This is a genomic window from Xenorhabdus budapestensis, from assembly GCF_002632465.1.
GTDB lineage: Bacteria > Pseudomonadota > Gammaproteobacteria > Enterobacterales > Enterobacteriaceae > Xenorhabdus > Xenorhabdus budapestensis.
Window position 1 is genome coordinate 442,252 of the sequence record NZ_NIBS01000001.1, and the last position, 51,317, is coordinate 493,568.

A 51,317-nucleotide genomic window follows, 5' to 3' on the forward strand; every position below is an offset into this window, starting at 1 on the left:
ATCGAATTTTCGTCAGTCGAAAAATTTGGCGATTACATGACTCGCTTCTTCGGTAAAACTGGTCTGAATATGGAAAACAGCTACAAAATGCCGAAAAATGACGCGGGTGAAGCTGTTTTTTACCGTGTGGTGGTGATAGATGGCGGTGTACTGGCGACCTATAAACCAACCCACAATGTAAGCATGAGGGATATCCTTGATCTGAATGTGTTTGATGAAACACCAATGAAGGCACGTACAGAAACTGAAATTACCGATGTGGTGAAATCACCACTCAAGGACAATGAAAGCGCAAAAACCAGTTTACTGGAAAAAGCGCTTTACAGCCTCTTTGATGCAAAATCAGGCGGAAAAGAGTTGGATGAATATTCTCTCCATTTCAATCAGGGAGAATCATTGATCAATAACCTTAAGAAACTGATACCAGAGATTGGCGATGTACGTCTGACTAATGGAAATCACGTTGAGTCAAAAGAATTTCTGGAAGGTCTTTGCTTTGCTTTGTCTGCCCGCTACATGATGGAAGAACGAGTACATGGTTCGGGTGGTGGCAAAAAGTATATGGTGTGGTTGATGGATGCTGTTAAAGCCTACAACGACAACACAGCAAATAAAAAGAGTGACATCAATTCAGTTGAGGCTTCTTTACTTAACCAGTATCGTCGCCAATATATCGGTTCAGCCATTGAAGATTTGTTATTGATTCAATATACCCAAACTCAATATTTATCCGATTCGCAAGAGCTTGAGCAGAAAGCCAATGAAATTTATGGTGGAAAACTGAAAGACAATGGACTGACAGGAAAAAGAATTGACTGGGCGTTGAAGCCTGATATTTCTGGCTATGAGTTTGAGATGGATAAGTTGCGTAATGTAAATAAGACAACTTATATGTCCTTTATGTCTGAAAATCATGCAATGGCAATCACTGTACATAAAGAGACAACTCAAACCATCTGGTCATTCTATGATCCTAACTTTGGTATCAAATCATTCAATAATTATGAGAATTTTAGATCCTTTATGGATTCCTTCTATAAGGGAATAATAACGGGTTATAAATTTGGTTTTCCTTATCGTTATGAAGCTAGCAAAATACCAGGCCAAAGTTTCTATGTTAACTACACTGCGTTTGAAGATGGCATCATTACCGATTATGACGGAATCTGGCAACAGGCACGTGAAGGTGAACAACCATATGTATTACGTGCGCTGAAAGAACAGGGGAAGACCTTTCAACTGGGTTCAGATGTGATTGGACGTGTGGTTGATTATCGTGATGATACGGTAACGCTGGAAGTCGTAGTGAAACGGGGCCAAGAAGTACAGAAAGTACAGATTGACGTTGAAAGCAACAACTTTAAGCAGGCAGCTAATCTTGTACAATCAAATATCAATAAACTCGTTGCGAACTCAGAAACCAGCAAATTAACGCTCAACGCTGCGGGAGATATCAGCATCACCGACGAGGTGAAATCACCACTCAAGGACAATCTGCCTGAAGGTGTTGACCGTGTGGTTGACAATAAAAATGTCGCATCATGGGAACGTGTTACCGTCACACCACAGGCGGAAGGGAGCGAAAGCCGCTTTGATGGTCAGGTTATCATTCAGACAGAAAATGATCCTACGGTCGCCAAAGCGGCTGCGAGTTTGGCAGGTAAACATCCTGATACCAGCGTTGTTATCCAGCTTGATGCGAATGGTGAGTATCGTGTGGTTTACGGTGAACCTGCTAAATTGTCTGGCAAATTACGCTGGCAGATTGTCGGACACGGGAGTGATGAATCAACTCAGCATCTGACTCGCATGGCGGGATACAGCGCTGATGAATTAGCACTGAAACTGAAACAATTCAGTATAAACTTCAAACAGGCAGGTACACCCGAACATATCAGCCTTGTGGGCTGTTCATTGATCCGCGATGATAAACGTGACGGTTTCGCCCGACGCTTTATTTCAGCACTTGATGGGCAAGGGATCCGCACTACAGTGTCGGCACGCAGTAGTGAAGTTGCGATAGACAGCATTGGTCGCAAACATACCCGTGATGCTCAGGAGCAATGGACTCATAAGCTGGTGGACAACAAAATTGTGCTGGGCTGGAATGACAAGGGGGAGATGGAAACTCGTTCTGAACGGATCCGCCGCGGCATCTCTGAAAATGACATTACTCTGTCCCGTGTGGGGCACAGCAATGTGGAGGTCAAACCGCAGGGAGCAATTGCAGAAAACACCGAAACATTCCACGCACCGAAGCAGTATGACAAGGTACTGCAAAATAATAATGCACCGAATGCAGCATCTTCTAACCAGCATCTGAGCTATTCCGGCAATATTCAGGTACAAGTAGGAGATGGAGAATTTACTGTTATCAACTGGGGAACCACTAATGTTGGGATCAAAGTGGGAACAGGCGGCTTTAAATCTCTGGCTTTCGGTGATAACAATGTGATGGTTCACATTGGTCATGGTGACAGCAAGCATAGTGTAGATATTGCTGGTTATCAGGCATTTGAAGGTGCACAACTGTTTGTGGGTAACCGTAACGTCAGTTTCAACTTGGGGCGCAGCAATGACCTGATTGTGATGTTGGAAAAATCCATTCCGACACCGCCATTGGTTAACCCATTTGATGGTGCGGCACGCATTTCCGGCGTATTGCAAGATATTGCCAGCTCGCAAGGTTCATCGGATTGGCTGACAGTTCAGGATCAACAATGGTCCCTGGAAGGAGCGAAGAAGTATGTCAGCGATCTGTCAGGCCTCGATCTGACCAGCAGTGTCAAATATGAAACCCTGACTGAACTCAATACAGAGAACGAGCGTAGCAGTCGCGGCCTGAAAAATGATATCGAAAGTACCCTGAACAAGAAATACAACCAATGGTTGGGAGGGGCTGGTAATAAGCCTGAACCGGGAAGCCTCAGCCGGGCAGATAAGTTCCGGCAGGCAAATGAGAAACTGGCTTTCAACTTTGCCGTTGGTGGACAAGGTGCTGATATTCAGGTGACAACTGGCAACTGGAACTTCATGTTTGGTGATAATATTCAATCGATACTGGATACCAATCTGGGTTCACTGTTTGGTTTGATGACTCAGCAATACACCTCAACAGGTATGGCAAAAACCACCTTTACATTCAGTCCGACGGATCTGCCACGTCAGATCAAGAACAAGCTACTGGGAAATCTTGCTGGCGTCAGAGCTGATACTACATTGGCGGATATCTTTGGTGTCGATTATACACCCGATGGACGCATTATTTCCCGTTCCGGTCAACCCGTGGATGGCGTTGCTATTCTGCGGGAAATGCTGGAGATCATTGGGGAATTCAGTGGTGATCAACTGAAAGCATTCACTGATCCCGACAAATTACTTGATAGCTTAAAAGCCGGGTTAAATACTGGTGCCGATGGCATTAAATCCTTCGCAGAAAGCCACGGATTGAAAGCAAAAGCTCCTGCTGACGCAGAGGAAGGCAAAATATCTCTGAGTGAAGGTAATAAACCGACCGAGCAAACCGAAGCTGAACAACCAGAACGTGCATTTGGGTTTAACGCTCTGAACCTGCCAAACCTGTTTGCGACTTTGTTCAATCAGAATAAACAGGCTGAGATGAAATCTCTGGTCACTAACCTGAAAGAGAACCTGACAGCCGATTTGTTGAACATGAAGGACAAAACTTTTGACTTCCTGCGCAACAGCGGTCATCTGCAAGGTGACGGTGATATTCACATCTCTTTCGGTAACTACAACTTTAACTGGAGTGGTGACGGTAAAGATCTTGGTGCATATCTGGGAGATAACAACAACGTCTGGGGCGGTCGTGGTGATGACGTCTTCTACTCTGTAGGAACCTCCAATATTTTCACGGGCGGTGAAGGTAATGACGTGGGAGTTCTGATGGGGCGTGAAAATATGATGTTTGGTGATATAGGCAATGACGTTGCTGTGTTGGCCGGACGCATTAACTACGCTTACATGGGGGATGGTAATGATCAGGTCTTTGCTTTCGGTGAAAACGGTGTGATTCAAGGTGGCAAAGGACGCGACTATATTGTGGCGTCTGGTAACTTCAACCATATTGATGCTGGTGAAGATCAGGATTATGTCGTCACTATTGGTAATAACAATCAGGTGGATTTGGGAGAGGGTGACGACTTTGCGACCGTATTTGGTAACTATAACCGAATTGATGGCAACAGTGGCAGTAACTCTATCAAACTGATGGGATATCACGCGGTAATCAATGGTGGTACGGGTAATGATCATCTGATTGCCGATGTGGTTTCCAAGTTCAGCCAGTTTAATGGTGGTGATGGCGATGATCTGCTGGTATTGGGTGGATATCAGAACCGCTTTAAGGGAGGAACAGGTGTCAATAGTTTTGTGGTCAGCGGGAATGTCATTGATAACGTGGTTGAAGATATCAAACAAGGCGACAAAATCGTTTTCAACGATATCAACTGGCAAAGCTTGTGGTTCCAACGTAGTGGTTACGATTTGGTTCTGTTGACCAACCGCAATGTCCGGGATAGTTCGGTACAGGGACAGTTTGAAACGATAGGCTCTGTGACCTTCAATAATTACTTTAATGGTAATCGTGCGGATATCATTACCCTGATGGGCGATAAAGATGCACAAGGCGAACGCGAATATAAAGCCCTTTCTGACAATGCTGTGGATACGTTGGTGCAGGCTATGAGCGGATTCTCCCCGAATATCGGTGCCAGTGGTTTTATTGACTCTTTTGATAGCCAGACGAAGTCAACCATCATCACTGCTTGGACTGATACGACAAACGGGAAGTCTAAACTGGCCTGATGGCGGACAGCATTCTGACGTTTAAAATTTCTAATAACAATTTTAATTAATAGCAGCGGCCCACAACAGAGTGGGCCGCTTTAGTTGTCACTCTTAAACCACCTCCTATGGAGGTGGTGATCGTTCCTGTGGGGCTTTGCCCGCAGGACGCTCATGCTAAATACTTCCTCAGTTTGTTACCAGCAAATCAAAGGAGTAAATAGCATGAGCAGATATGAATCGGCTTCACATGTATTTTATCGTTGTCAGTATCACCTTGTCTGGACACCGAAGTACAGATACAAAATCCTCAAAGGAAATTTAGGTAAAGAGCTTTATCGAAGCATCTATGTCTATTGCAGCATGAAGAAATGTACGGTTATAGAGCTAAACGTGCAAATAGATCATGTGCACTTAGTCGTTAGAACGCCCCCGAGCTTGAGTGTTTCAGAACTAATGGGATTTGTGAAAGGGCGGACAGCCATAAGGCTGTTCGCAAAATTTCCGTATCTGAGAAAGAAAAAATTATGGGGTAACCACTTCTGGCAAAGAGGATATTTTGTGGATTCGGTAGGAGCCAATGAAGAAATTATTCGCAGATATGTGCGGTACCAGGACAAAGTAGCCAAAGAAGAGGCAGAAAGACAAATACAGCTGGGGCTGGAAGAATAGTGTTTAAGCCCCCTTTTAGGGGGCCGCGTCAAAGCCGCCTTCTATGAAGGCGGATTTTTACCTGCTGGCAAACATCCTTTCTCAATCACCATTCACCTGTTTTTGCATTAATTGATTTATCAAATTCAAGACACTCAGTAAGCAATAACGCTGTTCTGACGTTAAACGCAGGTAACGACGAGCCGCCGGGAGACGGCTGACGATTTCAGAAGCAGCAAAATGCCCAATTTCGCAACGCCATTTTCCTTCTCTGATTTGCAGGCTACATGATCGAAAGTCGAGCTCTTCTAAGGTCTGCCGGATAACAGGGTATTGCTCTAGTTGCTCAATCAATTTGCAGCCATCTTTCTGTTTTGAGAAGAAACGTATCTGTTTTTTGCGCAGGCTACCTCCCGTTTTCACTTGTATCTCTGCATTCAAAAGCTGATTTATCGTTCCTGAAACAGAAAATTGTGTGTAAACAATAAATGCCATAAACAGAGTTTTTACCCTTTCGTTTACACATATTGTCAATTGTTCTTCTGGTTTGATGAGCAGCTCATCCGGCCTTGTTCTCGCATAGTGATAGGGTTGAAGATCTCTCTCCAGCCTGTTGAGTGTCAGTCCCGCCTGATAAGTGGCAGGCAGACGCTGCTTATTGATTTTTTGCCAGAAGGAGACCTTAGGAGAGGTTGCGTAATGGCTCAAGTTTAATCTCCTTCAATTCAGTTTCAGAGAAAGTTTTAGACAGAATTAATTCCACATCGACAGGCTTGAACGGGTTGACTTTTTGCACAAATATTGTCCATATCAACGCATAGCTCGCTGTTAAACCGAGCATAATTAGGAACGGAATATAAATATCGGCTTTGTTCATGCCTGGTGGCGTGATGTGAATAAGGGCTAAGATAATTCCGACACTGGAAATAATCTGTGGTAGTGGAAAAAGGGGGGATTTATAGGCGCGATGCAGGTCTGGTCGGCGAATACGCAGCAGGATAACAGAGATAGTTACCAACAAGTAAGCTGTTCCCCAGGAACATACCGCAGCCAAGACCAGCGGAATAATACGGCTCAGATCTCCCTGAATAGCGAAAGCATGTATGCAGGGGATTAGAGCAGCAACTAAAATACCAAACACTGGCGTTTTAAACCTTGGATGCAGGTAAGTAAAAATGCGAGGTAAAACGCCATCAAGAGCCATACCGTATAAAATACGAGGAACAGCCGCCATCAGTGTATTAATGGTTGCTGCGCCCGCCAGCAATAGGCCGAAACCAATCCAGTATTTACCGAAATCCCCCATTATCTGCCCTGCAAAAGCCGGAATTGCCATCGGGGTTTCCAATAATCTGACAATATTTGCAGGATCAACAATGATATTTTCTACCTGATGAGTCATTGCGGCACCGTACATAAACATACAGAGCGCAACAGCGCACAGGCCAGTTGCCATTGCACGTGGGATCACTTTGGCAGAATTTTTGATTTCCGGTGCCATCGGTGTAACCAGTTCACAGCCCATGAACATAAACATCGCCATACCGATCAGGCTTAATACCATTGTCGGATCAGAAACATTAAGCGCCTGACCAAACCAGCCATCTACTGACGCATGAAATGGCATTAGCAGGCCGCACAGGCTAAAGATCACCAACGTACTCCACATAGCAAACGTCAATACAATCTCCACCTTACTGAATGCTTCAATACCAAACGCATTAAGCAGTCCGAAGGTGAGCACTAGTCCTACTCCGACCATCCAGGAAGTATTATTACTCTCCATCACTGTATTGAGGCTTTCAAAGTTAACCAATGCCATAATGCCGGAAAGAATGGTTTCCGCAGTACCAGCAAAAACGTGAACGATCAGGTAAGCAGAGAGCGCTCCGGTTATTGCCCAGAACCGTCCCATACCACAAGAAATATAGTCATATACCGATCCAGAAGTAGGCAAAATTGCAGCGGCTTCGGAGAAAGTCGTTAATTGAGCCTGCATCACGATAAAGCTGAGCAATACAGCTAAAGCAAAAGTGTCACCACCGATACCAAACCCGCTGGTTACTGTTAGAATGACTGGACTTGCCATAATCACACCGACAGAACTGGCAAGTGTCGTTGGGAACCCTATTTTGCCTTTCTCAATGTGTGATATTAATTTTGAGGACATATTCATTTTGCTTCCCTTTTTCCCCCTGAAATACAGTCGATTGTGAATTTTTTGTAAACAAAAAATGACTGTGATTCAACTATAAAGATAAGGGGAAAAGCGCCGCTATCATTCTAAAGAACGATACCCAAAGGGGGTATAACGTACCTGTTTCTGCCGAAAAGTACCAAAGAAAAGGGTGAAAAACACCATAATATAAGCTATATCAAACAATAAGATAAATTGATTTATTAATATATTAATAACTGTGGTGTCAGAGGTGAAAATTTAGTCTAAAAGCCACTAAAATCTAAGAAAAGAAGTTTTAATTAATGTAATCAAGTTCACATTATTAACATATGTATTTTCTATTAAAAGTCAGAGCAACCATGATGAGTACAAAGTTGAGTCAGATAGGAGACACTAATGAATACACTTCCATTCAGTCATCATCAACAAACACTGATTAATTGCTGTCTGAATACGATCGCTCATATTATTCCTGTATCTGCTGCGGTTTATTATCTTGTTGATGATCAATGGCGGCCTGAACACCATATTCTGTACGGCATTACACCTCGAATGCATCAGGTATATTTAGAGCATTTTTGTCAGTTAGATCCTCTACGTCCAGAGAATTTCACAAACGATGAACGGCGTCTTATCAGCATGAACGACAACATACAAGCGAGTAGTCAACGGTTTTATCAAGATTTTATGCTACCTAACAACTTAACGGATATGGTCGAAATTTTTATCTGTCGTAGGAACAAAATCATCGCTGGTATTTCTGTTCTCAGAGACAGTCCGTTTCAGGATCAGGAAGTGATGAGGCTCAATGCTATTATTCCTATTGCTGAATTAATGACTTTTGATATTTTTCCTGACTCACAGATTGCATTTACAGCCAAAGAACAGGAGATTATTCATTTGGTCAGAGAAGGTGCCAGTAATAAACGTATTGCATTACTGCTTGATGTCTCGCTTTCTACTGTGAAAACTCACCTGCGAAATATTTTTGCCAAAGCCAATGTTACCAATCGTACAGAATTAGTCTCTTCCGGCTTTATTAGCCGCAAAGAAAAAGGGTTATGTATTCAACATATTGATTGACTCTAAATATAATATTCTCTTTCGATAAAAGTCCCGATGACTTTGTCATGCATTTCCGGCGATTTTGAATAACCGAGTGTTTTACGGTTCAACCTCTTAATTCGATTTCGTAGGGTAAGATTTTCGTGTTCGATACGCTGCGTAAATGTTTTTCCTTTCCAACGAGGTGATTATTCGTCGGTAACAATTGTCAGCTTTGAAATTGTCTGTGCACCAGAAGATACATACCCACAATTGGGAATACCAAACTGGTCTGACGGTTTTATTAACTAAATCTGATTAACAAAAATGGCTCACATCAGTGGGCCATTATTTTTTACCATTTATTTAAAAATAACATCGTCATTATTATCTGATGGTTGATTAGATATGAGCTATATATTTTTTATTATAAGTAGTCTAATTAAAAATATTGTCAAATGTTTTTATGTCATTTGAGTGGGATTATTGGGACTAAGTATGGTGGTTAAACAGACTTTATAATTTAATTATATTGATTTTAAAAGTAAAAACGGGGTACTTTCCAATTGATAATTTTTGTCTGCTTGCTAGCTTATTTTTCTATGTATCAATCTAATAAATTGACCAGATTAAATATCATCGATTTCAATTTATTCTTGAGATATTCATTTTTTAAACCTATTTAAATACTGATGCTCAGTTACGTTTTGTAACTGGGTTTTTTTATCTTCAATTTTTGTATTTATTCCGGGATTTATTTATGGGAAAACCATTTTGGAGAAGTGTTGAGTACTTTTTTACAGGAAATTATTCCGCAGATGATGGCGATAATAATATCGTTGCCATCGGATTTGGTGGTCAAATACAGGCTTATGGCGGTAATGATCACATTACATTAGGCTCTATTGGTGCAGTGGTTTATACCGGTTCCGGTCACGATACGGTCGTTGGTGGGGCCGCCTATCTGAAAGTTAACGATACCACTGGCAATCTGAACGTCAAAGGTGCGGCGGGATATGCGGAAATTAATAAAGAAAAGGAGGGAACAATTACTTTTTCCGGTGCGACTGGAGGGGCAGCTATTCAACATAATGGACATTCTGGTAATGTGCACTATTCAGGGATAGCAGCCTATAACGATTTATATCGTCGGGGAAACAGCGGTGATATTACCTTCAAAGGATTGGGCGGTTATAACCATCTCTACTCAGATGTCACCCACGGCAATATTCATTTTATCGGCGGGGGCGGTTATAACCAAATTACCCGTAAGGGGCTAGCTGATTGTTTCAGTGGTGAAGGCATTGTTTACGCTAAAGCAGAAGAAATTGTACTGACCACTGCAATGATGGGAGGAAGCTGGATTGAAGAATCACAGAAAGTCATTGGTGTTAAATCTACGCGGGATATAAATACCTATCTGTTTGCATTTGCGGATGAGCAATATACAAAAGTTAATAAAATTCATCTTTATAATGATCCTAGAACCGGCAGGCTGAAATATTACACCACTTCCTGGTATAAAAAGGGAAATCATCTCAAGAATCTGGCATCTCAAGATATTTCTGACTATGGCGGTTATCAAGTGGTTGATGTTGATGGTGCCTATACCTTGTCAAATCTGACGGTTGAACAACACCAGTCATTTACGGTGCATGCGCTGGAAAGTGAGCTACCGGAAAACGAATGGGTAACGTATGGCGGTGGTGTCCAGATCGCCGCAGAAAATATTACTTTGTCAGATGCCCAAATGGGCGGTTATGCGGTTTCAACCGATGGTTCAACTGTTGCTGTCAAGCCCGTGAAATCCAACCGGATGGAAAATACCTATTTGTATGCCCAGGTCTTGGGCGGATATACCAAAGTCGTGGTAGTGCAACTGGCTAACGACCCTAAAACTGGTGAGCTGAAATACATTGCCACGTCATGGTATAAGGCCGGCGATCAAACAGCAGCTTTGGCAGATCAATTTATTGGTATTCATTCTGGCTATAAAGTTATTGGTAAAGGCAGTTATACACTGAGTAATGTCCATTACAGTGTGAATACTGTCCGCGTGACTTCTGAGCGAATTGCCAATATGCATGAGTTCTGTGAACAGGAATTGTTACCCAAGAAACAGGATGACAGTCACGGTGATGTCCGGTTCGAAGGTGCAGGGGGCGGCAATGTGATCAAATCCAATGTAGCCCGTGGCAATGTTTACTTTAAGGGTGCAGGGTTTGCCAATGTTATTCTGCATAATTCAGAAATCGGTGACACTGAATTTGATGGCGGTGGCGCTGCCAATGTTATTTTCAAGAAAGGCAGAAAAGGTCAGCTGCATTTCAACGGTGGTGGTCTTGCCAACGTTATTACTCATATCAGTATGTCTCCTGCCACTGCATTACAGGAACCTCACAGCAGCCAGACTAAAGTTGTCGCTCTGGGTGGTGCCAATATCCTAACCCGAAAAGGGGATGGCAAGGTTTTTGCCGTCATGGGCGGCGGTGCCAACGTATTGAACCATATCGGGCAGGGTGTAACCACAAGTGTGATGATGGGGGGTGCCAATATCCTGACGAAAGTGGGGGATGGAGAGACCACCGGCATTATGTTTGGCCTCGGTAATGTGCTGACCCATGTCGGTAACGGCAGAACACTGGGAGCTATGGGCGCAGCAGGCAACGTCTTTACCAAAGTAGGGAATGGGGAAACTATCGCTGCCATGCTGGCCGTCGGCAATATCTTTACCCATGTTGGTCAGGGTGATGCGTACGCCATAATGGCGGGTGGTGGCAATATCTTTACCAAAGTGGGTAACGGTCATGCCCTGGCTCTGATGGTGGCACTGGGCAACGTTTTTACCCATGTCGGGGATGGCCTGAGTGTTGCACTGATGGTGGCCAAAGGCAATATGGCGACTAAAGTGGGGAACGGTGAAACCCTCGTCGCCATGATAGGGGTCGGTAATATCATGACCCATATTGGTGATGGTAATACCTTTGCCGCGATGCTGGGTGAGGCGAATGTCCTGACCAAAGCTGGTCATGAGCTGACGGCCGCGCTGATGATAGGCAAGGCCAATATTTATACCCATGTGGGTAACGGCACCAGTATTGGTCTGTTTGTCGGCGAGGCTAATATCATGACAAAAGTTGGTGATGGTACGACGCTGGCGGCGATGTTTGGTCAGGCCAATATCATGACTCATGTCGGCCAGGGAATGACGGGCGTGTTGGCACTGGGCGAAGCCAATGTGGTGACGAAAGTCGGGCATAATTTTCTCGGCGTTGTGGCGGCAGCCAAGGCAAATGTGATAACCCATGTCGGGCAGGGCACGACAGCCGGTTTGTTGTTAGGCAAAGGCAATATTCTGACTAAAGTGGGAACGGGGACGACAGCCGGTCTGCTGGTTTCTCAATTTGGTAACATCATGACCCATGTGGGTGACGGCAATACGGTGGGATTTGCTAAAGGGAATCTGAACCTGATGACCAAAGTGGGGGATGGCTTGGTTGTCAATGCCGCGTGGGGGGATGCAAATATCATGACCCATGTGGGGAGAGGCGATCACTATAACTTTGCCAAAGGGAAAGCCAATATCGTCACCAAAATCGGTGATGGGCAGACGGTCAATATTGTGCAGGGTACAGCCAATATCATCACTCATGTCGGTAAAGGTAATGATTATACTGGTGCCTGGGGTAAAGCGAATGTTATTACGAAAGTCGGTCAGGGGCGTCAGGTTACGCTGGCGAAAGGTGATGCCAACATTGTGACACAGGTGGGGCAGGGTGACAGCTTCAACGCCTTGTGGAGTCAAAGTAATATCGTCACCAAAGTTGGTGATGGTATGCTGGTTACCGCTGCGAAAGGTAAGAGTAATATCACTACCAACGTGGGTAATGGTTTAAGTGTCGTGGTGACCCACGGTGATTTGAATGTGAATACCAAAGTCGGTGACGGTGTTTCTGTCAGTGTGGCGTGGGGTAAATTCAATATCAACACCAAAGTGGGTGACGGCCTGAATCTCTCGGTGATGAAAGGGACAGGCAATGCCAATATCCATGTGGGCGACGGGATGAATATCCACGCTTCCTATGCCCGCAATAATGTTGCCATTCAGGTAGGAAACGGTGATTTTTATCATCTCGCTCTGGCCTCCGGTAACACCGAGAGGCATAAATTGGAAATACTGTTCAGTGAATTAAAACAAACGTTATTGGGGGTGATGGGCAGTCAGGGCATTAATTTTCTGGTACATGGCGATGAAGCAAACACATCCGGCAGTTACCGGGGCCGTGGTGCCATTAATCTGCCGGAAGTCAATGCGCTGAAAGGCTTTGAACTGACTGAAATGGCGGAAGTCAGGTCAGACTTAGCCACTGATTTGCGCGCTTCGGTGAATCAGCTCAATACGCCGGACATCAGCAAACTGAAAAGCATCATGAATGCTGATGAACAGTCTCCAAAAACCCGGAAGCCGAATCTGATTGCCAATGGTGATTTTGAAGCGAGAGAGTTGGGTTGGGGATTTACCGAGGGCATTGAAGCTCTGCATCCAGCCGAAGCTTATGGTTTGGGTAACTATGAGCACGGCAAATATGTCACTGAGCTGGATACATATGTCAACACCACTATTTATCAGGATCTCCGGCAACTTCAAGCAGGTGAAGTCATTACCCTTGACTTTGATTTTGCCAAGCGGTCGGACAGTACTAATGATAATGGTATGGAAGTGCTCTGGAATGATCAGGTTGTCTTTTCGTCGTCAGGTGATGAAAGCACCTGGCAGCACAAACAACTGGTGCTGGTTGCACAGGCAGGCAGTAACCGGCTGGCGTTTAAAGGCACGGGTAACAGTGACAGCAAAGGCTATATTCTGGATAACGTGGTGGCGACTTCAGATCGTTCAGACAGCAGGGGTAATGCAGAATCCCCGTCCAGGAATTTGGTTTCTGGAAGAGTGTTAAGTGATAAAGCCAATGCGGAAGCAGACCGTGAACGCTTAAAGCAGGAAAAAGAGAAACAACTGGCGGCGATTGCAGATACACAATCTCAGTTGGCGGCGACTGATCTTTATGCCCTGAACACTAACGGACTATCACAGCTTAGTGCTATCAAGGAAGAAGAGCAGACTGTGACGGATGAACTGCTGGCAAAAGTCATAGCACTTGAAAGTCTGAATAACCAAACATACACAAGCCATCAGGGAGAATCAGGCGCACAGTGGCGTCAGGATTTTGCCGGTGGATTGCTGGGTAACCTCCAGATACAACTGGATAGTGTAAAAGAAACGGCAGGCCGACAATTGGATAATGCACTTTCCACTATTCTAAAACAACAGGATCAGATAGAAGCCGCACTGGATAAATCGGAAGTCAATGTCGCTAAATCTAAACAAGATCAACTGAATGCGCAGAAAGATGTTGTGGATGCTCAGGCTAAGGCCGCATACCGGAAAGAAGAGGCGTTGACACAGCAGAAACAGGCTGAACAAGCCACACGGAATAGTTATCAGGCTCTTCAGGAAATTGAGGCTGAGGTAGGAACCGCAGCGAAGGACAATGCGCATAAACCGAACTTTACTAATGCTGGCAGCGGTCGGTCAGGTAAAGCCTATGAAGCAGAAGGCGCCGGTAATACAGCCAGCCATATTGGCTCTGGTTCCTTAATACAGGGAGTTGGTGCTTTCAGCCAGAAGTTGCAAGAGTCAGATAATGATTTGTCTGCACTTGCAGATGCTAAACAAGCTGTCGAACGTCTACAGATCAATGCAGGTCTTCGTGCCGGACATACGAACACCATTTATGTACCACGGTCATTACACACACCACAGTCATCACATCAATCAAATAATGGTAACGCTTCCTCTGTTGGCGTACTTGAATCGATAACAAATGTATCAGGATCGGAAAACCGAAAAGAACAACCTATTTCCGGTCTGGATCTGAGTGGGCTGAAAGCGTTGGGAAGGACAGACCCCCACTCAAGCAGCACCTCTCAAGTTCTACATAGCAGTCAAAGTTCCTTGAGAAGTGGAGCGACATATCCTTTTATTGCTGCAAGGGCTGCGAAAGTAGCGGATATCTACCGTTGGCTGAGCAAAAATAATGACCGGAGCGGAGAGCTTTCACAAGATAACTACATTCCTGTACCGGGTGGTGAACGTGTTGATATTGAGATAAATGACAACATCAGATATGAACTGACTAACGTTATTGAGAATTTTTTTAGTGTCATTCGACACACCATTCCTAACGACCAAATTGCACCGCTGGCGAAATTGTTTGTCGATTCCACCATTGATTTTGACTGGGATAAGCGCGTTCAATTTATGACTAAATTGGAACGTTTCGGTTATAGCTTTGAACCTCCTCATGGTGAGAAAAGTATTGTTTCATTCTGGTCAGGCCCAGAGTTCAGTGCCTACCGCCATGTACTGGATGCTGCGCAGAAAGACGGTAAAAAAGTGGTTTACGATATTGATGTAAAAGGGAACGTACTTGCTCTTGAACTCAATCAGAAATTGAAGGATTGGAGCAATATTTCTCTTGATCCTGATGACTTCAAACAACAAAATCTGCACTCTGCTATTAATGAAGCTGTGCGAAGTAATATAGGATTCTGGAGTTCTATTTATGCAACCGGAGCACGTGACGATATTTATGTTATTGTGCCGGGAGGTTTGCGTTTAAAGAATTTCTTCTGGAATGTTGAGTTGCCGGTATTGCGTCAATTACAACGTGAAGGTCTGGTCAATGAAATTCGCTTGCTGGATAAACCAGTATATCACTACCGGGACAAACCATTGGAATCCATTGGTCGCAGACTGACTGATGCCGGTGTCAGAGTAAAAATACGTTTTGATTCACTGAGTGCGGCTGAGAAGAAAAGCTATCTTGAGCAGGATCCTGATGGTTACCACGCCAATTCACTGATAGATCTGGATATCAAGTTGAGTGCTATCGATCGCATGTTAAATCAAGCGATTCCATTCTATCGTTTACGAACTGAACGTAATATTTTGATCCGCGAAGGCTTACATGACAGCTTTGAAGTTCTTCCTTGGGCGGAAACCCGATCTGCTCTGTTTAAAACCATAAAAGTTGATAATCCGAAAGATCCGGCACAGATGAAAACAATCGAACATTTCATCTTTGCTAATTATCAAAACTATGAACAACTCCCCGCTGAGTTGCGGCTGGTGGAAAATCATATTATTTCCCTTGAGGAGGGTCATACCCGTATTCTCGCGGAAAGAGCGGATGGTGTCTGGTATTATTTGCCGGATATCAAATTGATGTCAGGCGATGAGTTACAGAAAAAGGCTTATGTTAAAGGTAAGCCACTGGGGGAAAGTTACCGCAAGGTGATTGAGGCACTGCGTGCTTATGAACAAGTTTTACTGGAAAAGCCGGATTACTCACTGGATGCCATTGAAAAATTAACTGATTTACACCAACAGGTGGAAGGTTATCTGCTTGGGCACTCAGAATCTGGGCGGGCACCAGCGATGAAACTGCTGCTTTCCCAAATCAACACACGCCTGACTGCATCATTGGTACTGGCAGAGCCGACATTGAGAAGCTCAGGCCAAGGTAATTTCAGCGAATTATACATCAAGCTGGATAACGCCAATCTCAAGGATAGCAAACATCTCTACCTGGATGCACAAGGCGATTTTGTGACACGTGGTCAGTTCAGTTTGCACATCTCCAGAAATACCGCTGGTGCCGGGCTGCAACAGGTTATGGCAGCCGTGACCAAAGAATATGGACAGGATGTCACAAATGCAGTCTTTTCCAAACTGTCAGCCCGTGATCTGGCGAAAGATGGCCGGGGCATTGATATAGCTGGTCTGAAAAAAATCCATCTGGCGATTGAACAGCACTTATCCCCTGTCAGTGCAACACTGTATGTCTGGCGACCAAGTGAGTACAGCACCCTTGGTCATGTAGCGTTGCAAATTGGTCAGGGGCGTGTTCTGGTCAATGCAGACGATGCCAAACATTTGAATGAAATAAATTATGTCAGTTGGTGGCCGGCAGGGAATAAATTTGTCGATATACGCGGGATGTTTGATATCTCGACACAAGATCAACCGGATCTGCGGCTTCGTTGGTATGACCTTAGTCAACCTGCTTTTCAGGCTCCAACGTTAACATTCGATGTTGAGGCCGAAGAGGATGATGATTTCGGGTTGGTTGATGGCTCTGCTGAGCTGAGAGAGTTTATTGAAAAACTGAGAATAGCCAAAGGGGTGGATGCAAAATTCAAGGATGTCAGTGAAATTTTTGCGATGGCTGCCCTTGCTAATCCTGAACTGCTCAAGTCCGCTGAAATACCGGAATATATTTATCGGCCATTTCTTGCGCAGTGGGATGATCCCAGTATAGATATGCATGAAGTTGGCCGGAATTTTGCCGAAACCTTACGTATGGCGGCACAAATGCAGACACCTAAACGTATGGAGAGTGCAATTGCCGATGTCATGCATCAATTTGCTGAAAGAGAGCTGGCAGAAATTACCGATTTCAAAAACAGCAAAACTGAACCTGATCGGGTATACCGCATCAATCTGGAAGGGCTTGATGTGGCAGCAATGCAGGCTGAATGGGGTAAAATCAGCAGTGATCCGGATGCCCGTTATCAGTTACTGACCAAAAATTGTTCCAGTGTCGTTGCGCGTATTCTCAGAGCGGGAGGCGCAGAGAAAATGCTCGGCAAAGCCTGGCGGCCTGCTTTTGGTGTCTGGACACCGAGTGATCTGTTTAACTTCGGCCGTTCATTGCAGCAAGCAGTTCATATTGAACGGGTTAAACAAAAACATCTCCGTCTCAATGGAGAGCCATTTGAAGCAATTCTGAATAATGAAACCAATGAGTATGAACTGGAGAGAGTTGCTATCTTAAACGATGGATCATTGCCGCGTGAGAGAGAACCGCTTAATCCATTGACTCGTTTCATGAATAATGAACTGTATGGTGTAAAAGAAGAACGTCGCCGGATCAGCCAGGAGGTACAAAATAAGCTCAATTTGGCAGTAAACCAGGGTGTTGCACAAAAAGTTACCCTGCGGGGTGAAATCGGGCGCTTAGACGGTTATTACTATCGTGTACAAAGCAATCGTGTACAAAGCAATCGTGCACAAAGCTCGTCACATACAAGCATGACAAATAAAGTCGTGCTGTTTATCCATGGCTCCGGTGCGTCTGCTGAAGAGCAAACGAGTAAAATTCAACCCCATTATCAACAACAGGGTATTGATATGCTCTCGGTCAATATGCGGGGTTACGGCACCAGCGATGGCTATCCGGGGGAATCAGGGATGTATCAGGATGTACGTACCATGTTCCGTTATCTGGTTAATGATCGTGGTATTAAGCCGGAAAACATCATTATCCACGGTTATTCAATGGGAGCGCCAATTGCGGCAGACCTTGCTCGTTACGCTGACAGACAAGGCATGGCTGTTTCCGGCTTACTGTTAGACAGGCCAATGCCAAGCATGAGCAAGGCAATTACTGCTCATGAAATACCGAATCCATCCGGTCTTACGGGTATATTGGCAAAAGCGGTCAATGGTAAATTCTCGGTAGAACAGAATTTACGGGGGATCTCGAAGCAGACGCCAATTATGTTACTGACCGACAATGAAGGTTTAGGTAATGAAGGTGAAAAACTCCGTACCAGATTAATGACAGCCGATTATAACATTTCCGGGGAACGAACGTATCATGGTCATGAATCCAGTTATCAACTGATGAGTCAGTATGCCGATAAAATTGTTTCTCACCTGTCTGGTACTGATCAGCAAGCACAGGAGAATACCTATCTTAAAGGCATCAAGAGTGATTTTAGACGCTATATGCAGGCGTTGAAACCTCAGGTTGATGAAGTGGGCATAGAGCACGATATACGTGCGACAAAGGTTTTTCTGTCTGGTTACAAACATAACCATGCTGAGCGTATAGTGGATGGCTTCCATTCGGATATGGACATCAAACAACTGGTGGATCTGTTGGTCAAAGGAAACTGGACGGCAGAGCAGAAAGGGGCGTTGGCATGGGAAATTGAAAACCGGGCACTGAAAATTACTCTTCGACCAAAAACGGAGAAATATAGCCAACTGTTCCGTGATATCACTGCCACTGGCGCAGTCGATCCTAAGGCAAGTGAACATTTAGCGCCACAATTGCTATTACTGAATTTGTCCAATGATGGTTTTGGCGGACGCTGTGTACCGCTATCTAAATTGGTTCTGCTGGCAAAACAGCTTGAGAATGACGGTCAGGAAAATGTTGGCCATGACTTGTTGAATAAACTTTACTCCGCAGCTTCGGTACTCAGCCATCCAGAGTTGTATTCCGAAGTTGAACAAGCCAACGCCAGTAAATTATTGGGTACATTGTCTGCACTCTATGCCAGAGATCCGATGTTAGACAGTACTTTCAAGATATGGAAAGAGAAACTGAGCGGTGAGAAGGCACTAACGGTAAAAGGTATGATTGAAAAAATCACTGCCACCAGCGTAGACGGTCAACCGATTCTGCTGGAGCTGGATACATTGGGTCATGCAATGGCTGCATGGTCAAAAGGCAGTGGAGAGAACCGGATGTATGGGTTCTATGATCCTAATGTCGGGATTGTGGAGTTTTCGTCTGTGGATAAATTCAGTAAATACGTTACACGTTTCTTCGGTCGTTCAGACCTGGACATGGCAGAAAGCTATAAAATGTCCAAAAATGGTCGGCGGGAAAGAGTTTTCGAGCGTGTGATTGTACTGGATGGTCAGGCACTGGCACCTTATCGTCCGGTAATTGGCGACATAAAAACCATGAAAGATATTCTGGCAATGGAAATCTTTGATGGCTCACCAATGAAAAATGCGCTGGAGAGACTTCGTCCGTTGAATAACCACGATGTCAATGCGTGGGAAGTTGTTGATGTTTTTCCGAGACTGGAACGCAAAAAAATGCGTTTTGATGGTCAGGTCATTATTCAGCTTGAAGATGATCCTATTGTGGCCGATTCTGTCTCTTATCTGACCGGTAAGCACCCGAAAGAGAGTGTGCTTGTCCAGCTTGATACCAACGGCCAGTATAAGGTGATATACGGTGATCCAAGCTTGTTGAACGGCAAAATACGCTGGCAGGTTGTTGGGCACGGTGGTGATGATATTGATGGATTTAATCACACGACTCTGAGTGATTACACTGCATCTGAGCTGGCGATGCGGTTAAAACAGTTCAAAAATAGCTTCCAGTATGGAGGGGAGCTTGACCATATCAGTCTGGTAGGGTGTTCTCTACTCAGTGATGATAAGCGGGATGGCTTTGCTTATCGCTTGATTTCAGCTCTTGATGAAAATGGGATCCGTACCACGGTATCTGCCCGTCGCACTGAAGTTGTGATCGGTAAATCAGGGCGTAAATATACGAAATCAGAACATAATACGCTGGAAAATAAGATCTTCGACAATAAAATCGTTTTGAACTGGAACGAGCAAGGAGAGTTGGAAGGTCATTCAGAACGTATACGCAATAATGTCTCTGAAAACGATGTTTCGCTTGTGCGTGTAGGCAGTTTGCGTACAGATAGCAGAAAAAACCGGGCACGCGGGGCTATTACAGACAATACCGAAGTATTCCATGCACCGGAAAAATATCAGTATGAGGATTACCCTGTCGGAATGACGTCCGATAACCGACTGAGCTATTCCGGTAATGTGCAAATACAGGCAGGAGACGGCGAATTTACGTCCATTAACTGGGGAACCACCAACGTTGGTATTAAAGTCGGCACAGGCGGTTTCAAATCACTGGCCTTTGGTGACAACAATGTCATGGTTCATCTGGGGAATGGTGACAGCAAGCACAGCGTCAATATTGCAGGTTATCAGGCATTGGAAGGCGCACAACTGTTTATCGGAAACCGGAACATCAGTTTCAATCAGGGTCGCAGTAATGACCTGCTGGTTATGATGGATAAATCCATCCCGACACCACCGATGCTTAATCCATTTGATAGCGTTTCCCGCGTATCAGGGAGCCTGCAAAATATTGCCGGAACATTCTCTGCCCCTGACTGGTTGTCTGAGCAGGAAGCACAGTGGACGGTAGGAAGTGTGAAGAAATATCTACAGGATATGTCAGGGCTTGATATGACCAGCAGCGTGGATTATACGTCGCTGACTGAGATTGACTCCCAATATAAACGCAGTGGCCGTGGTCTGAAGAATGATATCGAAAACACACTGAATAAAAAATACAACCAATGGTTGAGTGGCGCGGGTAATAAACCAAAACCGGGTAATCTCAGTCGGGCAGATAAACTCCGACAGGTAAATGAGAAATTATCCTTTAATTTCGCTGTTGGCGGACAAGGTGCTGATATTCAAGTAACAACTGGTAACTGGAACTTTATGTTCGGTGACAATATCCAGTCAATTCTGGATATCAACCTTGGTTCACTGTTTGGTTTGATGACTCAGCAATACACCTCAACAGGGATGGCAAAAACCACCTTTACTTTTAGTCCGACGGATCTGCCTCGTCAGCTTAAAAACAAGTTGTTGAGAAACCTTGCCAGCGTGAATGCAGATACCACATTAGCTGATATTTTTAACGTGGATTACACATCGGATGGCGCTATTGTTTCCCGCTCAAATCAACCGGTGGATGGTGTCGCTATTCTGCGGGAAATGTTGGAAGTCATTAGTGAATTCAGTGGCAGTCAATTGGAGGCATTTATTGATCCGGAAACACTACGCAGTGGTTTGAAGACAAACCTGTCGGCAGGTGCGGACGGATTGAACTCTTTCCTTGAGAGTCATGGAATAAAAGAAAAAGCGCCAACTGAGCAGACGGAGCCAACTGAAAATGTTGGTGCTGTACCGACAGCAGAAGATGCACACTCAGAGCGTACATTCGGGTTTAACTCCCTGAACCTGCCAAACCTGTTTGAAACTCTGTTCAGCCAGGATAAACAGCGAGAAATGAAAGAGTTAGTTTCCAACCTGAAACAGAACCTGACTGACGATCTGCTGCATATGAAGGAAAAAACTTTCGACTTCCTGCGCAACAGTGGTCATCTGCAAGGTGATGGCGACATCCATGTTTCTCTCGGTAACTACAACTTTAACTGGGGTGGAGACGGAAAAGATCTGGGCGCGTATCTGGGAGATAACAATAACTTCTGGGGCGGTCGCGGTGATGATGTTTATTACGCTTTGGGAACCTCCAATATCTTCACTGGTGGTGAAGGTAATGATATGGGTGTTTTGATGGGGCGTGAAAACCTCATGTTTGGCGGCAAGGGTAATGATGTTGCCGTAGTTGCGGGACGTATCAACTATGCCTACATGGGAGATGGTGATGATCAAGTCTTTGCCTTTGGAGAAGGTGCTGTGATTGAGACTGGCAGAGGACGTGACTATATCGTTGCTTCCGGTAATTTCAATCGCATCGAGAGTGGAGAAGGGCAAGATTACGTAGTTGCTATCGGTAACAACAATCAGGTTGAGTTGGGCGATGAGCACGACTTTGCTACGGTTTTCGGCAACTATAATCAGATTGATGCTGGAGTGGGTAACGATACTATCAAGCTGATGGGTTACCATGCTCTGATCAATGGCGGAGCTGGTGACGATCACCTGATCGCAGATGTCATTTCCAAATTCAGTCAGTTTGACGGCGGTGATGGTGACGATCTGTTGGTGTTGGGAGGATACCAGAACAACTTCAAAGGTGGAGCAGGGGTTAACAGTTATGTGGTCAATGGAGATGTAATTGATAACGTAGTTGAGGATATTAAACGTGGTGACAAGATCGTTTTCGACAACCTTAACTGGCAAAATTTGTGGTTCCAGCGTAGCGGTTACGATCTGGTTATGTTGACTAACCGTAACATTGAGGATACTTCTGAACAAGGACAGTTTGAAGCAATCGGCTCGGTGACGTTCACTGGCTATTTCAATGGCAACCGTGCGGGCATTATCACGCAAATGAGCAGTAAAGATGCACGCGGCGAGCGTGAATATACTGCACTCTCTGCCAATGCGCTAGATTCATTGGTTCAGGCAATGAGTGGCTTTGCGCCAGCGATTGGCGACAGTGGTTTTATCGACTCACTGGATAGACAAACTCAATCTTCCATCATGATGGCCTGGTCGGATACCATAACCGGGAAATCCAAACTGGCTTGATGGTTTTCTTACCCTGAACTTGATTAATAAAAATGGCTCACAAATGTGGGCTATTTTTTTATTTAACTTCAAATGGTTAATTTAATGTACTTATGTTTTTTAACGGGACATTATACTTGATCAGGTGGTGGAGAGAATGAATTATTCTGTTACTGGTTAAGTTATTCAGAATTTTCTTAGAAAATAAATAGCCTATACTCTTAGGCTGTTTATTTTAATTATAGTCTTTAATATATTAATTCCTCAGTTTATTTTTTCCAATTTAATATCCCCTTCATCTTTCAAATTATCATTTTATTGGTGCATTTTGAAAGATGAAGAGATAAGTTATCTGATACTGTTAAAATTGACAAACAAATGCTATGTCATGACAGTTATTCTGGAAATCATCCCAAAAACCCGGAGGGTAACTATCAATATCGCTTTGTAACAGCGTTGGTTTATGCCATTCTAATTGTGTTAATCCTGCTTTATTGCACGCCTCTTTATGTTGTTCACGACTCCATTGATACATTGTAAAAGGGCTGGGTGGGGTGGTAAGAAATTCTGCCTTGACGAAAGCGCCTTCTTTCCAGGGTTCTTGACTAAGAATATTGACGCGATAATTTATACAGTTTCCTTTTACTAACCGATAATCAGGATCAATGGTATAAGCGATAAGTTTACCGTTAGGGGCTAGATTCTTTGCGACTGAACGAAACATCATTTCAAGGTCTTCAAGTGATAGTGTATTACAGAATAACCAGGCTGCAATTATCAGATCAAATTTTCCGAATGATTCCATATTGCAGGCATCTCTTACATGAAATTCGATATTATCACCGTATTGTTGCGATTTGCTTTTGGCAATCTCAATCATGTTATGTGATATATCGACGCCCACAACTTTTGAAGCACCGTGGTTTCTGAACAATCGGCTAAAAAGACCATATCCACAGGCTAAATCTAACACGGATTTTCCTTGTATATCCCCTGCCAGATTGAGGATAGTCCGAATTTCGATGTTGATTTGGGCAGCAGAGTCTGAAAAACTCTCATATAGATCTGCGATAGGATTATATACGTTTTTAGGATCCATTGTTTTTATCCTTTAATTAATATTAATTGAAGAGGATGTTTTTTATTTGGTAAGAATGAAATTTATTATTTTTGTGGTTTTTCCTGATATTTATTTCGTCACAGAACATTAGTGTATAAATAATAAGTTAGATATAATTATTTTTGTATTAGTTATATAGTTTAATAGGTATGGAAATAAAGATTTAATGAACAGAATATTAAAAAATAACTTATTAGCGATAGTATTGAATATATCTCTTGTTGCTATCAACAGCGATCAACCCACGTTTACAGGTGGGTTGATATGATGATTATTCTGTTCCTAAAAATCGATGAATTGCCCTGAGTACGGCTTCGGGTTTTTCTGCATGAACCCAGTGCCCGGCACCTGCTATTACCCATGCGTTTGCTTTTGGGAATTGTCTGATAATATCCTGTCGATATTCCTCGGTAATGTAATCTGAATTTCCACCACGAATGAACAAGGCTGGTTTATGCCATGCCGGGATCGTTTCCCAACCGATAATCTTTTCATATTCTTTTTGCAATACAGGCAGGTTGAATTTCCACTCTCCCTGGCGGAAGGATTTTAGTAAAAACTGGATCACACCATCTTCCTGAATATTTTGTCGCATGATATCTGTTGCCGCCTGTCGGGTTTGTACCCCTGCTTCAGTGACTTTGTTCAGTGCTGTGAAAATGCCATCATGTTGCCGAACTTGATAAGCCACAGGTGCTATGTCAATGACTACAATCTTTTCAATTCGTTCCGGGGCAATTGCTGTCATGCTCATCGCAATTTTGCCGCCCATAGAATGTCCTATGATAATAGCTTTCGGTGCATTCAGTTCATCAAGTAGTTTATTAAGAAGTGCTAAAACATCCTGAGCCATATCGCGGTAATCCATGTTTTCCGACCGCGGAGAAATACCGTGATTGCGCACGTCAATTTGAATAACCGGATAATATTGCTGTAAATCTCGGCCTAATATTCCCAAATTGTTCAAATCACCAAAAAGCCCATGGATAAGAATAATTGGTGTGGAGGACAGTGGGTTTTCCGGTTTGTGTAAATGATAATTTAATTGATTGTTTGACTTCATAATTTGCCTGAGTTAATGCCATTCATGCAATGTTTAATATTGTAGAGTTTAATATCATGACACATTAGCATGGACAAACAAAATGGCTGTAACTGATTGATTTATTTTAGGGGAAAAGCGACTTTTTTTCAATTCTCAATTACGGAAAGAATCACTTTAAGTTATTGAAAGTTTAATTGTTTTGTTTTGTTGCATTATATCTTATAATCCGAGAATAATTTTTTCATTAAGAACAGTACTGGATAGAAATGAAAACGATAGAAGTTGATGAAGACCTTTACCGCTTTATTGCAAGCCAAACCCTGCATATCGGTGAAAGTGCATCTGATATTTTACGGCGCATATTGAAATTGGACGCAGGGCAGCCAGTACAAACTACACAGCCTGCCAGTGAGCCTGTACTTGTCGACAAAGCACCAGCTGTACGTTCCCGTGATACTGTTCGTGTTATGCGCGAATTATTGCTTTCCGATGAATATGCTGAAAAGAAAAAATCCGTTGAGCGTTTCATGTTAGTGTTGTCTACATTGTATAATTTGGACAGTGAAAATTTCTCCAAAGCAACAGAAGAGATGCACGGTCGTACCCGTACTTATTTTGCAGGCGATGAACATACGTTGCTGACCAGTGGTAAGCAGACCAAACCACGTCATATCCTCGGCACACCTTTTTGGGTGATCACCAATACCAATACTGACCGCAAACGCAGCATGATTGAATATGTTATGCAGAGTATGAGTTTTCCAGCAAATTTGATTGAAAAGGTGTGTAGCACTATCTAATTTAGCTCTTTAAACTGCTCAGTTTATCTGTTCTATACTGCACTGGGGGGGATCCAGTGCAGCCTTTCAGGAGAAATAAAGTGGCAATTCATCCAAGGGCAGGGCAACTGGCCCAGCAGCATGATTTAATCAATGTTGCACTTCTCACTTCAAAGTATTACACCGTACAACCACATCCAGAAGACCCGGCACATAAAGTTAAGTTCGGTACTTCCGGTCATCGTGGCAGCGCTGGACGCAATAGTTTCAATGAAGCACATATTCTGGCGATTTCTCAGGCTATTGTGGAAGTTCGTAAGCGACACGACATCACAGGCCCATGTTATGTAGGGAAAGATACTCATGCACTTTCTGAAGCTGCATTTATTTCAGTGCTGGAAGTGCTGACAGCAAATGGTGTCGATGTAGTTGTACAGGAAGATAATGGTTTTACACCAACACCGGCCATTTCTCATGCAATTCTGTCTTACAATCGGCAGGGAAAAAATTTAGCGGATGGTATTGTGATCACGCCATCCCATAATCCGCCAGAAGATGGTGGTATTAAATACAACCCACCGAATGGTGGCCCCGCTGATACTGATCTGACTTCCGTTATTGAGAATCGTGCTAATGAATTGTTGGCAAATAACCTGGACGGGGTTAAGCGTCAGCCTTATGAGCAGGTATTGAAAAGTGAATATCTGCATCCACAAGATTTGGTTGAACCTTATGTGACTGCATTGGGTGAAGTTGTGGATATGGCTGCCATTCAAAAGGCGGGTTTGAACATTGGCATTGATCCGCTAGGTGGCTCAGGTATTGCTTACTGGCAGCGCATTGGGGAGTACTATAACCTCGATCTGACGCTGGTGAATGACAATATTGACCAGACATTTCGTTTTATGACACTGGATCGTGATGGTGTGATCAGAATGGATTGCTCATCACGTTGGGCGATGGCGGGTTTACTGGAGTTACGTGATAAGTTTGATTTAGCTTTTGCTAATGATCCCGATTATGACCGTCACGGGATCATTACTCCAGCAGGTTTGATGAACCCTAATCATTATCTGGCGACAGCAGTGGATTATCTATTCCGGCACCGTCCACAATGGTCTGAAAAAGTTGCAGTGGGTAAAACATTGGTTTCCAGTGCCATGATTGATCGTGTTGTGGCAGATCTGGGTCGTGAATTGGTGGAAGTTCCTGTTGGCTTTAAATGGTTTGTTGATGGGCTATATAAAGGCAAATTGGGCTTTGGTGGCGAAGAAAGTGCTGGTGCATCTTTCTTGCGTTTTGACGGTACACCATGGTCAACAGATAAGGATGGTATTATTCTTTGTCTGCTTGCAGCAGAAATGATGGCGATTACCGGAGAAAATCCACAGCAACGCTATGATAAATTAGCTGCACGTTTTGGTACACCGAGTTATAGCCGCCTTCAGGCATCGGCAAGCCATCAGCAGAAAGCACAATTGTCCAAATTGTCACCGGAAATGGTTAAGGCTGATACATTGGCGGGTGATCCGATTACGGCTCGTTTGACAACCGCTTCAGGCAATGGTGCTTCCATTGGTGGGTTGAAAGTGATGAGTGACAATGGCTGGTTTGCTGCTCGCCCTTCTGGCACAGAAGAAGCTTATAAAATCTATTGTGAAAGTTTCCTTGGGGTTGAACACCGTGAAAAAATTGAACAGGAAGCCCAGGAAATTGTCAATCAAGTGCTCTCTGCGGGGTAATTGACGCTTAGCAATGATAAGAAAAGCCGTGGCTGTGACTGCGGCTTTTCGGTTTTTATATCCGTTATTTTTAGACTTGCTATAGAAAATGGCAGGTATACGGATAGAGACCAACGCGTTAAAGCCTCCGTAAACCCGCTGACTGCCTCCCGGGGAACCTTTCATTATTTATGGCTCTGACGATTACTCAGCAGTAGAACAAAGTGGTAGAGAAAAATGGAAGCTGGCTCCACCTTTTTCATTATTCACTGCCCATATTTTTCCGTTATGGATTTCAATGATGTTATAACAGATCGTCAACCCTAATCCGGCATTAGGTACAGCAGATTTTTGGTGATTATGTGAGAATTTATCAAAGATAGATTGTTCTTGCCCTACTGGAATGCCTGAGCCTGTATCCCAAACTTCGATATTAACTTGTTTTTTTTCAACAATAGCTTTGATGCCTAATGCTGAGTCTTGATTAGTGTGCTTGATAGCGTTCTCCAATAGATTGATAAATACACGCTCTAATAAGGAAGCGTCACACTGTAGCGTTAAATCGGAGGGCAGGGAAAGTTCTACAGGATAATGGCTGAGTGCATAGTTTAATGAATGCAGAGCTGTGCCAACAATTTTTTCCAACGAATAACAGCCCAAATTAGGCTGAAGACTACCTGATTGAATACGTACTATATCCAGAACGTTATTCACCAGATGTGAGGTATTGAGAATTTGTTGGTGAATTTGCTGAAATTGCTTGGCATGATGAGAATTTTCAATGGATACATCTAATCTCAGTGCTTCTGTTTGTTCAGTGAGGGTTGTCAGTGGAGTAAGTAAATCGTGGGACAGTGCAGTCAGAAATGCGTTGCGTAATTGTTGCCATTTGTTGTCTAATTTGGCTGTTTCTGCACCATGGGCCAAATGTAATCGTTCTAATGCGTTAGCAATAATTCCAGTAAAAATATGTAGTAACCGCTGTTGCTCCGGTACTAGTAATTGACGAAGGTTAGGTGACTCAATCGCAAGAACAGCAAATACTTGCGACGGAGTAGCTATGGGAATTAACTGATAAGGTACACCCGGCAGGGTATCCGTACCGGCTCCGGCAGGTTGTTTTTTCTCAAAACACCATTTGGCGATGGCTTCATCAACCAGCATTTGCCCACCATTGTAGGATTTCACCTGATATAGACGGTTGTTGCCATCCGGCAGTAACAGCCCCGTTTTGGCCTGAAAGCTATTTGATAAAAAGTGGTAGCTGATCCGGGCAACATCTTCTTCATTCAAGGCTCGGCTGAGTTCACGGGTAATTTCATATAAGTGCCGTGTTCTCTGTTCACGATGGCGTGCAACTCTGGCTTGATAACGTATACCAGCGGTCAGGTTTCCCACGACAATCCCTACGATCAACATGACGATAAAGGCGAGCAGGTACTGCATATCTTTAACTGCCAGTGACCAATGTGGCTGAACGAAAAAGAGATCGAAACTGACAACATTAATAAAAGCAGCAAAGACTGAAGGCCAACGCCCATAAAACAGAGAGATGACAACAACGCCGAGCAGGTAAAGTGTCACCAGATTAGCTTTATCAAGAGGCAGTAAAACAGCACGGGAAAATAAGGTGATTAAGGCGCACAGTATAATCGCCATCACGCAGCCTTGGATCTGACTGAGCCACTTTTCATTAAATGAGCGGTGATCGGGATGTTCTTTACTATGATTATGCCAATGTCTTTTGTCTTCCAGAGCAATAATAATGATATCCAGATCGGGGCCAAGTTTGCCTAAACGTTCGACGAAATCAGAGCGCCATCTACGGTTAAAGAATTTTGCATACAAACTATGGTAGCGCCCCACTATGATTTTACCGAGGTTGTTTTCTCTTGCGTAACGGAGAATAGCTCTTTCTCTGTGAGGTTCAGAAAGTGTGGCAGTTTCTGCTCCCAGCTCTTGTGCCAGCCTTAATGCTTTTAAGATAGTACGTCGTTTGACTTCTGGCAGTCGGTGCAGTTTAGGGGTTTCAACGTAAACAGCATGCCAGATACAATCCAGTTTTGCGGCAAGCCGGGCAGCTTTGCGGATCAGTTTTTCATTTCCTTCATTATCACCAATGCACAACAGTAAGTTATCCCGTGTATGCCAGACTGGCTCTTTTCCCCGTGGATCGCGGAAAGCACGCATCTGCTCATCCACACGATCTGCTGTGCGACGTAATGCAAGTTCACGTAAGGCGATCAGGTTTCCTTTACGGAAAAAATGTTCGATAGCCCGTTCAGCCTGTCCTGATATATAGACTTTACCTTCGTGAAGCCGCTGACGTAGATCGTCAGGTGGAAGATCGACTAAAACAACATCATCCGCACTATCAAATATATGATCGGGAATGGTTTCCCGAACCCGGATACCGGTAATGCCACCGACAACATCGTTCAGGCTTTCAAGATGTTGTACGTTAATGGTGGTCAGGACATCAATGCCTGCTTCCAGAAGCTCTTCCACGTCCTGCCAACGTTTGGGATGACGGCAACCTTGAGGATTACTGAATGCTAATTCATCCATCAAAATGATGGCCGGGCGGCGGGCGATAGCCGCATCAATATCGAATGCTGCTATTCTGCGTTTAGCATGGTGGATATGTTTTGGCGGCAGTTGAGGCAATCCCTTCAATAGTGCTGCGGTTTCCTGCCGCTCGTGTGTTTCGACGACACCAACAATGACATCTAATCCCTGAGCCAGTAAACGTTGGGCTTCCTGTAACATGGCATAGGTTTTTCCTACCCCGGCACAAGCACCAAAAAATATTTTCAGCTTGCCACGCGGTTTCTCATTCGCCAATGTTAGCAGATTGTCTGGGTCGGGACGTTGTGGTTCGGTCTGATCCATAAGTTATTGGCCTTGTGCTCGCAAGTTATCTAATGCCAGATTAAGTTTCAGAACATTGACTACAGGTTGACCAAGGTAGTTCGGCAGTGGAGAAGTTGTATTTTCCTGAATCAGTTTATTAATTACATTTATTGGTATGTGGCGGGCCGTGGCGATGCGCTGTGCCTGGAATTCGGCTGCTTCGGGTGAGATATGAGGATCAAGTCCACTGCCGGATGCTGTCACTAAATCGACCGGAATTGGTTGGTTTTCCGGGTAGTTAAATAAACGAATTTTAATAATCTGTTGTTGTATTTTATGAAATAAAATTGGGTTAGTTGGTGACAGATTGCTTCCCCCGGATGATAGCGCATTATAGGGCTGTAGAGCGGTCATGGAAGGACGCCCATGAAAATAGGCGGCTTTAGTGAATTCCTGTCCGATTAATTCAGAACCGATAAATTTTCCATTCTGTTCAATCAATGAGCCGGTAGCCTTATGGTGAAATAATGTTGCTGAAATCCCGGTGATCAGTAGCGGATAAGCTATACCGGTGATCAGGGTAAGAAATATCAACAAAACAATGGAAGAACGTAACCAAATCATTTTTGTCACCTTACTTGATAGTTAAATTCTAGAACCTAATGATTTGAAATCTGTATTATCTGGAAATTGTTCTATTCAGAATTCGTGTTATTTAAAACCGAGTGCAGTGACTAGCATGTCGATAAGTTTGATACCCGCAAAAGGCATAAGCAAACCACCAAGACCATATAGCCATAAATTGCGTCGCAGGAGCGACAGTGCATTCATCGGACGATAGCTGACACCTTTCAGAGCCAATGGCAGTAAAAAGATAATGATGATCGCATTGAAAATCACCGCCGACAGTACTGCCGATTGGGGTGAATGGAGGTGCATGATGTTCAGAGTATTAAGCTGCGGATAAGTGACGGAAAATGCGGCAGGAATAATGGCAAAATATTTGGCAATGTCATTGGCGATACTAAATGTGGTCAAAGAACCTCGGGTCATCAGCATTTGTTTACCGATACGTACCACTTCAATTAATTTGGTGGGATTAGAATCCAAGTCCACCATATTGCCAGCCTCTTTTGCAGCCTGAGTACCTGAATTCATGGCAACGGCAACATCAGCCTGAGCCAGAGCGGGAGCATCGTTTGTACCATCACCGGTCATTGCAACCAAACGCCCTTCAGATTGATATTGGCGGATCAACGTCAGTTTTGCTTCGGGAGTAGCTTCTGCGAGAAAATCATCAACTCCCGCTTCTGCGGCGATGGCGGCAGCGGTCAGATGATTATCGCCGGTGATCATGACAGTCTTGATCCCCATCCTACGCATTTCATTGAAACGCTCTTTAATACCCCCTTTGATAATATCTTTTAGGGCAACGACTCCCAAAACCCGCTGATTTTCGGCAACAACCAGTGGCGTACCACCTTTGCTTGCTACTTGCTGTACCAGTAGATTAATAGCTTCAGGAAATTGACTACGGTTAGCTTCAATATGGCGGCGGATAGCATCAACTGCTCCCTTGCGGATCATGCGGTCGTTAATGTTGACCCCACTCATGCGGGTCATGGCAGAAAAAGGAATAAACGTAGCGTTTAAGGCACGCAGGTCACGTTCACGCATATTAAAACGCTGTTTTGCCAGAATCACGATGCTGCGTCCTTCAGGTGTTTCATCGGCAAGTGAGGAAAGTTGTGCAGCATCAGCCAGTTGTTGTTCCGTCACACCGGGAGCAGGCAAAAACTGAGATGCCTGACGGTTGCCTAATGTGATTGTGCCGGTTTTATCCAGCAACAGAACATCTACATCGCCTGCGGCTTCAATGGCACGCCCGCTGGTAGCAATGACATTAGCTTCCAACATGCGACTCATACCTGCAACACCGATAGCAGAAAGCAATCCGCCAATGGTGGTGGGAATTAAACAAACTAACAGCGCGATCACCACTGTGATTGTAATGGGGGCACCGGAATGGTTGGCTTCAACACTGAATAAGGAAAAAGGGAGTAAACTGGCACAGGTTAGCAGGAAAATTATGGTGAGAGCAGTAAGTAGAATCGAGAGAGCAATTTCGTTCGGTGTTTTTCGCCGTTTGGCTCCTTCAACCATTGAGATCATCCTGTCAAGGAAGGTTTCTCCCGGATTGACAGAACATTCTATGATTAGCCAATCTGATAACACTTGGGTTCCTCCCGTTACGGAAGCAAAATCTCCTCCTGATTCCCGGATCACCGGGGCTGATTCCCCTGTAATAGCACTTTCATTAACAGAAGCACCGCCTTCAATGACTTCTCCATCACAGGGGATAATTTCACCCGCTTCTATCAGTACAATATCTCCTTTGCGTAAACTATCTGAAGTGACTTTCTCTTTTGTAGCGTTGCGACTGGGCGTGGAAAGTCTGGTGGCCCAGGTCGTTTGTTTTACACCTTTCAGGCTGGAAGCCTGAGCCTGACTGCGTCCTTCTGCCAGCGCTTCAGCAAAATTGGCAAACAGTACAGTGAACCATAACCATAAAGCAATTGATCCAGTAAAAAGTGCATTGCCTTCTGTCTGACCGATTAATATACCGAGCCATAACAAGGTAGTCAGGCAGCTACCAAGATAAACGACAAACATGACCGGATTGTGCCACTGAATGGCCGGATGACATTTTTTTATTGAATCGATAATCGCTTGGCGAATGAGATCGGATTCAAACAATGCCTGTTTTTTATTTCTCATTACTTATCTCACAATTTATCTCACAACTTCACCTAACGTGATAGTTGCCAAAGTTGTAAATGCTCAGCAATAGGGCCAAGAGCCAATGCGGGAATGAAAGTGAGTGCTCCAACCAATAAGATGACCAAAATTAGTAAACCAATGAATAAGGCACTATGCGTCGGTAGCGTACCGTTACTGATCGGCTGGCGTTTTTTACTACTCATGGAACCAGCGATGGATAGTACAGGCAGAATGACACCAAAACGCCCAAGAAACATCACTATTCCTAAGAGCAGATTGTAAAACAGGTTATTGGCTTCCAGGCCAGCAAAAGCACTACCGTTATTATTTGCCGCAGATGTGACAGCATAAAGTATTTCTGTGAAACCGTGCGCTCCGGGATTGGTTACGGCAGCTCGTCCCGCATCAAACGAAACTGACAGCGCAGTTCCTAGCAAGATAAGAGAGGGGGTAACCAGAATTGCAAGAGCGACCATTTTCATTTCATGAACATCAATTTTCTTGCCCAAATATTCAGGAGCACGACCTATCATCAAGCCCGCAATAAAAACGGCTAACAGAACAAATAGCAACATGCCATAGAGCCCGGCGCCTACACCACCAAATACGACTTCGCCAATTTGCATTAACCAGAGTGGTATCATGCCCCCTAATGCCGTGAAAGAATCATGCATTGCATTGACTGCTCCACAAGAGGCCGCTGTCGTGATTATGCTGTAAAGGGAGGAAACAAGAATACCAAAGCGGTTTTCCTTTCCTTCCATATTGATATTGCTGCTGACTCCTAATTGCATGAAGTGGGGATTACCCACAGTTTCAGCGTACATCACAACAGATACAGAAATGATGAAAATAATGCTCATTGCCCAGAGTAAGGCATACCCCTGGCGATTATCTCCAACAACCAGACCAAATGCGAAACACAAGGCACTGGGGATCAGAAAAATTGCAAGCATTTGTACAAAGTTACTGATGGCATTTGGGTTTTCAAAAGGATGAGCTGAATTTGCTCCAAATACACCTCCGCCATTTGTTCCCAGTAATTTGATAGCTTCCTGAGAAGCTACCGGCCCCATAGGGAGTAATTGTTGCTGTCCTTCAAGGGTATGGACTGCAACATAGGGAGAGAAATTTTGAATCACACCTTGGCTGGCAAAGATAAGAGCAAAAATGATCGCCAGAGGTAGCAGTAAATATAGAGTAATACGGGTGATATCAACCCACGCATTCCCTAGAGTTTTTATACCCTGACGGGAAAATGCTCGTATTAAGGTAAACGCAATGGCAATACCTGTCGCAGCTGACAAGAAGTTTTGCACGGTTAATCCTGCCATCTGGCTCAGATAACTGAGGGTGTTTTCGCCACTGTAGGCTTGCCAGTTAGTATTAGTGATAAAGCTAATTGCTGTATTGAGTGCCAAATCCCATTTCATTCCCGCAAAATGTTGTGGATTGAGTGGCAGATATTTTTGACTTATCAGCAGGATAAATAATAACAACAGGCCTGCAACGTTGAATATAATAATGGCAAATGTATATTGCCACCAGTTCATTTCTTTGAAGCTATTACCGGGTTTTTGTAAACCACAACAGCGCCATAAGATTATTTCTGTATTTGTAATCCAGTGAGATAATTCTCCTTCAATTAGGTTAGCGATAAAATTTCCAAGAGGTTTACTTAATATAAATAGAAATAATAAGAAAGTGGCTATCAGCAGAAAAGGAGAGGCTTCCATTTAGAAATCCTCCGCATTTAATAACGCATAAATCAAATAGAACAGTAATAGCACTAGCAGGATAGCGCCAACGATAATGAGTAATTTATTCACTGCTTATCTCCTTGTTTACTTCTTAATAACAACAGACGGTTGAGAATAAAAGTGACCATACAAAGAAGTGATTAAATAAAGAGAGCCTGTAAAATTAAAATATAAATAAATTTGATTGATTCGTCGTTATAAAGAATAAGTTTAGTTTAGCAAATTCCAATGAGTTAATTTTATGTTTTTAAAATGTTGGTTTTGTTTCTGTTTAAGTTTTTTTTGTAATTAAATTACGTACCGACAAAAAAATAGTGATTTTAAGCACTAAAAAAGTGGTCTGATCAGTAGTAAAATTTCATTTCATCAAGTAAAATTTAATATGTCTTACAGGTATTGCCCATTTAAGGAGGGTCTTTATGTCTACATATCGTGAATATTCCCGGCATCAGGTTCTCTTGCGGCGTGTTGGCGCTGTCGCATTAGGCGTCACTGCGCTTCCTGTTATGTTATTTAGCCGAAACCGTGCCCGTTTTTACAGCTACTTGCACAAAGTATGGGTAAAAACAAGTGATAAACCCGTATGGTTAGAACGTGCAGAAATTGCCTCTGACACGTTAATTCCCTGAATCTTCTACTCGGTGACTGGCTGTTCTTCGTTTTTTCTGCATAATGTTTTCTGACTAATATAGCCTTCTGAATATAGTATTAAATGTAGTATTCTGACACCTTGCCAACTTATGCTGGCAGGGTGTTTTGCTCTTCTTACTTATTACTACTGATGTCGTTACTTAATACATATATATATCACTTTGGGTAAGCGAAGAATAGGTACGTTTTCTATGGTGAAAAAACTAAATAATAAGGGGTGTGTAATGAATAATGTTGAATTAGAGCATGTACTCAATATGGAACTGAATGTTCGTGAGTTTCAGGATTATGCCCCTAATGGATTGCAGGTGGAAGGACGCCGTCATATTCAACGGGTTATAACGGGCGTGACAGCATGTCAGGCTCTACTGGATGAAGCTGTTCGTCTGGAAGCTGATGCTGTCATCGTACATCATGGATATTTTTGGAAGAATGAATCGCCTGTTATCCGAGGCATGAAACGCCGTCGTTTACAAACTTTACTCTGTAATGACATTAACCTGTACGGTTACCATCTCCCGCTGGATGCTCATCCTACATTAGGCAATAATGTTCAGTTAGCACGTCAGATGGGTGTGAAAATCATAGGAACGATTGATCCCTTACTTCCTCATGGTGCATTTGATCAACCTATTACTCCGGTAGAATTGACCGAACGCCTTGAAAAAAGACTGGAGCGCAAGGTACTGCATTGTGGTGATAACGCACGGGAAGAGATCCGCACTATCGCATGGTGTACAGGTGGCGGACAAAGTTTTATTGAGCAAGCTGCTGAATTTGGTGTTGATGCTTTTGTTACTGGTGAGGTATCCGAAAAGACCATTCATGTTGCCCGTGAAATGGGGTTACATTTTTATTCGGCAGGGCACCATGCCACCGAGCGCTATGGCATCAAAACGCTTGGTGAATGGCTGGCGAATCATCATGGGTTGAATGTCACTTTTATTGATATTCCTAATCCGGCTTGATGTCTTACAATGCATAACCATTGATATATAAGTCATGACTTATATAATGCTATTATAAGTTATGGCTTATGAGGTTATCGTGTGGATTGTATATGAAAGAATTAAGGATCCAATGTAAAGGAAGACCTATCAGAGCGCTTTTTGCTTTTGATCCTTTAAGGCAGGCTATTGCCCTGTGTGCAGGTGATAAAGCCACAAATGATAAACGTTTTTACAAAGAAATGATCGCGATTGCTGATGCGGAATATGAAGCACATTTAGCTAATTTGGAGGGTAAGAAATGAAAACTCTCAAAGAGAAAATTCAAGAATTTTTGGAAGAAGATCAAGCAGAGATAAAACAAATGGCTGATGAGCTAGTTTTAGAAACTGGATTACAACTGTTGAGGGAAGAGTTAAATATTTCTCAGCAAAAATTGGCTAACAGTTTAGGTATCAGCCAACCAGCCATTACTCAAATAGAACAACGGGGTAATGATATAAAGTTAGTTACACTAAAACGTTATGTTGAAGCGATGGGAGGTAAGTTGAGCTTAACTGTAGAACTCCCAACTGGTAATGGAAAAATTTTCCATATTTAGCAGATAGTTGAATACTTGCACTAACCTTTAAGGTTATTGTTCTTGTTGGGTGTAATACCCGGCAAGGATAGAAACACTGTGATTAATCCACAATAAATTAGAATATTACCTAACGCTTGACTCCAACCAGCAAGAGCTAGGCCAGCCCCTAACAGCAAATAGTAAAATAACCCTAACAAGGCGCCTGCTGTGCCCAATCTATCTGTATAGCGATTTAAGGCAGAGGCTAAAATATTGGGAATTGCAAGGCCGTAAGCAATCACAATACCCAACATAGGGAAAATAAACAGCCAACTATTTTCAAGCAGATAAACACCAATCCCACTTAATAAGACAAGCCATGCCGCAAGGGATATGATTTTTTTAGTTGTCCATTTCTTTTTTAAAAATTGTTTATTAAATACTGAACCCACCCCAGCACCGAGTGTGAAGAGTAGTCCGGTATAACCGAAAAGCTCTGGTGATAATCCGAATTGTGCAAAACGGAAAGGAGCCAGTTGATAGTAGCTGAATAGACAAACATTGAATAAAGCGATGAGAAATACACTTCGCCAAATGGCAATATCTTTCAACATCACGCTGGCGGTATCAGATAGCGCAACTTTTGTTACAGTTACCGGGTGTGTTTCTGGTAAGCGAATAACAGACCAACTGGTCAAAATAGCAGCCAAAATAGTCAATCCTGCGAATACGGCCTGATAACCGCCAAAATGATTCAGTGCAGAGCCGCTGATCATACCAATGGCAGGACTGGCCGCCAAAGCAATGCCCATAATGGAGAAAACACGTGTCAGTTCTTCACCACGGTAACTATCGCGCATGATAGTTTGTGTCCCGATTGAGCCGACCGCTGCTCCGAAAGCGGATAACATTCTGGCGCACAGTAGTAACCAGAAGTGCTCTGTTAATAGAGCTATAACACAAGCCAGACCATAGAGTAATAACCCGGCAATAATGGTAGGACGTCTGCCAATAACATCACACATGCGACCCCATACGACGAAACCAATAGCAAAGGCGAAAAAGTAGAGTGACAAGGTTTGCGAGGCTTGTTCTGCATTGACGGCAAAGCTATTGGCAATATTGGTTAGGGCAGGGCTATAGATAGTTTCCACAATTTGAGGAAACATCATTAAAGCAATAGCGAGCCAAAGTGATGGTTTAACTTGCATGGTATTTTTCTTCTGATCGTTAATGAGTGATGACCAGAAGGTTAGCATTCTGATAGCTGTCTAGTTATGATAATAAAGACAATAAATTTATATAATCAGACATTAATTTAACGGGAGCTAATATGGCATGGTTGAGGCAAAGTGATCATTTTGATCCTGACAGTTTGAATGTACCTGTAGTAGGCATTGCGGCAGAGATGGGACAGCACGACTCTGGTTTTCATCAACATGTTATGGGTCAGCTATTGTTTACTCAGCGGGGTTGTATCAAGATCACTTTGGCTAATCAGATTTCTGTTTTACCTCCGACCAGAGTGGCATGGATCCCGCCAAGAACATTACATCGGGCGGAAATGCGTGGTTCTGTTGGATATCGTTCTATCTATCTTGATGTTTCTGAGGTGGATTGGATACCTGACAGGAGTGAAGTACTGGAAGCTACACCATTGCTACAGGCAGTTTTGGAACGTATTGCAATATCGCCTTTTGATACTGACTGGAATCAGGGAAAAGACGCACATTTATTGGCAGTGCTTTTTGATGAAATGTGTGCGGCACACCGAGAGCCAACGTTATTGCCTTTGCCTCTTGATCGTCGTTTGGCTCGTTTGTTGTTTGAGCAATTACCTCCTCCACTACAGGAAATGGCTACTTATATTGGTGCCAGTGAAAAAACGATTACCCGCATATTTCAGCGTGAAACGGGAATGAGTTATCAACAATGGCGGCAACAATGGCGGTTGATTAAGTCAATTGAATTATTGGCACAGGGTAAGACGATATCTTATGTGGCTCAGGAGTTGGGGTTTGCCAATGACAGTGCTTTTGTCACGTTCTTTCGCAAAATCATCGGAAAGCCGCCACGTGAGTATATGGCAGGCTAAGGGGCAAAAGCAGTTGCAGGGGATGAAGAGGAGAAAAAACCAATAGTTTCACCAATAGAAAGCTTTTTAGGAAGGATCATAAGCAGTCCCTTTTATTGAAATAATAATGGGTATCACGTAGCGGATACTGCACCCTACTATCAGATGGCAAGCCAATTGTGGTGGATTGGCAGGTAAGGTGCAGTATATACACGCTTCAGAATATGAAGTGTGTCAGTAAGTTTGTTAGATTATTTTTTAATCTTACTCGTGAAGTCGCGCTTAGTATGACCAGTGTAAAGCTGGCGAGGACGAGCGATCTTCAAACCATCGTCATGCATTTCATTCCAGTGTGCAATCCAGCCAATTGTACGGGCAATGGCAAAGATTACGGTAAACATGGAGGATGGAATCCCCATTGCTTTCAGAATAATACCAGAATAGAAATCGACATTCGGATACAGTTTTTTCTCAATAAAGTACGGATCGCTCAGGGCAATACGTTCCAGCTCCATGGCAACTTCCAACAAACTGTCATTCAGACCAAGTTCATCCAGTACTTCATGACAGGTTTCACGCATCACAGTAGCACGTGGATCATAGTTTTTATAGATGCGATGACCAAAGCCCATCAGGCGGAAAGAGTCATTTTTATCTTTGGCGCGGGCGACAAATTCAGGAATGTGATCGACAGTCTGGATCTCTTCCAGCATACGCAGACAAGCTTCATTTGCGCCACCATGTGCAGGTCCCCACAATGATGCAATTCCCGCAGCGATGCAGACGAATGGATTCGCACCAGAAGAACCCGCGGTACGTACTGTTGAAGTCGAAGCATTCTGTTCATGATCCGCATGTAGAATAAAAATGCGATCCATTGCTTTTTCCAACACCGGATTGACCTTATATTCCTCACAAGGCGTTGAGAACATCATATACAGGAAGTTACCGGCATAAGAAAGATCATTACGAGGATAAACGAAAGGTTGACCAATGGAGTATTTGTAACACATTGCTGCCACAGTTGGCATTTTGGATAGCAGACGATATGCAGTGATTTCGCGGTGTTGAGGATTATGAACATCCACTGCATCGTGATAGAAAGCCGCAAGAGCGCCAGTCACACCACAAAGTACAGCCATAGGATGAGAATCACGACGGAAACCGTGAAACAGGCGGGTAATCTGCTCGTGGATCATCGTATGACGAGTCACAGTTTTTTTGAATTTTTCGTATTCTTCGGGTGTTGGTGGTTCCCCGTACAGCAGAATATAACAAACTTCCAGATAGTTTGATTTCGTTGCGAGCTGATCGATGGGAAAACCACGGTGCAGCAAAATGCCTTCGTTGCCATCAATATAGGTGATTTTCGACTCACAAGAGGCAGTGGAAGTGAAACCGGGATCGTAGGTATAGAAGCCTTTTGAGCCGAGGGTACGAACGTCAATCACTTCAGAACCTAGGGTTGGCGTTAGTACGTCTAGTTCGATAGCAGCTGAACCATTTATGGTCAACGTAGCCTTTTTATCAGCCATTTACATCTCCTTAGCGCTTATTTTTTATAACCCCTAACAACCTTCAGATAGGCGCAATTTTTTACTGTGCCGACGGCATTGTGCTACCGGAGAGAATTAAAAATCAGGCTGTATACATTTAATGCTGAAATCTCATTTACGGACGACAATCGTTTTCAGGTTGTTAAAAAGTTTCTGGATGTCATATCTAAAGTATTCTTAACATAAAATGTTACCATTTTGTGTCATAACGATACTTTTACAAAGCTCGTGTTTTTCGTGAAGTTTACTTTTTCATCGCAAAACGACGGTGAATAATATGCACCGCCATATATGTAAGATAAATGTTTAATCTTTGTCAAACAAGATAATGGTTTTTATGATAAATGTTTGAAGTGTGATCTTACTCACTGTTCAAGCTAAATGTTAATAATCATATTGTGTGGGAATTGTAATAACAATGTGAAGTACTTATACTGCGTTAAGGTCTCCGGATACCTGATGTAGGAGCACCCAGCGTAATCAAATCACAACGTTTGATGAACAGTAAGGATTGTTAAATTAATTATGTTGTGTCTTTGTATCCTCTTAACGCTGTCTGATTCCCACCCAGGGCCGGAGGATGGAAAATAAAAAAAGCTGTGTGGGCAAAATTGTGAAAAAACAAAGACCTGTCAACCTCGATTTGCGGACGATAAATCAACCCGTGTCCGCGATAGCTTCGATCTTGCACCGTATCTCAGGCGTCATCACCTTTATAGCAGTCGGCATTCTGTTGTGGTTGCTGGGTATGTCACTGTCTTCGCAAGAGGGCTTCCAGCATGCATCTGAAATTATGACTGGCTTTTTCGCCAAATTTATCCTGTGGGGGATATTAACGGCATTGGGTTACCACATCTGTGGTGGGATCCGCCATGTTTTGATGGATTTTGGCTTTTTGGAAGAGAGCCTTGCTACTGGTAAAACTTCTGCCAAATTGGCAATAGTGATCGCAGTTATTCTGTCTATTCTGGCTGGGGTATTAATATGGTAAGCAACGCATCCGCATTGGGGCGCACGGGTATTCAGGACTGGCTGTTGTTACGTGCATCTGCAATCGTTATTGTTTTATATGTTCTTTATCTTGTTGGTTTTGTAGCAACAACGTCAGACATCACTTATGAAGTCTGGAGCGGTTTTTTTTCTTCATCTCTCACTAAAGTGTTCACCATATTGGCACTGATTTCTATTCTGGTCCACGCATGGATCGGAATGTGGCAGGTGCTGACAGATTATGTGAAGCCACTGGCACTGCGTCTGGTGTTGCAACTGGTGATTATTGTTGCGCTGCTGGCTTATTTGATTTACGGAACAATTGTTGTGTGGGGTGCATAAATGAAACTGCCAGTAAGAGAGTTTGACGCTGTTGTTATTGGTGCTGGTGGCGCAGGTATGCGTGCTGCACTGCAAATTTCACAAATGGGCTTATCTTGTGCCCTGATTTCTAAGGTTTTCCCGACCCGCTCCCATACAGTTTCAGCACAGGGTGGCATTACCGTTGCTCTGGGCAACTCTCATGATGATAACTGGGAATGGCATATGTATGACACCGTGAAAGGTTCCGACTATATCGGTGACCAGGATGCCATCGAATATATGTGTAAAACTGGCCCTGAAGCGATTTTGGAACTGGAACACATGGGGTTGCCATTCTCACGCCTGGATGATGGAAGTATCTATCAGCGTCCATTTGGTGGGCAATCCAGAAATTTTGGCGGTGAGCAAGCTGCCCGCACAGCTGCTGCTGCTGACCGTACTGGTCACGCATTACTTCATACCCTGTATCAGCAAAACCTGAAGAACCACACGACCATTTTCTCTGAGTGGTATTCTCTGGATCTGGTAAAAAACCAAGATGGTGCTACTGTTGGCTGTACAGCCATCTGTATTGAAACAGGTGAAGTCGTCTATTTCAAAGCCAAGGCAACTATTCTCGCAACAGGCGGTGCAGGCCGTATTTTTCAATCTACAACTAATGCGCATATCAATACTGGTGATGGTGTTGGTATGGCGTTGCGTGCTGGTGTTCCTGTTCAGGATATGGAAATGTGGCAATTCCATCCGACAGGAATTGCGGGTGCTGGTGTATTGGTGACAGAAGGCTGCCGTGGTGAAGGTGGTTATCTGCTGAATAAAGATGGTGAACGCTTTATGGAGCGTTATGCACCAAATGCTAAAGATCTGGCTGGTCGCGATGTGGTTGCACGGTCTATGATGATCGAAATTCGTGAAGGTCGCGGTTGTGAAGGCCCATGGGGACCTCACGTGAAATTGAAGCTGGATCATTTGGGTAAAGAGGTTCTAGAATCCCGCCTGCCGGGTATCCTTGAACTATCCCGTACTTTTGCCCACGTAGACCCTGTAAAAGAACCGATTCCGGTGATCCCAACCTGCCACTATATGATGGGTGGAATTCCAACTAAAATTACTGGTCAGGCACTGACTATTAATGAGAAAGGCGAAGATGTTATCATTCCGGGCTTATTTGCTGTGGGTGAAATCGCTTGTGTATCTGTTCATGGTGCGAACCGTTTAGGTGGTAATTCATTACTGGATTTGGTGGTCTTTGGCCGTTCTGCTGGTTTGCACTTGAAAGAGTGTTTGATGGAACAAGGAACCAGCCGTGATGCCAGCGAGTCTGATGTTGATGCAGCACTGCAACGTCTGAACCGTTGGAACAATACCCGTTCAGGCGAAGATCCGGTTGAAATCCGTAAAGCATTGCAGGCTTGTATGCAGCACAACTTCTCTGTATTCCGTGAAGGTGATGCGATGGCGAGAGGATTAGATGAATTGAAAGTCATCCGTGAGCGCCTACAAAATGCCCGTTTGGATGATACATCATCAGAGTTCAATACCCAGCGTATTGAATGTCTGGAATTGGATAACCTGATGGAAACCGCTTATTCGACTGCTGTGGCTGCAAATTTCCGTACAGAAAGTCGTGGAGCGCATAGCCGTTTCGATTATCCAGAGCGTGATGATGCAAATTGGCTGTGCCATAGCTTGTATTTACCGCAGACTGAGAGCATGACCCGTCGTGAAGTTAACATGCAGCCAAAATTGCGTGAAGCCTTCCCGCCGAAAGTGCGTTCTTACTAGTTGCGTTGCTGATGTTCCAGTTGCGGAGAAATAGATTATGAAACTTGAATTCTCAATTTATCGTTATAATCCGGATGTAGACAACGCACCCCGTATGCAGGATTACATGCTGGAAGCTGAAGAAGGGCGTGACATGATGCTGCTGGATGCACTTATCCAGTTGAAAGAACAAGATCCAACGTTGTCATTCCGCCGTTCGTGCCGTGAAGGTGTATGTGGTTCTGACGGTCTGAATATGAATGGTAGAAACGGGCTGGCTTGTATTACTCCTGTTTCAGCATTATGCCGTGGTAACAAGAAGATTGTTATTCGTCCGCTGCCTGGTTTACCCGTTATTCGTGACCTGGTTGTTGATATGGGGCAGTTTTACGCGCAATATGAGAAAATCCGTCCTTATTTGCTTAATGACGGTAAAAATCCACCTGCGCGTGAACATCTGCAATCACCAGAACAGCGCGCAAAATTGGATGGTCTTTATGAATGTATCCTGTGTGCCTGTTGTTCGACGTCATGCCCGTCATTCTGGTGGAACCCGGATAAATTTATTGGGCCAGCAGGTCTTTTAGCCGCATATCGTTTTCTGATTGATAGCCGTGATACTGAAACTTCATCCCGATTGGATGGATTGAATGATGCTTTCAGTGTCTTTCGTTGTCATGGGATCATGAACTGCGTCAGTGTGTGTCCTAAAGGCCTTAACCCGACAAAGGCGATTGGGCATATTAAGTCGATGTTGTTAAGACATAGTGCTTAATTAAAATATTACCTAATTAAATATACCGACAATGTATAGATAGTGCATAAATAACACATAAATTGTGTGTAAATAATGCATATAAGGTTGCCCTCCACAATTTTGAAATAAATATCAAGCCAGTGGAGGGCATAAAGAATGAAAGATGATAAATTGCCTGCTGCTAATGACGGCGCATGTTATTGGAATAAGGAACCTTTAAAAACTGCCTCTCAGTTTTTAAAGGTTCCTTGAAGGGTAGAATAACCTAAATAAAGAACATGCATTAAGCACGTCCAAATGAACCTTTTATCAACACCGCTTATTAATAAAGCGGTATTTGTTAACCACGGCGAAAACTAAAGCTTTTAAAGCTTAAGGGATCACAATGCAGAACGGTGCAATGAAGGACTGGCTGGATTCAAGCTTTCTGGCTGGTGCAAACCAGTCTTACATAGAGCAAATCTATGAAGACTATATAACCGATCCTAATTCTGTTGATGCAGGTTGGAGAGAAATTTTCCAACAATTACCGGATGCAGGACTTCACGGGGAACAACTTCACTCACAGACACGTGATTACTTCCGTCGTCTGGCAAAGGATGCCACTCGTTACCACACTTCAGTCAGCGATCCAGCAATGGATGCAAAACAAGTTAAGGTTTTGCAGCTTATCAACGCATTCCGCTTCCGCGGTCATCAACATGCGAATCTTGATCCATTGGGATTATGGAAACAGGAACCTGTACCGGATCTTGATCCTGCTTTCCATAATTTAACAAAAGCAGATTTTGAAGAAACGTTTAATGTAGGCTCATTTGCTAGCGGCAAAGAGACAATGAAATTGGCGGATTTGTATGACGTACTGAAGCGCATTTATTGCGGCTCTATTGGTGCGGAATATATGCATATCACCAATACAGAAGAAAAGCGCTGGATCCAGCAGCGCCTGGAATCTGTCTCTGTCAGTTCACAATTCAGTGCAGATGAAAAACGTCGCTTTCTGGCGGAGTTAACTGCGGCAGAAGGTCTGGAGCGTTATCTGGGGGCTAAATTTCCAGGGGCGAAACGTTTTTCTCTGGAAGGCGGTGATGCACTGGTTCCAATGCTGAAGGACTTGATCCGTCATGCAGGTAAGCAAGATACACGCGAAGTTGTACTTGGCATGGCTCACCGTGGTCGCCTCAATGTTCTTATTAATATCTTAGGTAAAAAACCTGCCGATCTGTTTGATGAATTTGCCGGGAAACATAAAGAACATCTCGGAACAGGTGATGTGAAGTATCATCAGGGTTTTTCCTCTGATTTCGAAACCGAAGGTGGTTTAGTACATTTAGCGTTGGCATTCAACCCATCTCACCTTGAAATTGTCAGTCCTGTAGTTATTGGTTCAGTACGTGCTCGCCGTGACCGTCTTGATGAAGGCCAGAGCAACATGGTGTTGCCGGTAACCATTCATGGTGACGCAGCAGTAACAGGGCAGGGGATTGTTCAGGAAACACTGAACATGTCTCAGGCTCGCGGTTATGAAGTTGGTGGCACTGTTCGCATTGTGGTTAACAACCAGATTGGTTTTACTACTTCCAACCCGAAAGATGCCCGTTCAACACAATATTGTACTGATGTTGTGAAAATGGTTCAGGCACCGATTTTCCACGTTAATGCTGATGACCCGGAAGCTGTTGCCTTTGTTACCCGCCTGGCTCTGGATTTCCGTAATACCTTTAAACGTGACGTGATGATTGATCTGGTTTGTTACCGTCGTCACGGTCATAACGAAGCTGATGAGCCAAGTGCAACTCAGCCACTGATGTATCAGAAAATCAAGAAGCATCCGACTCCACGTAAGATCTATGCGGACAAACTCATCGCAGAAGGTCTGTTGTCGCCTAACGATGTGACTGAAATGGTTAACTTATATCGTGATGTACTGGATCATGGTGAATGTGTTGTAGATGAATGGCGCCCAATGGGATTGCATTCGTTTACATGGGAACCTTACCTGAATCACGAATGGGATGAAGAGTATCCACATAAAATGGATATGAAGCGTCTGCAAGATCTTGGTAAACGCATTAGTACCATTCCTGCCGAAGTGGAAATGCACTCTCGTGTTGCAAAAATCTACGCTGATCGTGCAGACATGGTCAACGGCAACAAAATGTTTGACTGGGGTGGAGCGGAAACACTGGCTTATGCAACCTTGGTTGATGAAGGTATTCCAGTTCGTTTGTCTGGTGAAGACGCTGGCCGTGGCACATTCTTCCACCGCCATGCTGTTGTCCACAATCAGGCTAATGCTTCTGTTTATGTCCCTCTGGCAAATGTTCACAACGGTCAGGGTATATTTAACGTATGGGATTCAGTCCTGTCAGAAGAAGCTGTACTGGCATTTGAATATGGTTATGCAACGACAGAGCCTCGTACATTAACTATCTGGGAAGCCCAGTTTGGTGATTTTGCCAACGTAGCGCAGGTTGTGATTGATCAGTTCATCAGTTCTGGTGAGCAAAAATGGGGTCGTATGTGTGGCCTGGTCATGTTGTTGCCACATGGCTACGAAGGACAAGGCCCTGAGCACTCATCAGCACGTCTGGAACGTTACCTGCAATTGTGTGCAGAACAGAACATGCAGGTTTGTGTGCCATCAACTCCGGCTCAGGTTTACCACATGCTGCGTCGTCAGGCACTGCGTGGTATGCGTCGTCCCCTGATAGTCATGTCACCTAAGTCGTTGCTGCGTCATCCATTGGCAGTATCCAGCCTAGATGAACTGGCTAATGGTAAATTTGAAACAGTGATTGGTGAAGTTGATGCGTTGGATCCAAAAGGTGTGAAACGCGTTGTACTTTGCTCCGGTAAAGTTTATTACGATCTGCTGGAACAACGTCGTAAGAACGAGCAGACCGACGTCGCCATTGTGCGTATTGAACAACTGTATCCATTCCCGCGTCAGGACATGCAGACTTTACTTGAGCAGTATGCACATGTTCATGATTTTGTCTGGTGTCAGGAAGAGCCATTGAACCAAGGGGCTTGGTATTGCAGTCAACATAATTTCCGTGAAGCGATCCCATTTGGGGCTTCTTTACGTTATGCAGGGCGTCCGGCTTCTGCTTCCTCGGCTGTGGGCTATACATCTGTTCACCAGCAGCAACAGCAAGCTCTGGTTAATGACGCACTGAACGTTGAATAAATAAAGGATAGAAAATGAGTAGCGTAGAAATTCTGGTTCCAGACCTTCCTGAATCTGTTGCGGATGCCACTGTTGCGACATGGCATAAAAAACCAGGTGATACCGTAGAGCGTGATGACATTCTGGTTGAAATCGAAACAGACAAAGTGATTTTAGAAGTACCAGCAAGTGAAGCGGGTGTTCTGGAATCTATTCTGGAAGAAGAAGGAGCCACTGTACTGTCTAAGCAACTGCTTGGCCGCATTAGCCTGAGTGACAGTACTGGTATGCCTGCTGTGATGAAAGAACAAACAGAAGCAACACCAGCACAACGCCAGACAGCTTCTTTGGAAGAAGAAAGCAATGATGCACTGAGCCCGGCAGTTCGTCGTTTGATTGCAGAGCATGATTTAGATCCTACTGCAATTAAAGGCAGTGGTGTAGGTGGCCGTATTGTGCGCGAAGATGTAGAAAAATATATTGCTGCGAATAAAAAAGAGAGTGCTAAATCTGCTCCAGCGGCTCAACCATCTCAGCTACCACACCGCAGTGAAAAACGCGTACCAATGACTCGGTTGCGTAAGCGTATTGCAGAACGTCTGCTCGAAGCGAAAAACAACACTGCAATGCTGACGACTTTTAACGAAGTCAATATGAAGCCAATTCAGGAATTGCGTAAGCAATACGGTGATGAGTTTGAAAAACGTCACGGTGTCCGTCTGGGTTTTATGTCTTTCTATGTGAAAGCCGTTGTTGAAGCATTGAAACGTTATCCAGAAGTTAATGCTTCTATTGATGGCACAGACGTGGTTTACCACAACTATTTTGATATCAGCATTGCGGTATCCACACCTCGTGGTTTGGTGACGCCAGTACTGCGTGATGCAGATGCATTAGGCATGGCTGATATTGAGAAAAACATCAAAGAGCTGGCTATTAAAGGCCGTGACGGCAAATTGACCGTTGAAGAACTCACTGGCGGTAATTTCACTATTACCAATGGTGGTGTTTTTGGCTCCTTGATGTCTACTCCGATAATTAACCCACCACAAAGTGCGATCCTTGGCATGCATGCTATTAAAGATCGCCCAATGGCAGTAAATGGTCAGGTTGAGATCCTTCCGATGATGTATCTGGCTCTGTCTTATGACCATCGCCTGATTGACGGACGTGAGTCTGTAGGTTTCCTGGTGACTATCAAAGAAATGCTGGAAGATCCAACACGTTTGTTGCTGGATGTATAGCATCACCATCAGGGTGGAGGGTGTTAAATTCCGCCCAGTCTGAAGTAAAACGATGTTGATGTAAAAAGTGCTGATGTAATAAATTATGCGGCCAGCCTTCGGGCTGGTCATATCCAGAGCAACAAAATAGAAGATAGTTTACCTTTCTTAGATTAAATTATGGATAGAACATCATGAATTTACACGAGTATCAGGCAAAACAACTTTTTGCACGGTATGGCTTACCAGCGCCTGCTGGTTATGCCTGCACTACACCGCGCGAAGCAGAAGAAGCAGCATCCAAGATTGGTGCAGGCCCTTGGGTCGTTAAATGTCAGGTTCATGCTGGCGGTCGCGGTAAAGCCGGGGGCGTGAAAGTCGTCAATAGCAAGGAGGATATCCGTGCTTTTGCTGAACAGTGGCTGGGTAAACGACTGGTAACTTACCAGACAGATGTACAGGGGCAACCTGTCCATCAAATCCTGGTAGAAGGGGCTACCGATATTGCCAAGGAGCTGTATCTTGGTGCCGTTGTTGACCGTGGTACACGTCGTGTAGTGTTCATGGCCTCTACCGAAGGTGGCGTCGAAATAGAAAAAGTGGCGGAAGAAACGCCCGAACTGATTCATAAAGCAATCATCGATCCACTGGCTGGCCCTATGTCCTACCAAGGCCGTGAACTGGCGTTCAAGCTGGGTCTGACTGGTAAACAAGTCAACCAATTCACTAAAATTTTCCTGGGATTGGCAAACCTTTTCCTTGAACGTGACCTGGCTCTAGTCGAAATTAATCCGTTGGTTATTACAACTCAAGGTGATCTTGTCTGTCTGGATGGGAAGTTAGGTGCGGACGGTAATGCTATGTTCCGTCAAGCTGAACTACGTGAAATGCACGACCCTTCACAGGAAGATCCACGTGAAGCTCAGGCTGCACAATGGGAACTGAATTATGTTGCGTTGGATGGCAACATTGGTTGTATGGTAAATGGTGCTGGTTTGGCGATGGGAACTATGGACATTGTCAAGCTGCATGGTGGCGCACCAGCTAACTTCCTTGATGTGGGCGGTGGTGCGACAAAAGAGCGTGTTACTGAAGCGTTCAAAATTATCCTGTCGGATGAAAATGTGAAAGCTGTCTTGGTAAATATCTTTGGTGGGATCGTCCGTTGTGACCTGATTGCTGACGGTATTATTGGTGCGGTGGAAGAAGTGGGTGTTCACGTACCTGTAGTCGTTCGTTTGGAAGGGAATAATGCTGAACTGGGTGCGAAGAAACTGGCTGATAGTGGTTTGAATATTATTGCAGCAACCAGTTTAACAGACGCAGCTAAACAGGCAGTCGCAGCAGCGGGGAACAAATAATGTCTATTTTAATTGATAAAAACACCAAAGTGATTTGTCAGGGTTTCACTGGCAGTCAGGGTACTTTTCATTCAGAACAAGCGATCGCTTACGGTACTCAAATGGTTGGCGGTGTGACGCCAGGTAAAGGTGGCACGCAACATCTTGGTCTGCCTGTTTTTAATACCGTCCGCGAAGCAGTTGAAACAACAGGAGCGACAGCTTCTGTTATTTATGTGCCAGCGCCATTCTGTAAAGACTCTATTCTGGAGGCTATTGATGCAGGTATTAAACTGATCATTACCATTACTGAAGGCATCCCAACGCTGGATATGCTGGCAGTTAAGGTAAAACTGGATCAGGCTGGCGTTCGTATGATCGGCCCTAACTGTCCGGGTGTTATTACTCCGGATGAATGTAAGATCGGTATTATGCCCGGTCATATTCATAAGGCAGGTAAAGTGGGTATTGTGTCTCGTTCAGGGACTTTGACTTACGAGGCTGTGAAGCAGACAACTGACGCAGGATTAGGTCAATCCACTTGTGTTGGTATCGGCGGTGATCCAATCCCGGGTTCAAATTTTATTGATATTCTGAAACTGTTCCAGGAAGATCCACAGACTGAAGCTATTGTCATGATTGGTGAAATTGGTGGTACAGCAGAAGAAGAAGCGGCTGCGTATATCAAAGAGCATGTTACTAAACCTGTTGTGGCTTACATCGCTGGTGTAACAGCACCTAAAGGTAAGCGAATGGGGCATGCAGGGGCGATTATTGCAGGTGGTAAAGGTACGGCGGATGAAAAATTCGCAGCATTGGAATCCGCGGGAGTGAAGACTGTCCGCAGCCTTGCTGACATAGGCGATGCAGTTAAGGGTTTATTGGCCAGCAAATAGTCACTAAATAAGTTATTTTTATAGAAAAAGGCTGCTTTGAAGCAGCCTTTTTATTGTCACTCTTAAACCACCTCCTATGGAGGTGGTGATCGTTCCTGTGGGGCTTTGCCCGTAGGACGCTCATGCTAAATACTTCCTCAGTTTGTTACCAG

General features: G+C 44.0%; 29 protein-coding genes and 2 pseudogenes (1 of these 31 running past the window's edge). 19 read left to right on the forward strand and 12 right to left on the reverse strand.

Annotated features, from left to right (window positions below):
• Together rtxA (Xbud_RS02090) and tnpA are read left to right on the forward strand one after the other, a co-directional pair.
• A protein-coding gene (gene rtxA / locus Xbud_RS02090; protein ID WP_169923009.1) for an MARTX multifunctional-autoprocessing repeats-in-toxin holotoxin RtxA crosses the window boundary here: on the forward strand, positions 1–4,827 show its final stretch. It extends 9,321 nt beyond the left edge of the window; only the last 4,827 of its 14,148 coding nucleotides appear in the window; its start codon lies beyond the left edge, outside the window; it ends in the stop codon at positions 4,825–4,827.
• A 204-nt stretch (positions 4,828–5,031) separates the two neighbouring features.
• Positions 5,032–5,478, forward strand: a complete 447-nt coding sequence (gene tnpA, locus Xbud_RS02100) for an IS200/IS605 family transposase (RefSeq protein ID WP_099134496.1) — start codon at positions 5,032–5,034, stop codon at positions 5,476–5,478.
• An 81-nt stretch (positions 5,479–5,559) separates the two neighbouring features.
• On the opposite strand, the gene Xbud_RS02105 is transcribed toward tnpA, so the two are convergent.
• Both Xbud_RS02105 and Xbud_RS02110 read right to left on the reverse strand, forming a co-directional pair.
• Entirely contained in the window at positions 5,560–6,165 is a 606-nt protein-coding gene (locus Xbud_RS02105) for a DUF3156 family protein (RefSeq protein WP_099134497.1), read from the reverse strand.
• On the reverse strand, positions 6,140–7,633 hold the full coding sequence (locus tag Xbud_RS02110; protein WP_099134498.1) for an APC family permease: 1,494 nt from the start codon (positions 7,631–7,633) through the stop codon (positions 6,140–6,142). Before Xbud_RS02110 ends, Xbud_RS02105 begins: the two co-directional genes overlap by 26 nt.
• A gap of 399 nt (positions 7,634–8,032) precedes the next feature.
• Here Xbud_RS02110 and Xbud_RS02115 point away from each other — a divergent pair, with 399 nt between their 5' ends.
• Complete coding sequence (locus Xbud_RS02115) at positions 8,033–8,719, forward strand: helix-turn-helix transcriptional regulator (protein WP_099134499.1); 687 nt, start codon at positions 8,033–8,035, stop codon at positions 8,717–8,719.
• Between the two features lie 2 nt (positions 8,720–8,721).
• Here Xbud_RS02115 and Xbud_RS02120 read toward each other — a convergent pair.
• Positions 8,722–8,874: pseudogene (locus Xbud_RS02120) on the reverse strand (IS1 family transposase); the annotation flags it as partial.
• A 566-nt stretch (positions 8,875–9,440) separates the two neighbouring features.
• Between Xbud_RS02120 and rtxA (Xbud_RS02125) the strand changes: the two are divergent.
• Complete coding sequence (gene rtxA / locus Xbud_RS02125; RefSeq protein WP_099134500.1) at positions 9,441–22,871, forward strand: MARTX multifunctional-autoprocessing repeats-in-toxin holotoxin RtxA; 13,431 nt, start codon at positions 9,441–9,443, stop codon at positions 22,869–22,871.
• 340 nt (positions 22,872–23,211) lie between these two features.
• Here the strand turns inward: rtxA (Xbud_RS02125) and Xbud_RS02130 are convergent, their stop codons facing one another.
• On the reverse strand, positions 23,212–23,949 hold the full coding sequence (locus Xbud_RS02130) for a class I SAM-dependent DNA methyltransferase (RefSeq protein ID WP_099134501.1): 738 nt from the start codon (positions 23,947–23,949) through the stop codon (positions 23,212–23,214).
• A gap of 292 nt (positions 23,950–24,241) precedes the next feature.
• Positions 24,242–25,033, reverse strand: a complete 792-nt coding sequence (ybfF, locus tag Xbud_RS02135; RefSeq protein WP_099134502.1) for an esterase — start codon at positions 25,031–25,033, stop codon at positions 24,242–24,244.
• A gap of 248 nt (positions 25,034–25,281) precedes the next feature.
• Between ybfF and seqA the strand changes: the two genes are divergently transcribed.
• A complete protein-coding gene (gene seqA, locus Xbud_RS02140) occupies positions 25,282–25,815 on the forward strand; it encodes a replication initiation negative regulator SeqA (protein ID WP_099134503.1) in 534 nt (177 codons plus the stop codon).
• Between the two features lie 80 nt (positions 25,816–25,895).
• A complete protein-coding gene (gene pgm, locus Xbud_RS02145; RefSeq protein ID WP_099134504.1) occupies positions 25,896–27,536 on the forward strand; it encodes a phosphoglucomutase (alpha-D-glucose-1,6-bisphosphate-dependent) in 1,641 nt (546 codons plus the stop codon).
• Between the two features lie 183 nt (positions 27,537–27,719).
• On the opposite strand, the gene kdpD is transcribed toward pgm, so the two are convergent.
• From kdpD to kdpF, 5 genes are all read right to left on the reverse strand, one after another.
• Complete coding sequence (gene kdpD / locus Xbud_RS02150) at positions 27,720–30,407, reverse strand: two-component system sensor histidine kinase KdpD (protein ID WP_099134505.1); 2,688 nt, start codon at positions 30,405–30,407, stop codon at positions 27,720–27,722.
• Between the two features lie 3 nt (positions 30,408–30,410).
• Positions 30,411–30,992 (reverse strand): potassium-transporting ATPase subunit KdpC, encoded by a 582-nt coding sequence (gene kdpC, locus Xbud_RS02155; RefSeq protein WP_099134506.1) that lies wholly within the window; start codon positions 30,990–30,992, stop codon positions 30,411–30,413.
• A gap of 87 nt (positions 30,993–31,079) precedes the next feature.
• Positions 31,080–33,146: a potassium-transporting ATPase subunit KdpB gene (kdpB, locus tag Xbud_RS02160; RefSeq protein WP_099134507.1), complete on the reverse strand. Its 2,067-nt coding sequence runs from the start codon at positions 33,144–33,146 to the stop codon at positions 31,080–31,082.
• A gap of 32 nt (positions 33,147–33,178) precedes the next feature.
• Positions 33,179–34,885, reverse strand: coding sequence for a potassium-transporting ATPase subunit KdpA (kdpA, locus tag Xbud_RS02165; protein ID WP_099134508.1), 1,707 nt, complete (start codon positions 34,883–34,885; stop codon positions 33,179–33,181).
• Positions 34,886–34,978 carry a K(+)-transporting ATPase subunit F gene (gene kdpF / locus Xbud_RS02170; protein ID WP_099134509.1) on the reverse strand — a complete coding sequence of 31 codons (93 nt, stop codon included), beginning with the start codon at positions 34,976–34,978 and terminating at the stop codon, positions 34,886–34,888.
• A 350-nt stretch (positions 34,979–35,328) separates the two neighbouring features.
• On the opposite strand from kdpF, the gene Xbud_RS02175 reads away from it, so the two are divergent.
• The 4 genes and pseudogenes from Xbud_RS02175 to Xbud_RS02190 all read left to right on the forward strand — a co-directional run bounded on the left by Xbud_RS02175 (position 35,329) and on the right by Xbud_RS02190 (position 37,108).
• Positions 35,329–35,538, forward strand: coding sequence for a YbfA family protein (locus Xbud_RS02175; RefSeq protein ID WP_099134510.1), 210 nt, complete (start codon positions 35,329–35,331; stop codon positions 35,536–35,538).
• A 246-nt stretch (positions 35,539–35,784) separates the two neighbouring features.
• The gene (locus Xbud_RS02180) at positions 35,785–36,528 is read left to right on the forward strand and encodes a type 2 GTP cyclohydrolase I (RefSeq protein ID WP_099134511.1); all 744 of its coding nucleotides are present in this window, start codon (positions 35,785–35,787) and stop codon (positions 36,526–36,528) included.
• 92 nt (positions 36,529–36,620) lie between these two features.
• Positions 36,621–36,812, forward strand: a pseudogene (locus Xbud_RS02185) (type II toxin-antitoxin system RelE/ParE family toxin); the annotation flags it as partial.
• The gene (locus Xbud_RS02190; protein WP_099134513.1) at positions 36,809–37,108 is read left to right on the forward strand and encodes a helix-turn-helix domain-containing protein; all 300 of its coding nucleotides are present in this window, start codon (positions 36,809–36,811) and stop codon (positions 37,106–37,108) included. The pseudogene Xbud_RS02185 and the gene Xbud_RS02190, both read left to right, overlap by 4 nt.
• Before the next feature lie 20 nt (positions 37,109–37,128).
• Here Xbud_RS02190 and Xbud_RS02195 read toward each other — a convergent pair whose 3' ends face one another.
• Complete coding sequence (locus tag Xbud_RS02195) at positions 37,129–38,280, reverse strand: multidrug effflux MFS transporter (RefSeq protein WP_099134514.1); 1,152 nt, start codon at positions 38,278–38,280, stop codon at positions 37,129–37,131.
• A gap of 122 nt (positions 38,281–38,402) precedes the next feature.
• Here Xbud_RS02195 and Xbud_RS02200 point away from each other — a divergent pair, with 122 nt between their 5' ends.
• Complete coding sequence (locus tag Xbud_RS02200) at positions 38,403–39,164, forward strand: AraC family transcriptional regulator (protein ID WP_099134515.1); 762 nt, start codon at positions 38,403–38,405, stop codon at positions 39,162–39,164.
• Positions 39,165–39,394: 230 nt separating this feature from the next.
• Here Xbud_RS02200 and Xbud_RS02205 read toward each other — a convergent pair whose 3' ends face one another.
• The gene (locus Xbud_RS02205; RefSeq protein ID WP_099134516.1) at positions 39,395–40,678 is read right to left on the reverse strand and encodes a citrate synthase; all 1,284 of its coding nucleotides are present in this window, start codon (positions 40,676–40,678) and stop codon (positions 39,395–39,397) included.
• A gap of 622 nt (positions 40,679–41,300) precedes the next feature.
• Between Xbud_RS02205 and sdhC the strand changes: the two genes are divergently transcribed.
• The 8 genes from sdhC to sucD all read left to right on the forward strand — a co-directional run bounded on the left by sdhC (position 41,301) and on the right by sucD (position 51,165).
• On the forward strand, positions 41,301–41,690 hold the full coding sequence (gene sdhC / locus Xbud_RS02210) for a succinate dehydrogenase cytochrome b556 subunit (protein WP_099134614.1): 390 nt from the start codon (positions 41,301–41,303) through the stop codon (positions 41,688–41,690).
• Complete coding sequence (sdhD, locus tag Xbud_RS02215; protein ID WP_099134517.1) at positions 41,684–42,031, forward strand: succinate dehydrogenase membrane anchor subunit; 348 nt, start codon at positions 41,684–41,686, stop codon at positions 42,029–42,031. Before sdhC ends, sdhD begins: the two co-directional genes overlap by 7 nt.
• A complete protein-coding gene (sdhA, locus tag Xbud_RS02220) occupies positions 42,032–43,798 on the forward strand; it encodes a succinate dehydrogenase flavoprotein subunit (protein WP_099134518.1) in 1,767 nt (588 codons plus the stop codon).
• 37 nt (positions 43,799–43,835) lie between these two features.
• Positions 43,836–44,552 carry a succinate dehydrogenase iron-sulfur subunit gene (locus tag Xbud_RS02225; protein WP_099134519.1) on the forward strand — a complete coding sequence of 239 codons (717 nt, stop codon included), beginning with the start codon at positions 43,836–43,838 and terminating at the stop codon, positions 44,550–44,552.
• 367 nt (positions 44,553–44,919) lie between these two features.
• Complete coding sequence (sucA, locus tag Xbud_RS02230; RefSeq protein WP_099134520.1) at positions 44,920–47,727, forward strand: 2-oxoglutarate dehydrogenase E1 component; 2,808 nt, start codon at positions 44,920–44,922, stop codon at positions 47,725–47,727.
• Between the two features lie 14 nt (positions 47,728–47,741).
• Complete coding sequence (gene odhB / locus Xbud_RS02235) at positions 47,742–48,950, forward strand: 2-oxoglutarate dehydrogenase complex dihydrolipoyllysine-residue succinyltransferase (protein WP_099134521.1); 1,209 nt, start codon at positions 47,742–47,744, stop codon at positions 48,948–48,950.
• A 173-nt stretch (positions 48,951–49,123) separates the two neighbouring features.
• Complete coding sequence (gene sucC / locus Xbud_RS02240) at positions 49,124–50,290, forward strand: ADP-forming succinate--CoA ligase subunit beta (RefSeq protein WP_099134522.1); 1,167 nt, start codon at positions 49,124–49,126, stop codon at positions 50,288–50,290.
• The gene (gene sucD, locus Xbud_RS02245) at positions 50,290–51,165 is read left to right on the forward strand and encodes a succinate--CoA ligase subunit alpha (protein WP_099134523.1); all 876 of its coding nucleotides are present in this window, start codon (positions 50,290–50,292) and stop codon (positions 51,163–51,165) included. The genes sucC and sucD overlap by 1 nt, the downstream gene beginning before the upstream one ends.
• The last annotated feature ends 152 nt before the right edge of the window (positions 51,166–51,317 follow it).

Coding starts and splice junctions, on each gene's coding strand:
- tnpA (WP_099134496.1), top strand. CDS start 5,032: ATGAGCAGATATGAATCGGCTTCACATGTATTTTATCGTTGTCAGTAT.
- Xbud_RS02110 (WP_099134498.1), bottom strand. CDS start 7,633: ATGAATATGTCCTCAAAATTAATATCACACATTGAGAAAGGCAAAATA.
- Xbud_RS02115 (WP_099134499.1), top strand. CDS start 8,033: ATGAATACACTTCCATTCAGTCATCATCAACAAACACTGATTAATTGC.
- rtxA (WP_099134500.1), top strand. CDS start 9,441: ATGGGAAAACCATTTTGGAGAAGTGTTGAGTACTTTTTTACAGGAAAT.
- Xbud_RS02130 (WP_099134501.1), bottom strand. CDS start 23,949: ATGGATCCTAAAAACGTATATAATCCTATCGCAGATCTATATGAGAGT.
- ybfF (WP_099134502.1), bottom strand. CDS start 25,033: ATGAAGTCAAACAATCAATTAAATTATCATTTACACAAACCGGAAAAC.
- seqA (WP_099134503.1), top strand. CDS start 25,282: ATGAAAACGATAGAAGTTGATGAAGACCTTTACCGCTTTATTGCAAGC.
- kdpD (WP_099134505.1), bottom strand. CDS start 30,407: ATGGATCAGACCGAACCACAACGTCCCGACCCAGACAATCTGCTAACA.
- kdpC (WP_099134506.1), bottom strand. CDS start 30,992: ATGATTTGGTTACGTTCTTCCATTGTTTTGTTGATATTTCTTACCCTG.
- kdpB (WP_099134507.1), bottom strand. CDS start 33,146: ATGAGAAATAAAAAACAGGCATTGTTTGAATCCGATCTCATTCGCCAA.
- kdpA (WP_099134508.1), bottom strand. CDS start 34,885: ATGGAAGCCTCTCCTTTTCTGCTGATAGCCACTTTCTTATTATTTCTA.
- Xbud_RS02175 (WP_099134510.1), top strand. CDS start 35,329: ATGTCTACATATCGTGAATATTCCCGGCATCAGGTTCTCTTGCGGCGT.
- Xbud_RS02180 (WP_099134511.1), top strand. CDS start 35,785: ATGAATAATGTTGAATTAGAGCATGTACTCAATATGGAACTGAATGTT.
- Xbud_RS02190 (WP_099134513.1), top strand. CDS start 36,809: ATGAAAACTCTCAAAGAGAAAATTCAAGAATTTTTGGAAGAAGATCAA.
- Xbud_RS02195 (WP_099134514.1), bottom strand. CDS start 38,280: ATGCAAGTTAAACCATCACTTTGGCTCGCTATTGCTTTAATGATGTTT.
- Xbud_RS02200 (WP_099134515.1), top strand. CDS start 38,403: ATGGCATGGTTGAGGCAAAGTGATCATTTTGATCCTGACAGTTTGAAT.
- Xbud_RS02205 (WP_099134516.1), bottom strand. CDS start 40,678: ATGGCTGATAAAAAGGCTACGTTGACCATAAATGGTTCAGCTGCTATC.
- sdhD (WP_099134517.1), top strand. CDS start 41,684: ATGGTAAGCAACGCATCCGCATTGGGGCGCACGGGTATTCAGGACTGG.
- sdhA (WP_099134518.1), top strand. CDS start 42,032: ATGAAACTGCCAGTAAGAGAGTTTGACGCTGTTGTTATTGGTGCTGGT.
- Xbud_RS02225 (WP_099134519.1), top strand. CDS start 43,836: ATGAAACTTGAATTCTCAATTTATCGTTATAATCCGGATGTAGACAAC.
- sucA (WP_099134520.1), top strand. CDS start 44,920: ATGCAGAACGGTGCAATGAAGGACTGGCTGGATTCAAGCTTTCTGGCT.
- odhB (WP_099134521.1), top strand. CDS start 47,742: ATGAGTAGCGTAGAAATTCTGGTTCCAGACCTTCCTGAATCTGTTGCG.
- sucC (WP_099134522.1), top strand. CDS start 49,124: ATGAATTTACACGAGTATCAGGCAAAACAACTTTTTGCACGGTATGGC.
- sucD (WP_099134523.1), top strand. CDS start 50,290: ATGTCTATTTTAATTGATAAAAACACCAAAGTGATTTGTCAGGGTTTC.